General features: G+C 62.8%; 49 protein-coding genes and 1 pseudogene (1 of these 50 running past the window's edge). 24 read left to right on the forward strand and 26 right to left on the reverse strand.

What is annotated here, in order from left to right; translation table 11 throughout:
* Positions 1–11: 11 nt before the first annotated feature.
* The 3 genes from ACF8Q6_RS07110 to ACF8Q6_RS07120 all read right to left on the reverse strand — a co-directional run bounded on the left by ACF8Q6_RS07110 (position 12) and on the right by ACF8Q6_RS07120 (position 3993).
* Positions 12–1610 (reverse strand): MFS transporter, encoded by a 1599-nt coding sequence (locus ACF8Q6_RS07110; protein WP_161773557.1) that lies wholly within the window; start codon positions 1608–1610, stop codon positions 12–14.
* Between the two features lies 1 nt (position 1611).
* A complete protein-coding gene (locus tag ACF8Q6_RS07115) occupies positions 1612–2874 on the reverse strand; it encodes an OprD family porin (protein WP_392489805.1) in 1263 nt (420 codons plus the stop codon).
* A 207-nt stretch (positions 2875–3081) separates the two neighbouring features.
* The gene (locus ACF8Q6_RS07120) at positions 3082–3993 is read right to left on the reverse strand and encodes a LysR substrate-binding domain-containing protein (RefSeq protein WP_010955764.1); all 912 of its coding nucleotides are present in this window, start codon (positions 3991–3993) and stop codon (positions 3082–3084) included.
* A gap of 228 nt (positions 3994–4221) precedes the next feature.
* On the opposite strand from ACF8Q6_RS07120, the gene ycaC (ACF8Q6_RS07125) reads away from it, so the two are divergent.
* Entirely contained in the window at positions 4222–4851 is a 630-nt protein-coding gene (gene ycaC, locus ACF8Q6_RS07125; protein WP_019752773.1) for an isochorismate family cysteine hydrolase YcaC, read from the forward strand.
* Between the two features lie 348 nt (positions 4852–5199).
* Here ycaC (ACF8Q6_RS07125) and ACF8Q6_RS07130 read toward each other — a convergent pair whose 3' ends face one another.
* The 3 genes from ACF8Q6_RS07130 to ACF8Q6_RS07140 all read right to left on the reverse strand — a co-directional run bounded on the left by ACF8Q6_RS07130 (position 5200) and on the right by ACF8Q6_RS07140 (position 8963).
* Complete coding sequence (locus ACF8Q6_RS07130) at positions 5200–5493, reverse strand: hypothetical protein (RefSeq protein WP_012054079.1); 294 nt, start codon at positions 5491–5493, stop codon at positions 5200–5202.
* Between the two features lie 497 nt (positions 5494–5990).
* Entirely contained in the window at positions 5991–7778 is a 1788-nt protein-coding gene (locus ACF8Q6_RS07135) for a monovalent cation:proton antiporter-2 (CPA2) family protein (RefSeq protein WP_392490574.1), read from the reverse strand.
* A 198-nt stretch (positions 7779–7976) separates the two neighbouring features.
* Positions 7977–8963 carry a GlxA family transcriptional regulator gene (locus tag ACF8Q6_RS07140; protein ID WP_392490573.1) on the reverse strand — a complete coding sequence of 329 codons (987 nt, stop codon included), beginning with the start codon at positions 8961–8963 and terminating at the stop codon, positions 7977–7979.
* A gap of 180 nt (positions 8964–9143) precedes the next feature.
* Here ACF8Q6_RS07140 and ACF8Q6_RS07145 point away from each other — a divergent pair, with 180 nt between their 5' ends.
* Together ACF8Q6_RS07145 and ycaC (ACF8Q6_RS07150) are read left to right on the forward strand one after the other, a co-directional pair.
* A complete protein-coding gene (locus ACF8Q6_RS07145; RefSeq protein ID WP_012054076.1) occupies positions 9144–9506 on the forward strand; it encodes an AraC family transcriptional regulator in 363 nt (120 codons plus the stop codon).
* A gap of 72 nt (positions 9507–9578) precedes the next feature.
* On the forward strand, positions 9579–10205 hold the full coding sequence (gene ycaC, locus ACF8Q6_RS07150) for an isochorismate family cysteine hydrolase YcaC (RefSeq protein WP_003253573.1): 627 nt from the start codon (positions 9579–9581) through the stop codon (positions 10203–10205).
* Positions 10206–10259: 54 nt separating this feature from the next.
* On the opposite strand, the gene ACF8Q6_RS07155 is transcribed toward ycaC (ACF8Q6_RS07150), so the two are convergent.
* Entirely contained in the window at positions 10260–15308 is a 5049-nt protein-coding gene (locus ACF8Q6_RS07155; protein WP_392490572.1) for an AAA family ATPase, read from the reverse strand.
* Positions 15309–15546: 238 nt separating this feature from the next.
* On the opposite strand from ACF8Q6_RS07155, the gene ACF8Q6_RS07160 reads away from it, so the two are divergent.
* The 3 genes from ACF8Q6_RS07160 to ACF8Q6_RS07170 all read left to right on the forward strand — a co-directional run bounded on the left by ACF8Q6_RS07160 (position 15547) and on the right by ACF8Q6_RS07170 (position 17538).
* Positions 15547–16539 (forward strand): response regulator, encoded by a 993-nt coding sequence (locus ACF8Q6_RS07160; protein WP_392490571.1) that lies wholly within the window; start codon positions 15547–15549, stop codon positions 16537–16539.
* A complete protein-coding gene (locus tag ACF8Q6_RS07165) occupies positions 16536–16904 on the forward strand; it encodes a response regulator transcription factor (protein WP_012054073.1) in 369 nt (122 codons plus the stop codon). Before ACF8Q6_RS07160 ends, ACF8Q6_RS07165 begins: the two co-directional genes overlap by 4 nt.
* Before the next feature lie 205 nt (positions 16905–17109).
* Positions 17110–17538 (forward strand): DoxX family protein, encoded by a 429-nt coding sequence (locus ACF8Q6_RS07170; protein WP_014861342.1) that lies wholly within the window; start codon positions 17110–17112, stop codon positions 17536–17538.
* A gap of 33 nt (positions 17539–17571) precedes the next feature.
* Here ACF8Q6_RS07170 and ACF8Q6_RS07175 read toward each other — a convergent pair whose 3' ends face one another.
* The gene (locus tag ACF8Q6_RS07175; RefSeq protein ID WP_392490570.1) at positions 17572–19062 is read right to left on the reverse strand and encodes a YifB family Mg chelatase-like AAA ATPase; all 1491 of its coding nucleotides are present in this window, start codon (positions 19060–19062) and stop codon (positions 17572–17574) included.
* A 256-nt stretch (positions 19063–19318) separates the two neighbouring features.
* On the opposite strand from ACF8Q6_RS07175, the gene ACF8Q6_RS07180 reads away from it, so the two are divergent.
* Positions 19319–21394: a DUF4034 domain-containing protein gene (locus ACF8Q6_RS07180; protein ID WP_392490569.1), complete on the forward strand. Its 2076-nt coding sequence runs from the start codon at positions 19319–19321 to the stop codon at positions 21392–21394.
* Here the strand turns inward: ACF8Q6_RS07180 and ACF8Q6_RS07185 are convergent.
* Together ACF8Q6_RS07185 and ACF8Q6_RS07190 are read right to left on the reverse strand one after the other, a co-directional pair.
* A complete protein-coding gene (locus ACF8Q6_RS07185; protein ID WP_012054068.1) occupies positions 21348–21701 on the reverse strand; it encodes a gamma-glutamylcyclotransferase family protein in 354 nt (117 codons plus the stop codon). The two genes, ACF8Q6_RS07180 and ACF8Q6_RS07185, sit on opposite strands and share 47 nt — an antisense overlap.
* Entirely contained in the window at positions 21702–21968 is a 267-nt protein-coding gene (locus ACF8Q6_RS07190; RefSeq protein WP_003253640.1) for an accessory factor UbiK family protein, read from the reverse strand.
* Positions 21969–22486: 518 nt separating this feature from the next.
* On the opposite strand from ACF8Q6_RS07190, the gene glnK reads away from it, so the two are divergent.
* The 3 genes from glnK (at position 22487) to sutA (ending at position 24963) form a co-directional block, all read left to right on the forward strand.
* On the forward strand, positions 22487–22825 hold the full coding sequence (gene glnK / locus ACF8Q6_RS07195) for a P-II family nitrogen regulator (protein ID WP_002555808.1): 339 nt from the start codon (positions 22487–22489) through the stop codon (positions 22823–22825).
* A 47-nt stretch (positions 22826–22872) separates the two neighbouring features.
* The gene (locus ACF8Q6_RS07200; protein ID WP_010955751.1) at positions 22873–24204 is read left to right on the forward strand and encodes an ammonium transporter; all 1332 of its coding nucleotides are present in this window, start codon (positions 22873–22875) and stop codon (positions 24202–24204) included.
* Positions 24205–24633: 429 nt separating this feature from the next.
* On the forward strand, positions 24634–24963 hold the full coding sequence (gene sutA, locus ACF8Q6_RS07205) for a transcriptional regulator SutA (RefSeq protein WP_003253643.1): 330 nt from the start codon (positions 24634–24636) through the stop codon (positions 24961–24963).
* Between the two features lie 180 nt (positions 24964–25143).
* Here the strand turns inward: sutA and ACF8Q6_RS07210 are convergent, their stop codons facing one another.
* Genes ACF8Q6_RS07210 through ACF8Q6_RS07235 form a run of 6 tightly spaced genes read right to left on the reverse strand, consistent with a single transcriptional unit; the run spans position 25144 to position 29769 of the window.
* Complete coding sequence (locus ACF8Q6_RS07210; RefSeq protein WP_003253644.1) at positions 25144–25839, reverse strand: HAD family hydrolase; 696 nt, start codon at positions 25837–25839, stop codon at positions 25144–25146.
* Positions 25836–26735 (reverse strand): tyrosine recombinase XerC, encoded by a 900-nt coding sequence (gene xerC, locus ACF8Q6_RS07215; RefSeq protein ID WP_392490568.1) that lies wholly within the window; start codon positions 26733–26735, stop codon positions 25836–25838. The genes ACF8Q6_RS07210 and xerC overlap by 4 nt, the downstream gene beginning before the upstream one ends.
* Entirely contained in the window at positions 26735–27445 is a 711-nt protein-coding gene (locus tag ACF8Q6_RS07220; RefSeq protein WP_003253646.1) for a DUF484 family protein, read from the reverse strand. The genes xerC and ACF8Q6_RS07220 overlap by 1 nt, the downstream gene beginning before the upstream one ends.
* Before the next feature lie 13 nt (positions 27446–27458).
* A complete protein-coding gene (dapF, locus tag ACF8Q6_RS07225; protein ID WP_003253647.1) occupies positions 27459–28289 on the reverse strand; it encodes a diaminopimelate epimerase in 831 nt (276 codons plus the stop codon).
* A gap of 4 nt (positions 28290–28293) precedes the next feature.
* Positions 28294–29541 carry a diaminopimelate decarboxylase gene (gene lysA / locus ACF8Q6_RS07230; protein ID WP_392490567.1) on the reverse strand — a complete coding sequence of 416 codons (1248 nt, stop codon included), beginning with the start codon at positions 29539–29541 and terminating at the stop codon, positions 28294–28296.
* 9 nt (positions 29542–29550) lie between these two features.
* Positions 29551–29769: a lipoprotein gene (locus tag ACF8Q6_RS07235; RefSeq protein WP_012054064.1), complete on the reverse strand. Its 219-nt coding sequence runs from the start codon at positions 29767–29769 to the stop codon at positions 29551–29553.
* A 239-nt stretch (positions 29770–30008) separates the two neighbouring features.
* Between ACF8Q6_RS07235 and cyaY the strand changes: the two genes are divergently transcribed.
* From cyaY to rnk, 3 genes are all read left to right on the forward strand, one after another.
* A complete protein-coding gene (gene cyaY, locus ACF8Q6_RS07240; RefSeq protein ID WP_004575827.1) occupies positions 30009–30341 on the forward strand; it encodes an iron donor protein CyaY in 333 nt (110 codons plus the stop codon).
* A 1-nt stretch (position 30342) separates the two neighbouring features.
* Positions 30343–30567 (forward strand): DUF1289 domain-containing protein, encoded by a 225-nt coding sequence (locus tag ACF8Q6_RS07245; protein ID WP_003253651.1) that lies wholly within the window; start codon positions 30343–30345, stop codon positions 30565–30567.
* Positions 30568–30713: 146 nt separating this feature from the next.
* Entirely contained in the window at positions 30714–31124 is a 411-nt protein-coding gene (gene rnk / locus ACF8Q6_RS07250) for a nucleoside diphosphate kinase regulator (RefSeq protein ID WP_003253652.1), read from the forward strand.
* A gap of 90 nt (positions 31125–31214) precedes the next feature.
* On the opposite strand, the gene ACF8Q6_RS07255 is transcribed toward rnk, so the two are convergent.
* Complete coding sequence (locus ACF8Q6_RS07255; protein ID WP_392490566.1) at positions 31215–34070, reverse strand: class I adenylate cyclase; 2856 nt, start codon at positions 34068–34070, stop codon at positions 31215–31217.
* A 166-nt stretch (positions 34071–34236) separates the two neighbouring features.
* Between ACF8Q6_RS07255 and ACF8Q6_RS07260 the strand changes: the two genes are divergently transcribed.
* Positions 34237–34689: a YaiI/YqxD family protein gene (locus tag ACF8Q6_RS07260; RefSeq protein WP_392490565.1), complete on the forward strand. Its 453-nt coding sequence runs from the start codon at positions 34237–34239 to the stop codon at positions 34687–34689.
* Positions 34690–34869: 180 nt separating this feature from the next.
* Here ACF8Q6_RS07260 and elbB read toward each other — a convergent pair whose 3' ends face one another.
* The gene (elbB, locus tag ACF8Q6_RS07265) at positions 34870–35529 is read right to left on the reverse strand and encodes an isoprenoid biosynthesis glyoxalase ElbB (protein WP_017148021.1); all 660 of its coding nucleotides are present in this window, start codon (positions 35527–35529) and stop codon (positions 34870–34872) included.
* 112 nt (positions 35530–35641) lie between these two features.
* On the opposite strand from elbB, the pseudogene ACF8Q6_RS07270 reads away from it, so the two are divergent.
* Positions 35642–36268, forward strand: a pseudogene (locus ACF8Q6_RS07270) (sterol desaturase family protein); the annotation flags it as partial.
* A gap of 501 nt (positions 36269–36769) precedes the next feature.
* Here ACF8Q6_RS07270 and ACF8Q6_RS07275 read toward each other — a convergent pair.
* Positions 36770–37414 (reverse strand): DedA family protein, encoded by a 645-nt coding sequence (locus tag ACF8Q6_RS07275; RefSeq protein WP_012054060.1) that lies wholly within the window; start codon positions 37412–37414, stop codon positions 36770–36772.
* 213 nt (positions 37415–37627) lie between these two features.
* On the opposite strand from ACF8Q6_RS07275, the gene ppk1 reads away from it, so the two are divergent.
* Positions 37628–39871, forward strand: coding sequence for a polyphosphate kinase 1 (gene ppk1, locus ACF8Q6_RS07280; RefSeq protein WP_014754802.1), 2244 nt, complete (start codon positions 37628–37630; stop codon positions 39869–39871).
* On the opposite strand, the gene ppx is transcribed toward ppk1, so the two are convergent.
* The gene (gene ppx / locus ACF8Q6_RS07285; RefSeq protein ID WP_392491247.1) at positions 39858–41360 is read right to left on the reverse strand and encodes an exopolyphosphatase; all 1503 of its coding nucleotides are present in this window, start codon (positions 41358–41360) and stop codon (positions 39858–39860) included. The two genes, ppk1 and ppx, sit on opposite strands and share 14 nt — an antisense overlap.
* 253 nt (positions 41361–41613) lie before the next feature.
* On the opposite strand from ppx, the gene trxA reads away from it, so the two are divergent.
* The 5 genes from trxA (at position 41614) to ACF8Q6_RS07310 (ending at position 46969) form a co-directional block, all read left to right on the forward strand.
* Entirely contained in the window at positions 41614–41943 is a 330-nt protein-coding gene (gene trxA, locus ACF8Q6_RS07290) for a thioredoxin TrxA (protein WP_003253660.1), read from the forward strand.
* Positions 41944–42170: 227 nt separating this feature from the next.
* Positions 42171–43430 carry a transcription termination factor Rho gene (rho, locus tag ACF8Q6_RS07295; RefSeq protein ID WP_003253661.1) on the forward strand — a complete coding sequence of 420 codons (1260 nt, stop codon included), beginning with the start codon at positions 42171–42173 and terminating at the stop codon, positions 43428–43430.
* Between the two features lie 207 nt (positions 43431–43637).
* Complete coding sequence (gene ubiD, locus ACF8Q6_RS07300) at positions 43638–45104, forward strand: 4-hydroxy-3-polyprenylbenzoate decarboxylase (protein WP_003253663.1); 1467 nt, start codon at positions 43638–43640, stop codon at positions 45102–45104.
* Complete coding sequence (locus tag ACF8Q6_RS07305) at positions 45104–46072, forward strand: CDP-6-deoxy-delta-3,4-glucoseen reductase (protein WP_010955736.1); 969 nt, start codon at positions 45104–45106, stop codon at positions 46070–46072. The genes ubiD and ACF8Q6_RS07305 overlap by 1 nt, the downstream gene beginning before the upstream one ends.
* Positions 46073–46318: 246 nt before the next feature.
* Positions 46319–46969: a gamma-glutamylcyclotransferase gene (locus ACF8Q6_RS07310; protein WP_012054059.1), complete on the forward strand. Its 651-nt coding sequence runs from the start codon at positions 46319–46321 to the stop codon at positions 46967–46969.
* Between the two features lie 165 nt (positions 46970–47134).
* Here ACF8Q6_RS07310 and ACF8Q6_RS07315 read toward each other — a convergent pair whose 3' ends face one another.
* Positions 47135–48112 carry an NADPH:quinone oxidoreductase family protein gene (locus ACF8Q6_RS07315; protein ID WP_392491983.1) on the reverse strand — a complete coding sequence of 326 codons (978 nt, stop codon included), beginning with the start codon at positions 48110–48112 and terminating at the stop codon, positions 47135–47137.
* Between the two features lie 157 nt (positions 48113–48269).
* On the opposite strand from ACF8Q6_RS07315, the gene ACF8Q6_RS07320 reads away from it, so the two are divergent.
* Together ACF8Q6_RS07320 and ACF8Q6_RS07325 are read left to right on the forward strand one after the other, a co-directional pair.
* A complete protein-coding gene (locus ACF8Q6_RS07320) occupies positions 48270–48674 on the forward strand; it encodes a flagellar basal body-associated protein FliL (RefSeq protein ID WP_003253671.1) in 405 nt (134 codons plus the stop codon).
* Positions 48675–48837: 163 nt separating this feature from the next.
* Positions 48838–49272 (forward strand): type II toxin-antitoxin system PemK/MazF family toxin, encoded by a 435-nt coding sequence (locus ACF8Q6_RS07325; protein WP_392491984.1) that lies wholly within the window; start codon positions 48838–48840, stop codon positions 49270–49272.
* A 179-nt stretch (positions 49273–49451) separates the two neighbouring features.
* Here ACF8Q6_RS07325 and ACF8Q6_RS07330 read toward each other — a convergent pair whose 3' ends face one another.
* The 4 genes from ACF8Q6_RS07330 to ACF8Q6_RS07345 all read right to left on the reverse strand — a co-directional run bounded on the left by ACF8Q6_RS07330 (position 49452) and on the right by ACF8Q6_RS07345 (position 54787).
* Positions 49452–50564: an ABC transporter permease gene (locus ACF8Q6_RS07330; RefSeq protein WP_392491985.1), complete on the reverse strand. Its 1113-nt coding sequence runs from the start codon at positions 50562–50564 to the stop codon at positions 49452–49454.
* A gap of 1 nt (position 50565) precedes the next feature.
* The gene (gene rbbA, locus ACF8Q6_RS07335) at positions 50566–53286 is read right to left on the reverse strand and encodes a ribosome-associated ATPase/putative transporter RbbA (RefSeq protein ID WP_014754796.1); all 2721 of its coding nucleotides are present in this window, start codon (positions 53284–53286) and stop codon (positions 50566–50568) included.
* Positions 53283–54242 carry an HlyD family secretion protein gene (locus ACF8Q6_RS07340; RefSeq protein ID WP_003253678.1) on the reverse strand — a complete coding sequence of 320 codons (960 nt, stop codon included), beginning with the start codon at positions 54240–54242 and terminating at the stop codon, positions 53283–53285. The genes rbbA and ACF8Q6_RS07340 overlap by 4 nt, the downstream gene beginning before the upstream one ends.
* A gap of 95 nt (positions 54243–54337) precedes the next feature.
* A complete protein-coding gene (locus ACF8Q6_RS07345; RefSeq protein ID WP_392491986.1) occupies positions 54338–54787 on the reverse strand; it encodes an EVE domain-containing protein in 450 nt (149 codons plus the stop codon).
* 178 nt (positions 54788–54965) lie between these two features.
* On the opposite strand from ACF8Q6_RS07345, the gene ACF8Q6_RS07350 reads away from it, so the two are divergent.
* On the forward strand, positions 54966–55118 hold the full coding sequence (locus ACF8Q6_RS07350) for a hypothetical protein (RefSeq protein WP_003253683.1): 153 nt from the start codon (positions 54966–54968) through the stop codon (positions 55116–55118).
* 19 nt (positions 55119–55137) lie between these two features.
* Here the strand turns inward: ACF8Q6_RS07350 and ACF8Q6_RS07355 are convergent, their stop codons facing one another.
* Positions 55138–55379: the end of a 5-formyltetrahydrofolate cyclo-ligase gene (locus ACF8Q6_RS07355; RefSeq protein ID WP_392491987.1), read on the reverse strand. It continues 367 nt past the right edge of the window; the window shows 242 of its 609 coding nt (coding positions 368–609); the start codon falls outside the window, past its right edge; the stop codon is at positions 55138–55140.

Below are 55379 nucleotides of genomic sequence, written 5' to 3' on the forward strand. Positions count from 1 at the left end.
CAAGGCCAGCATCAATGGTGAGCCTTATGCTCCCCGCCAGCCAACAAATGCCGAATCCGCACTTCAACCCCATCGGTCTGCAGCATCCTGACCCGCGCCTCGATCTTCAGTTCACCACGGGTCACCCGGTGGTGATGCCGCAGATGCTCCAGCCACGATTCCTCGAAAAAGAACTCCAGCCACAACGCCGGATCAGCACTGTCCCGCATCAACCCCCACGACAATGCGCCGTTGCGCTTGCGCATCGCTTCCAGCTCCCGCGCCGCCTGCTGGAAGGCCTCGGCCTTGGTGGGGGCAATGTGGTACTCGACGGTGACCATCACCGGTCCGACTTCCTTGTCCATGTCATCGCTGAGCACCGGCACCGGCCAATGCAGCGACGGCGTCAGCTCTTCTGCCTCGGTTTCCGGCAGCGTCACCTTGCAGGTCAGCAAGGTGCCCAGCGCCAGGCCGCCTGCGGCCAGCAGCAGGCTGAAGGTGATCGTTGCATGGCTGGCCAGTGTGCCCCACAGCAGGCCGCCACAGGCCATGGCGCCGAAGAAAATCAGAATGTATACCGACAAAGCCCGCGCCCGTACCCAGGCGGGCACCGAAGTCTGTGCAGCCACCTGCAGGTTGGACAGCACCGCGATCCACGCCGCGCCACTGAGCAGCATCGCGGGCAGCAGCGCATAGAAGTTTCGCACCAGCGCCAGGGCCAGCAGGAACAGGGCATACAGCAGGCTGGCCAGTAACACCAGCCGGTCACGGCTGATGCGCTCACGCAGGCGCGGCAGCAAGGTGGCACCCGCCACTGCGCCAATACCGATGGCCGCCAGCAGCAGGCCGAAGTCTGCTGCGGTGCCGCGCATCTCGCCACGCACGATCAGCGGCAGCAGCGAAGTGCCGGCGCTGGCGCAGAAAAAGAACGCCAACGCGCGTAGCATCACGGCCTGCAAAGGCTTGGCGCTGCGGGCAAAGCGCAGCCCAGTGCGCATGGCGCCAACGAAGCGTTCGGCCGGCAGCAGTGGTTCCTTCACCTCGCGCTTCCACAGGAACAACACCAGGATCACACCCGCAAACGAGATGGCATTCAGGGCAAAGGTCAGCCACGGGCCGACCATGCTCACCACCACCCCCGCCAGTGCCGGGCCGATGGCCCGTGACACGTTGATGCCGACACTGGAAAGCGCCACCGCGTTGGCCAGGTCCTCCTTGCCCACCAGTTCCGGTGTCAGTGCGCTCCACGCCGGCATCATCAGCGCTGTGCCGATGCCCAGTGCCAGGGTCAGCACCAGCAGCAAGGTGACGTTCATCATCCCGAGCAAGGTCAGGGCCGCCAGCACGACCGCTACGCAAGACATCCACAGTTGCACCAGCAACAGGTAGCGGCGTTTGTCGACGATGTCCGCCGCTGCGCCCGCCGGCAGGGCCAGGAAGAACATCGGCAACGAGCCGGCTACCTGGATCAACGCCACGTGCAGCGGGCTGGCCGACAGCGTGGTCATCAGCCAGCCGGCGCCCACCTCGTGCATCCAGGTGCCGATGTTGGAGGCGATGGTGGCGATCCACAGCATGCGGAAGGTGGTGTTACGCAACGGGCTCCAGGCACCTGAAGGGGATGTACTCATGTCAGAAGCTGCCTTTGAGTGGGTATTCGATGATCAGGTAGATGCGGTCGATATCATTGCCCGCCTGGGCCTGGTTGGCGCGGTGGCTGACGTGGGAGAACGACAGGCTCAGGTCCTTGGCAGCCCCCGACTGCACCACGTATTTCAGGTCGATGTCGCGTTCCCAGTGCTTGCCGCCGTCGCCGTACTGGTTCACATAGGCGCCGCCCGCAGGCGCATGGCTGCCGTCGATGCCGCGGCCGCTGACATAGCGGCCCATCAGGCTCAGGCCAGGTGCGCCCAGGGTGGCGAAGTTCAGGTCATAGCGCAGTTGCCACGAGTGCTCGCCAGGGCCGTTGAAGTCGGCGTACTTGATCGCGTTGGCCAGGTAGATGGAGTCGCCGCCGACGAAGTCGAACGGTGTGTCGCCCTCGACCTTCTGGTAGGCCACGCTCAGCGCCTGGGCGCCGAAGCTGTACCTGGCCAGCAGGCTGTAGGCGAGGGTGTCGATCGCCCCGGCGCTGGCGTTGCCGGTATCGCGGGTTTTGTACAGGTTGCCGTCCAGGCGCCAGTTGCCCTCGGCCACGTTCAGGTTGAGGTAGGCCTGGCGCCAGGTGTTTTCCAGCTGCCCGGCATACAGTGCGGCGCCGAACGGCCCGTTGGGTGCGAAGGTGGCACCGGCCAGGCTGATGGCCCGGTTGTGGGTGGTCGCGCCGTAGCCGCTGAAGTCGTCGTGGGTGGAGCTGTTGTCCTGGTTGTTGAAGGCAGTGAAACGCCCGGCCTGCAGGCGCCAGTCGGGCTGGTCGGTGTTTTCCACCCACCAGCCGGTGGCGTATTCCGGGTGCAGGCGTTTGTCACCGGTGTCGAACACCGGGGTTTCCACCATCATCTCGCCATAGCGCAGTTGGGTGTTGCCTAACTGCATTTTGAGCGCGGCACCGGCGCTGGAGTACTCGGACTCGGCGCGGCCATCGCTGTCGCGTGGCAGCAGGCCGGTGCCGCTATGGCCGCGGCCGCCGTCGAGCTTGAGGCCAAGAAAGCCATGGGCATCGATGCCGACGCCGACAGTGCCTTCGGTGAAACCGGAACGCACCTCGCCGATGAAGCCTTGGGCCCATTCCTGGCGGTAGTTCTGGCCGCTGCCGGAGGGCGATCGGAAGTCACTGTGCAGGAAATAGTTGCGGCTGAGCAGCGACCAGCCGTGCGCCTCGGCGTGGCTCAGCGCCGGCCAGAGGGCGAGGGTGGCGAGCAGGGCGCGGCCTGGTCCGTGAGTGGCGCGGATCATGAGGGGCTCCGGGGGATGATCCGGAAGTGTGGAAGAAGCGTAGACCCAAGGTCTTGTAAGGGTGTGCTGGGTGGGGATTTGCATTACCTGTACCGGCCCATTCGCGGCTAAAGCCGCTCCTACAGGGCCACCACCGGCCCCGAGCCTTGTGCAGTACCTGTGGGCGCGGGCAGGCCCGCGAAGAGGCCGGCTCAGCCAGCCAGGCACTCAAGCCATGTCGCTGATGGCGAACTCCTCAGCCAGATGATCGATAAGCGCTCGCACCGAAGGCAGCAACCCACGTCGCGATGGGAAGATCGCATGCACGATACCGCAACGCGGGTGCCAGTCTGGAATCAGCTCAACCAGGCGTCCTGCCGCCAGGTCCTCACGCACCGCCACCCGCGGCAAGTGTGCAATCCCCACTCCGGCTACCACGAAGTGGCGCAAGGCAAACAGGTCATCAGTCACCATGCGTGGTGTATGCGGGATGACGATGCTGCGGCTGTTGTCCTCACCCTGGAACAGTTCCCACTGGTACTCGCGCTGGGCACTGCCCCAATGCACGCTGGGTAGCGTGCCCAGCAGCTGCGGATCAAAGCCTTTGGGCAGTTGCGCCAGGTATTGAGGTTGACCGACCAGGCACTGGGTGCTGTTGCTCAGCACCTTCATCACCATGTCAGTGTTCTCCAGCGGCGGAAAGCGCACCCGCAGAGCAATATCGAAGCCCTCGTGCAACAGGTCGACACGGCGGTTGGTACTTTCGATGAACAGCTCCACCTGCGGGTACTTGAGCATGTAGCGGGTCAGCATCGGCCCGACCCAGGAGTTGAGCAGGGTGGTCGGGCAACTGATGCGCACCAGGCCGCGCGGTTCACTGCGGTTGCGCTCGATGATTTCCGCCGCGCCCTCGGCCTCCACGCGCATGGCCAGGCAGCGGTTGTAATAGGCCTGGCCGATTTCGGTCAGCGAGCAGTGGCGGCTGGTGCGGTTCAACAGCCGCACACCCAGGCGGTCTTCAAGGTCGGCGATTCGCCGGCTGAGCTTCGACTTGGGCATGTCCAGCGCCCGCCCGGCCGGGGCGAAGCCGCCATGTTCGACGACCTGGGTGAAGTAGTAGAGGGAGTTGAGGTCTTCCAATGATCGGTCTCCAGGTATTTGGTTGCCTGTGCCGGCCTCTTCGCTTGTAGGAGCGGCTTTAGCCGCGAAGAGGCCGGCACAGCCCCTACAAATCCATCGTTCATAAATCAGAACGCTAAAGCCAGATTCTGCTAACTACCGCCGCAAAGGTGATGATTTTAATCTGTGCCCATCAACGCGAAACACCCCGGATTGCTGAAAAATTCATAACCCTTAGGAGCACAGACCATGAGCAAATTCACCTACAACCGCCTGAACAAAGACGACGCTGCCGTACTGCTGGTTGACCACCAGGCTGGCCTGCTGTCGCTGGTGCGCGATATCGAGCCGGACAAGTTCAAGAACAACGTGCTGGCGCTGGCTGACCTGGCCAAGTTCTTCAACCTGCCGACCATCCTCACCACCAGCTTCGAGCAAGGCCCCAACGGCCCGCTGGTGCCGGAACTGAAAGCCCTGTTCCCAGATGCCCCGTACATTGCCCGCCCTGGCCAGATCAACGCCTGGGACAACGAGGACTTCGTCAAGGCGGTGAAGGCGACCGGCAAGAAGCAGCTGATCATTGCAGGTGTTGTGACTGAGGTTTGCGTGGCGTTCCCGGCGCTGTCGGCCTTGGAGGAAGAATTTGAGGTGTTCGTGGTGACCGATGCTTCCGGCACCTTCAATGAAATGACCCGCGATGCTGCCCATGACCGCATGAGCCAGGCGGGTGCCCAACTGATGACCTGGTTCGGCGTGGCCTGCGAGCTGCACCGCGACTGGCGCAACGATGTCGAAGGGCTGGCTGCACTCTGCTCCAACCACATTCCGGATTATCGCAACCTGATTACCAGCTATAACGCGCTGACTGCGGGTAAGTAATCAACCATCAGCAACGCGCACAAAGGCCGGCTCTCTCTGTAGGGAGCCGGTTTTTTTGTTGCGCTTTGTTCCAGTCGTTGACCTGTATTGGCGGCATTGTTAGCGTTTCACCCGAGCGCGAAGCCAGTTGTCACTCAGCGGCAGTAACTGGATCAGGAACCCCATCGATGGCTGAATCATCAGTGTAGGGTGAGACCTCCACACCCCGGCTTGAGGTGTGCATATGAATATCGAGCATCTGATGGGCCACTGGAAACAGTGGCCCTTTTCTGTGGTTGGTACTGACACCCGTGTCGACGAGGACTCTGTGGGAGCGGGTTCACCCGCGAAGAGGCCGATACAGGCGACTCAGTTCATGGGCTGTGACTCAATCCCATCCAGCAATGCCTCAACCAACCCTTCTGCCATTTCGAGTGCGTTCAGGTTGCTCCAGAACAGGCTCTTGCCTGTGTCATCCAGATGTTCCAAGGCTTTGTAGCCACAGTCGTAGGCACCGCGCAGGTATTGGGCGACATGCACCAGGGCATCGTGGGCGGAAACGCCTGGGTTTACGGTGAACAATGGGGGATGGCCGGCATCGCAGCGGCTGAAAGAGCGTTGTGTGGTGTTGGGGAGGGGTGGATCGGGGACGATTCTTTTCATGGCAATTCCTTCTCCAGGATTGAACTGCAACCACCCGTTTCCACGCAGAAGGCGGCAGTTGTGCGCGGGGTGGAAAACCGGGGAGAAGGCAAGCCGGTAGGCCAAACGGCCTCACGCGCACAACTGCCATAACGGCAGCCCTTCATCACATCCGGGTTTCCACACCCGATCGCTGAACCGACAGCGACCCGGTTAGCCTAGAGAGCAGGCCTTCCCTGGACAATCAGACGGGCGTCGACACGGTGTGTAGGATAATTCCTTGGGATTGGCGTGAACGTAGGAAATGGTTCGCGGGGAAGTAGGACCCAGCTGAGAATTAGACGATTTGTGATGGTTTTTGTGTGTTCGCGTCATGGCGGCGAGGTGATCGTCAGGACATTGCAGGATGGCCTCCAGGTGCCTGGCGATAGTTTTTGGGCGCCCATGAGATCGAGCGCCGCCCGCGCGGCGCTCGATCTCACGGGCACTACAACCCTCAAGGCATGCGCCAAAAGGCCTCAGTCCGCATCCGAATCAAACAACCGCTCCAGCTCCACCCGCGCCTCCTTGGCCGTCTGCATCACCTTGGCCCGGTCATCACGCACTTGCCCCTGGGCCTCCAGCACCTCTTCGTCATGTTGGGTAAACCGTGCAATGCGGTCCGCCGCCTGTTCATCGCTCAGGCCCAACCCCACCAGTGCCCGGCGGGTCATTTCCAGGCTGGAGTAGAACGTCTCGCGAATCGGCTCGGCGCCCACATCCGCCAATTTGTGCACATGCTGGCGGTTACGCGCCCGGGCCAGCACCTTCAGGTGAGGGTACAGGCGCTTCACCCGTGCGGCGGTATGAATGGCGGCTTCAGGGTCATCAATGGTGATGATGAAATACTCCGCTTCACCCACCTTGGCGGCGTGCAACACCTCCGGGCGCAGCGGGTCGCCGTAGAACACCGGCACCTGTTCGAACATGCGGGTCATCTCGATGGTGTCCACCGAGGTTTCCAGGGCAACGAACGGGATCTTCTGTGCCCGCAGGATGCGCGCGACGATCTGGCCCATGCGGCCCATGCCGACGATCACCACCCGCGGTGTATCCGTCTGGATCTGCTTGTACTGCTCGGGCACTTCACGCACCGGTTGCGGGCGCTTGAGGGCGCGGGCGCAACCCAGCATCAGCAGCGGGGTGATGGCCATTGACAGGGTAATGGTCATCAGCAGCAGGTCGTAGGTCTGGGTGTCGAACAGGCCCTGGTCCTTGCCCAGCTTGAACACCACGAAGGCGAACTCGCCACCGGCCGCCAGCACCATGCCCAGGCGCAGGGCGCTGGCGCTGTTCAGGCCGCCGACCAAGCGGCCGACGGCTATCAGCAACAGCAGCTTCACGGCCACCAGCAACAGGGTCAGGCCCAGCACCACCAGTGGCATTTCCAGCAGTAGGCGCAGGTTGGCGCCCATGCCCACGCTGATGAAGAACAGCCCCAACAGCAAGCCCTTGAAGGGTTCGATCTGCGACTCCAGCTCGTGACGGTATTCCGAGTCGGCCAGCAGCAGGCCGGCGAGGAAAGCGCCAAGGGCCATGGAGATACCCGCTTCTTCCATCAGCCAGGCGGTGCCGATCACCACCAGCAGTGCGGTGGCAGTAGACACTTCCGGCAGGCCGGTGCGAGCCACGGTGCGGAACACCGGGCGCAACAGGTAGCGACCGCCGATGATCACCACGGCGATGCTGGCGAATACCTTCAGGCCGTGTTGAAGGCTGTCGCCTTGGCTGGTGTCCGGGCCACTGGCGGCCAGCAGCGGTACCAAGGCGATCAGCGGAATCGCGGCGATATCCTGGAACAACAGGATGGCGAACGCCAGACGGCCGTGCGGTGCATTGAGCTGCTTGCTCTCGGCCAGGCTCTGCAGGCCAAGGGCGGTGGATGAAAGCGCCAGGCCCAGGCCGAGCACGATGGCTGCTGGCAGCGTCTGGCTGAAGCCGAACAGGGCGATGGCGCCGATGACTGCGCCGGTCAGCACCACTTGGGCAGTGCCGACACCAAACACCGACTTGCGCATCAGCCACAAGCGTTTGGGTGACAGTTCCAGGCCGATGATGAACAGCAGCAAGACCACGCCCAGTTCGGAAATGTGCGCCACGCTTTCTGTGTCGCGGATCAGGCCAAGTGCTTGCGGGCCGATGACCACACCGGCGAGCAGGTAGCCGAGCACGGCACCCAGTTGCAGGCGCTTGGCCAGGGGGACGGCGAGGACGGCGGCTAGCAGGAAGATCACCGCGGTTTGTAGAAGGCTGCCTTCGTGTGGCATTGGCTCGTACTCCATGAGCTGCCGGGGCAGCGTTCGAACAGTTTGACGGACAATTCTGAGGGGTAGGGTGGCGTCAGACAATCGTCTCACGGGAAGAAACATTGTCCTGTTCAGGGTGACAATCGGTGCCGGCGCTTACTTGGCCTCAAGGCCTGTGCTATCTCTGTGGGAGCGGGCGCGCCCGCGAAGAAGGCAGCGCTAATCCGACTGTTCACCGCCACCAAACTGTGCCCGATACTGCGCCGGCGTCATGCCAATTCGCTCAAAGAATACCTTGCGCATGTGTCGGTCACTGCCAAACCCGCACTGCGCCGCCACCACCTTCATCGGCAGGTCACCGCATTCGAGCAGCTTGCGCGCACGATCGATGCGCGCATTCTGCAGGTACTGCAGCGGCGTAATGCCCACCTCACGCTGAAACGTCCGGGCAAAGTTGCGCCCGCTCATGGCCACCAGTTCGGCCATTTTCTGCACGGTGAACGCCTGCTCGATGTGGTCGACGATATAGGCCTGTACCCGGGCAATCGGCGAGTCATCGCGTGGTACCGCAGCCAGCAACGGCCCGTAGGGTGTCTGCCCGCCCTGACGGTGGCGGGCAACCAGCAGTACCTTGGCCACTTCCAGGGCCAGCGCCTTGCCATGGTCCTCGGCGACCACCGCCAGTGCCAGGTCGATCCCTGCAGTGATACCGCCCGAGGTGATCAGGCAGCGGTCCATCACGTAGATCTGCTCGGTCTCCACCTTGGCTTCGGGAAACGCCTGTGCCAGGCGCTCCACGTAATTCCAGTGGGTGGTGCAGCGATAGCCATTCAGTAACCCGGCCCGCCCCAGCAGGAACACACCGGTGCAGATGGCACCGAAGCGCTTCGCCTGGCGCACGGCCTTGGGCAGCCAGCGCTCGATCCCTGGCAGGGCGATGTCATAGGCCCCGGGGCCGCCCGGCACCAGCAACAGATCGACGGCCTCCGGCAAGTCTTCCAGGCGCCGGTCTGCCACGACCTTCAGACCGCATGAGCCGCGTACCACTGCCTGCCCCTCGGCCAAGGTCAGCAGCCGATATTGCCGTGCTTCAGGCAAGAACCGGTTGGCGATGGCGAATGCATCCATGGGGCCGGTGACATCCAGCAGTAGCACATCATTGAACAGCACCATGGCCACGGTGCGGTGGGCGGGTTTTTCCTGCATACCTCTTTCGCCTTGAATGCCGGCCGCGGGTAGCGGCCAGAAGCTGAATACGAAACGCATCTTAAGGTATCGGCAAAACGCCCAGGGCCAGCAGCACACAATTAACAACAATTCAGGTTTGGCTCAGGACTTCGTCATGTGCCGGGGGCGAGACTTTCCGTATTGAACAGGAGAGTCGCCATGTACCCTGGGACGCCCGAAGCGCCGCTGCAAACCCCCGGTGCACTCACGCCCGCGCGGCTGCGCCGGGCCAAGGAGCTGATGTTGCATAGCCCGTTGTCGATCATCGAAATCGCCGCGGTATGCAACCTTACCCGCAGCCATTTTTCCCGCGCCTTCAAAGTCAACACCGGCCTTTCGCCGCAGGCCTGGCGCCTGCTGGCGCGCATGGAAAAGGCCAAGCGCTTGCTTGCCACCGAGGCGCCTATCACCCACGTGAGCCTGGAATGCGGCTTTTGTGACCAAGCCCATTTCACCCGCGCTTTCAGCCGCCTGGTCGGCCAGCCACCCAAGGCCTGGCGGCAGGCGCAGGTACTTTCTTAAGCCGAAGCTATCCACCGGTATAACCCCCTGCGGACAGTGCCGGCCCGTTATCCCAACCCAAGGAGTCACCCCATGAGCCAACCCGATTACAAGCGCCTGAACAAAGACGACGCCGTGGTGCTGCTGGTCGACCACCAGACCGGTCTGATCTCGCTGGTGCAGGATTTTTCGCCCAACGAATTCAAGAACAACGTGCTGGCCCTGGGCGATCTGGCCAAGTTCTTTGGCCTGCCGACCATCCTCACCACCAGCTTCGAGCAAGGCCCGAATGGCCCGCTGGTGCCTGAGCTGAAAGAGATGTTCCCGGATGCGCCGTACATTGCCCGTCCCGGCCAGATCAACGCCTGGGACAACGAAGACTTCGTCAAGGCAATCAAGGCCACGGGCCGCAAGCAACTGATCATCGCCGGTGTGGTGACCGATGTGTGCGTGGCCTTCCCGACCCTGTCGGCGCTGGCGGAAGGTTTTGAAGTGTTCGTGGTGACCGATGCCTCGGGCACCTTCAACGAAACCGTGCAGCAAGCAGCTTGGGTACGCATGACCCAGGCGGGTGCGCAGATGATGAACTGGTTCTCGGTGGCCTGCGAACTGCACCGCGACTGGCGCAACGACATCGAAGGGCTGGGTAACCTGCTGTCGCAGCGTATCCCCAACTATCGCAACCTGATGAACAGCTACGCAGCGCTGGCCTCGCGTTGAAGTAAACCTGAATCGGCCTCTTCGCAGGTAAACCCGCGAAGAGGCCGGCACAGGCTATGCGTGATTCACAGGCAGACTGAAACGAATTCGGCATCCACCCAACTGCGACACCAGCGCCTGCAGCTGCCCGCCGTGGGCCTGAGCGACCGAACTGCAGATCGCCAAGCCCATCCCCATGCCACCGGTCTTGGTGGTATGAAACGCATCGAATACGCGCTCACGCTCGTCCGCCGCGATCCCCGGCCCGTTGTCGTCCACGCAGATCTCCACCTCGTCCTCGACTACCGCCGACGTAATCTTCAGCACCCCGTCACAGCGATACCCCGCCAACGCCTCCAGGGCATTGGTAATCAGGTTGAACACCAACTGCTGCAATTGCACCGGGTCGGCTATCACGCACACCCCGGCCTTCAACCGTGTCTGCACATCCACCTTGCCCTTGGCGGCGTCGGCCGAGGTCAGGCGCACCACCTCGCGAATCATTTCGTCCAGCTTTACCGCCTTGAGTTGCATGGGTGACTGCTTGGCCAGGGACCGCAGCGCCCGCACGATGTTGCCGGCTCGTTCGCTGTCGTTGCGGATGTCTTCCAGGCCGGCAATCGCTTCTTCCAGGTCGGGTTTGGCGCGTTTCAGCCAGCGCAGGCTGGCCGCGGCATTGGAGGCGATGCCCAGGAGCGGCTGGCTGATCTCGTGGGCGATGGACGCTGACAGCTCATTCATCGCCTGCAAGTGCGCACTGCGCGCCAGTTCCGCACGCGAGCGGCGCAATTCAGCCTCCATCTGGGTGCGGATCTGGTTTTCTTCGGCCAGGCGTGTGTAGAACTTGGCCGTTTGTAGCGACACCGCTGCCTGTGAGGCGAGGATTTCCAGCATGGCCAGGCGCTGACCGCCGAACAGGTTGGGCACAAGGCGGTTTTCCAGGTACACCAGACCGATCAGCACGCCCTGGATCACCAGCGGCAGGCACAGCACCGAGCGGGCGCTGCGCGCCTGCAGCTGTTGGCGGAAGGCCTCCGGGCACTCACTGAGGGCATCGTTGAGCACCAGCGGTTTGCGGGTGCGCATGGTGGTGTTGATGACTGACAGCGGTGCCTGGGTCATGAACTTCTGGCAGTTGTCCATGCTCACGTGCAGCCCGGCATCGTCGATGTAGGCCAGGGCGGCCATCTGGAATTCGGCGCCACTCACAATCAGCAGCGCGCCATGGTCGGCACCGGAGTGCTGGGTCAGGTGGCCCATCAGGGTTTCGATCAGGCCTTCGAGCAGCACTTCCTCGGACAGCGCCCGCGCGGCTTCGATGCCGGCTTCGAGGTCCAGCCTGGCCTGGTGGGTGGCGCGATAGGTCTCCTGAATCGGCTGGGTGCGCAAAAACGGATGCAACGTCTCAAGCTGATGCACCTTGCCGGTCGCGCCCCAGATGTGGAAGCAGTCGCGGGCAATGCGCAGGTGCAGGTTGGCGCCGGAGATCAGGCCGCTGGGGATGCACACCTCGGCCAGCTGTTCGTGGGCCAGTGCCTGCTCGTGGATGAAACCGGCAGCGGTGGCGGCGATTTGCGCCTGGTCAAAGCAGCGGATCGCGGCCAGGCCGTCGCCTTCGAGCTTGGCGATGACGCCCTCGATCAGCAACTGCTTGCTGCGGAAGGTGGCCGGGTTGAAGCCGGCCCAGCGGCTGAAGCGCTCGCGCAGGGCCTGCAACTGGCGCAGCTTGTCGGCAAGACTGCCCGGGGCCTCGGGGCTGCCCAGGGCCAGGCCGCGGAACAGGTGATAGTCGGCCAGATTGATGTGCGCGGGTGCGGCCCAGGTATTGTCGCCGGCCAATGCCAGGTCGCGCATGGCCTTCGGGATATTGCCCATGTAGAAGGCGCACATGGCGGCGAACAGGTGTTGGAAGAACCGCGTGGTGGGCGACCTTGAGGCGGCGGCCGGGGCCGGGCAGGGCATGCCGCTCAGGTTGGCGACGAACGCTTGCTGGGCCAGCAGGATCTGCTCGATATCGCCGTAGCCGTGGCGGCGCACAGTGGCCAGGCCTTGCGCCACTTCCTCGACCACGTCCGGCAGGTAGCGGCCCATGAACAGCGAATCTGAAACCAGGTGGTTGCAGGCATAGCAGCTCATCGCCAGGTCACCGCTCAGGCGCGCCGAGTCGACCGCGTCCAGCGCGGTACGTCGGGCGAATTCCATGGGCGAGGTCCAGGCGCTGACCTGGTCCAGGGCCAGCAGCGCGCTGGTCAGATCAGCGTCGAAACCGTGCCGTTCGATCAGCTTGAGCGCGGCCAGGCAACAGGCATGGCCATCATGGTAAGCGCCAAAACGCTCGGCAATCATCACGCCGTACCAGGCCATGCCGTAGGTGCTGCCAGGGGCAACGCCGTGCAGTAGCGATAACTCCATGAGCTTGGCCAGGTGCAGGAAGCTGATGTCGTCCTTCACGAAGAATGATGATGACAGAGTGGCCAGCAGACTGATGGCAACCGTCACTTCCTCCGAGTCGGTGCGCGGCAGTGACTCCAGGCAATGCCGGTCCTTCTGTTCGATCAACGCCTGCACATGGGCATGACTGGCCTCGACCTGTTGCCAGTCGAGGCCCCGCACCGGGCTGATACCCAGTAAGTCCAGGCCGGCCAGGGCGCTGTCGATGGCCGCCTGATAGTCACCGCGCAAGGTGTACAACAGTGCCTGCAGCCGGCACGCCCGTGCCTGGTCCAACACCGAGCGAGCACGCTGGCGGCATTCAGTGAGGCGGGCCTCGGCCGCGAGCGTCCGTGACAGTTGCATGTCGCACTCCGTCGCCATGCAGGCGATGGCAAAGCCATGCGTGGCGCGGCTTTCCAGCGTGGCGCTGTGCTGCAGCAACTGTTCGGCGGTGTGCAGGTAGCCAGCGGCCTGCTCGAAGGTGCCGGCGTCGCGTGCGCGTGATGCGGCTTCGCGTAAAAGCCGCAGGAACGCTTCGCAGTCATCCGCTGCAAACCCGCATGGGGTGGCGCGTTGTAGCTGGCTGGCGAGCTCGAACAGCACCTCGTGCATGTGGCCTGGCCAAGCCCGGCGCATGGCCAGGGCGATACGTGCATGCAGCGAGGCGCGCTGGTGCACGGGCGTGAGTGCATAAGCGGCCTCCATCACCCGGTCATGAGTAAAGCCCAGGCCGTTCTGGCCCGGTTGCAGGAAGCCGGCGCCAATCAAGGCTTTCAAGGGTTCGCCTGGCGGTTGGGCGAGCACTTGCCGGAGCAGGTGTTCATCGCAGTGGCTGCCCGCCGCGCTGACGACCCGCAACAGGTCGCGTTGCGGTGCCGGCAGGCGCTCCAGGCGGTGGACCATCAGGTCGGCGACATTGTCGGAGTAGCAGTGCCGGGCCACGGCCTGCAGGCACCATGACCAGCGCATGGCCTGGGTGTCGAAGATAAACAGCTGGTCTTCGACCATGGCCCTGAGAATCTGGTTGATGAAAAACGGGTTGCCCGCCGTCTTGCCATGCACCCGCTCGGCCAGTTGAAATGCGGCCTCGGGGGCAACATGGAAGCGCTCGCCAATCAGCTCGGCCACCGCTCCAACGGCTAGCGGCCGCAGGTTCAGCGTGGTGCTGCGCACCGCTGCGGGTATGGCCAGCGGTGCACTGGTGGTGGGCGTATCGTTGCACCGGGTGAAAATCAGCAGCAGGTTGGCCGGCGCTTCAGCCAGCAGTTGGGCCAACAGGTGCCGGGTGGCGTCGTCGGCCCACTGCAGGTCGTCGAAGAACAGCACCAGCGGTTGGCCAGGTCGGCTGAAAACCTGCAGAAATTCAATGATCGCGTGCAGTTCCTTCTGCAACACAAGGCGCGTGGGCTTGGCGGGTAATTGGGGCAGGGGGCCGAGAATCAGTTGCAGGTCCGGGGCCAGCTTGCCGAGCAGACGACCGTGACCTTTGATACGGCGCTGGATTTCGCGGCGCAGGGTGACGAGGTCCTGACTGTTCTTGGCCAGCAACTGGGTAGTCAGGGCACCGAGTATTTCGATCCAGGGCGTGTAGGGCACTGCTTGGGCGTGGCTGTTGCACGTGCCGACGGCCCAGTAACCTTCGGCGTTGTCCTTGAGAGCTGCTTTGACCAGGCTCGACTTGCCCATGCCAGTAGCGCCGTTGATGACCAGGGCTTGTGGTTTGCTGTCGCGATGCAAGGCCTTGAGCAGCAGGGTGATAGCCTTTTGCTCGGCGCTGCGGCCATATAGGTGTACGTGGTCGGGTGCTACCGGGTCGGCGCAGCCTGGGGTGAAGGGTGCCATGGTTTTGTGGGCGGCCCACTGTCGTTGGCAGTGAGCCAAGTCCACTGCAAAGGCGCGCGCGCTCTGGTAGCGGGCGTCCGGCTCTTTGGCCAAGGCCTTTGCCAGGACCAGGCTGAGGGGGGGCGGCACCTTGCTGTCCACTTCGCCGGCCGTCCGCGGCTGCACGCCGGCATGCAGCTGTCGCCAGTGCTGGGTGTCGCGCCCGGCCAGCGGCAGCTCGCCTACCAATAACTGGTAGAGGATTGCCCCCAGGGCATAGATGTCACTGCGCCGGTCGCTGCTGCTACCGTGCGGGCAAACCTGCTCCGGCGCCAGGTAGGCCCAGTTGCCGAGCGGGGTGCCCTGTTCGCTGATCCGCTCTGCCGGGTCGGCGCGAAAGAAGCCCAGGCGCACCCGCTGGTGGGCGCGCAGGTACACATGCTCAGGCTGCAATGTACCGTGCAGCACATTGCGTTCGTGCGCTTGCGCCAACGCATGGGCAGCGTTCACCGCGATGTCGAGAAACGGCTCCAGCGCCGCAGGGCCTTCAGCAATCAGGTCGGCGACTGAGCGTCCGGCCGGGTACACCAGCAACGGGCCTTCGGCCGAACGCACGAACGCCGAGGGGATCACCGCCCACTGTGGGTCCAGTTGCAGGCGGTAGTCACGTTCCAGGCGCTGACAGGCGGAAGGGGCCTCGAGCGGCGCGCGCACGGCGATCCAGGCCTGATTTGTGGCTGAGTCGCGCAGGCAGAAATAGCTGAGTTCACCTTCCTGGCCCAGCGCGCTGATCTCGCACCGCTTCAGCCAGCCCTCGTCGATTGACTGGTCGTAATCGATGGGCCTGTGGGCAAGGCGTTCATCGAGCATAAAGCACCCCCGCTAGCGACTCCTGAGGTGCGAGTATACGCAGCGGGCCCAGCATGGATGCGGGTTACAGCCTGCTTGGCAGGAACGGGCACGCTGTTGTCCGTTATCGTCCCCTTGGGGCTGGCGGGCTTTTGTATAGTCCTTTGGCCAACCTATCCCTCGGGATAATTGCCTGAGCGGCCACGCTGGCCTAGGCTGCCCAGGGCAGCGAAAACGCCCGTCCCCGCGCGAGGAAGCCATGATCCGAATAGGCAATGCCCAGGTGTCGCTGGAGCGGCGCGAAATCTTTGTCGACGGCAAGCCGATCCTGTTGGGTGGGCGTGCTTTCGACGTGCTGGCCACGCTGATCAGGGCCAAGGGCCGCGTGGTCGGCAAGGACGAGTTGTTCAGTCAGGTGTGGTCCGGCACGGTGGTCGAGGACAATAACTTGCAGGTGCAGGTGTCCTTGCTGCGCAAGGCCTTTGGCGACCGTAGCCTGATCCAGACCGTGCCGCGCCGGGGCTATCGCCTGGCCGCGCAGATCAGCCTCGAGGTGCCTGGTCAGGCACTGGGCAGGTCATTGCTGTGCAGCCTGGGCGAGACTGTCGAGCCGCTCGATGAGCGCGTGAATGTGCCGGTGCTGGTGGTGGATGACGACCCATCGGTGCGCACCGCGTTGGGCCGGCTGTTGCGCTCGCAGGACATTCCGCACCACTTGTTTGCCAGTGCCGAGGCGCTGTTCGAGGCCCGCCTGGAAACCCCCTGTGCCTGCCTGCTGCTGGACATGCACTTGCCTGGCACAAGCGGCCTGGAGGTACAGGATGCGCTGTGCCGGCTTGCGCTGCCCTGGCCGATCGTGTTCATGACTGGTTTCGGCACCATCCCGATGACCGTCCAGGCCATGCGCGCCGGCGCGGTGGAGTTTCTGACCAAGCCGTTCGATGAAGACCAGTTGCTGACCCTGCTGCAGGCAGTGCGCGCCCGGGCCGTGGCCGAAGGCCGCAAGTGGCTCCAGGCGCGGCAGGTCGAGGAAAAGTACCTGCGCCTGACTCAGCGTGAGCGCCAGGTCTTCTCGCTGGTGGCAGGCGGCTTGTCGCACAAGCAGATCGCCAGGCAGATCGGCACCAGCGAGGTGACGACCAAGGTGCACAAGAAGAACATCATGAACAAGATGCAGTCCCGCTCGCTGCTGGAGCTTGCGGCCATGCACAACCTCCTCGGAGCGCGGACTGCGAGCCTGGGCGGCGCATGAACAGAGGGGTGTGCATCGTCGACGACGATGCCTCGGTGCGCAAAAGCCTGGCCAACCTGCTGCGCTCGGCGGGGTTCGAGACCTTGTCGTTTTCCGCCGGGCACGCATTCCTGGCCTCGCCACTGGCGGGCGAGGCGGGTTGTGTGTTGCTGGACCTGAAGATGCCGGGGATGAGCGGGCTGGAGGTACAGCGTGAGCTGGCACAGCGGGGGAGGCGCTTGCCGGTGATCTGCATGTCGGCACATTGGGATGATGGCTCGGTACGGGCAGCGATGGGCCTTGGGGCACTGGCCTGCCTGGGCAAGCCGTTTTCTGAAGAGGTGCTGCTGAAGGTGGTTGAAGAGGCTTTGGCCGGCGGTCAGTGAGGTATTGGCTATGCCGGCCTCTTCGCGGGTAAACCCGCGCCTGCAGGGGCATCACAACCCCTGACGCCCAAGTGGTCATTGTAGGAGCGGGCTCGCCCGCGAATAGGCCTTCTCCTTTAAGACCCCTCTCAGCACACCTGCGCAATCAATCTCTGAATAAATGCGCAATGCTCCGCAGGTTGATCGATTAGCGAGCCCCCTTGCCATGCCACGCTTGAAACCCTTTCTCGACCCCCATCCCTCAACCCTGACCGCCACCGGCCTGCTGTTCATGCGGGTAACGGCTGCCTTGTTGTTGCTGTTCATTCACGGCCTGCCCAAGCTGTTGGACTGGAGCGAGGAATTGCAGCGCATCGAAGACCCCTTCGGCCTGGGCGCGACACTGACCTTGGCCTTGGCTGTGTTTGCCGAGGTGGTTTGCCCGCTGCTGCTGCTACTGGGGATCGCTGCACGTCTGGCTTGCCTGCCCGTGCTGGCGGTGTTGCTGGTGGCGCTGGTGGTGGTGCACCCGGACTGGACACTGGAGCAGGGCCAGTTTGCCTGGTTACTGGTGGCGCTTTATGGCGGCTTGGCTTTGACAGGGCCTGGGGTTTACTCGGTTTCCGGATTCATCTGGCGGAACAGGGTTACCTGACAGCTTTCGGGACTGCAAAGCAGCCCTGGCAATCTAACTGCTCCCCGGCCGGTACTGCAGGGCCTCGGCCAGGTGCGTCCGGCCAATCGTCTCGCATCCCTCCAGGTCCGCCAACGTCCGCGCCACCTTCAACAACCGGTGCGCCGCCCGTAGCGACAAGGTCAGCCGCTCGCAGGCCCCTTCCAGCCAGACCTGGTCCGCCGCTACCAACCCACAGTGATGCCTTAAACCTTCAAGGTCGAGAAATGCATTTGCACACCCTTGTCGCCTGTGCTGCAGCTCCCGCGCTTCAGCCACCCTGACGGCCACATCGGCACTGGTTTCACCGCAAGGCTGGTTGTTCAAGGTAGTGCTCTCGCGAGCCACGGTCAGGTGCAGGTCGATGCGGTCCAGCAGTGGCCCGGACAGTTTGTTGCGATAGCGCGCGATCTGCTCGGTGCTGCAACGGCAGCGGCCAGTGGGGTCGCCCAGGTAGCCGCAAGGGCAGGGGTTCATCGCCGCCACCAGCTGGAAGCGCGCGGGGAAACGCACTTTGTCGCGGGCACGGGCAATCACGATTTCACCTGACTCCAATGGCTCGCGAAGCACTTCCAGTACGCGCCGCTCAAACTCCGGAAGTTCGTCGAGAAACAACACGCCGTGATGGGCGAGCGTGATTTCACCTGGTTGCGGTCGGCTACCGCCACCGACCAGCGCCGGGCCGGACGCAGAGTGATGGGGGTGGCGAAAGGGGCGCTGTGGCCAGCTGTTCAGCGGCGATTTCCCGCTGACCGACTGGATTGCCGCCACTTCCAGCGCTTCGTGCTCGTCCAGCGGTGGCAGCAGCCCGGGCAGGCGGCTGGCGAGCAAGGTTTTGCCGGTGCCGGGCGGCCCGGTGAACAACAGGTTGTGCGCCCCGGCCGCAGCCAGCAGCAAGGCACGCTTGGCTGCCAGTTGGCCCTGCACTTCGCTCAGGTCCGGGTAGGGGCGTTGCTGCAGGATCAGGCCGTTGGCTGCGTAGGGCGGCAGCGGCACCTGGCCGTTCAGGTGGGCGACCAACTCCAGCAGGTGGCCCACCGCATACACCACCAACCCGCCGGCCAGGCTGGCTTCCTCGGCATTTTCCCGTGGTACCACCAGGGCCCGGCCTGCTTCGCGTGCCGCCAGTGCCGCAGGCAGCACACCCTGCACCGGGCGCAATTTCCCCGACAGCGCCAGTTCGCCCAGGCATTCCATATCGGCCAGGGTGGCAATCGGCACCTGGCCGTCGGCGGCGAGGATGCCCAGGGCGATGGCCAGGTCATATCGGCCGCCATCCTTGGGCAGGTCGGCGGGGGCGAGGTTCTGGGTAATGCGCCGCTGCGGGTACTTCAGCCCGGAGTTGACGATGGCGCTGCGCACCCGGTCCTTGCTTTCCTTGACTGTGGTTTCCGGCAGGCCGACCAGGGTGAGATGAGGCAGGCCGTTGGTCAGGTGGGTTTCGACGCTGACCGCCGGTGCCTGCACGCCTAACTGGGCGCGGCTGTTGACGAGGGCTAGGGACATGAACGCTCCGTTGTTGCTGGAAAATGCCGCTTCCTGCGGCTGGGCAAAGAATAGCCAGTGCTGCCATGGTAGGCGCAACAAGTGTGCGTCGTGGTTTTTCAGGGCAGGGGTTTTCCCTGCGGTTTTATGGGCTTCGGCAAAAATGGATCCAATAGGTTTTGCGCAGTCGTCAGGTATGACTTAGTGTTGTTGGGTAACCGCAGTTGCCATGGGATGGCCCTGCGTCTTCTTTCAAATGGACTTGAGGTATTGCTCCGTGCAAACGCTCGCCCGCACGCGCCAGGTAATCCGCGAACTGGTGCAGGCCAGTGCATTCATTGAACTCAACCGCTTTTTCGACAGGCTCGAGGCTCAGTGGCGTCAGGCCCCGTCCGGCGAGTTCCCGGCCTACCTGGCGGCCATCGAGGGGCACATGCTGCTCGACCAGGAAAACCTGAGTGACAGGGCCCTGAGCCAAGTGCTCAGAGCCTGGATTGACGCGTGCCCCAGGGCTTACCACCCACAAGTGGTAATGGGTATGCACTGCTTCCACCGGGCCTGCCAGGTGCAGGTTGATGGCCCACGCAACGCTGCACGCTTGCTGGCGGTCGCGCAAATTTGTGAATCCGCCACCGCGCACCTGTTGCTTGCAATGGACCGCTCTGCGCACCCCGTGGCAGCGGCCATTGGCATGCTGCGCATCAGTGCGCAGTTCCATGAGCCTGGTTGGTTGCTGCAACTGTTTCAGGGGGAGCCTGCACGCTTCAGGCCCAGTGCCCATGCCGATGTAGAGGTACAGGAAGCTGCAGCGCCGTTGCTGGTGAGGCATGGGCTGTTGCCCGTGGCCGAGCTGCCTCAGTCGCTGCCGCGCTACCTGGGCAAGCGGGTCGACCATGAAAGCGAGGACCCTCGCTATTACTGGCTGCGCCATGCGCTGATCGCCCGCCCCGGCTGCTTCGAAGCGATCCAGGCCCTTGCTGTGTACCTGCTGCCCCGCTGGGGCGGCAGCCTCGATGCGTTCGAGCTGTTGATCAATGGCCCGTTGTGCGCAACCTGGGACGAGCGTTTGCGTAATGCGCTGCACTGGATGGCCGTCGAAGGCCGGCTGATGCTGCCACAGGCTGATCCGTTGCAGGCCGTCGCCGACTGGCAGCACGTGTTCGAAGACTGGTCACAACGCCCGTTGAGGCCCAGGGAGCGTGCTGTCGTTCTGGCATGGCGGGGGGCGCTGCGCAGCAGGGTATCGGGCGACCATGCTGGCGCTATGCGCGACTTTGCCGCGAGCTTGGCGTGCAATGCCGATCTCGGCGCCATCCGCGCCATGGGCGTGCCGTTTCGCTGTTTGGCCGAGCTGATACTGCGCAATGGCATGGCAGATGAGAGGCAACTGTTACACAGCGCCATTGAGCGCCTGTGTGACGGCGTTTCACATGCTGCTGCCTGTGCATTACGTGCTGTCGGGCACCGTTTCGGGCTGTGGGCGCTGCCAAGCTCGGCCGAGCAGGCAAGGCTATGGTTGCAACGGGCGGTAAGTCGCCAGTTCGCGGGCCAGGCACCGGGGTTCGAAGTGCTTGAAGTGGCGCGATTGCTGTGGGCAGCCAACCGGCATGAAGTGGCCTGCTACCTGTATGAACGCTGCGCCGAACTGAACCTTCCGGGTGCTGCCCTGGCCTTGTATGAGTTGCACCATGGCGGCCTGGCCAACACCCCGGCGCATTACCTGGATGACGAGGCAGCCGGGTACTGGCTGCAGCGTGCGGTGGAGACGGGCAGCAGGCAGGCCAAATACAACCTGGCCTGCCTGCGCATGGACGGCGATGAGGATTTGAACGAGCGCAGTGCCATGCTGGCGGTCAGACGCCTGCTTGTCGACGCGCTGGGCTACGGGCAGACCAATGCGTGTGCGCGGTTACACCTGGGGATTTTGTTACGCCGGTTTGGTGAGGCGCAGGAGCGAAGTGAGGCGGTTGCTTACCTGCTGAGCCTGGTCGAGCACCCGGACCCGTGGCTTGCAGGGCGTGCCAGCGCCGAACTGGGGCTGGCCTGGATGCAGGGACGTGGCACCCGCAAGCAAAGCCGCTTTGCCGCCATTCAATGGGTCAACCGAGCGGCCAGCTTGCAACCGAGGGATTCGGCCATTGGTGATATCCAGGCCCAGGTCCTCAATTCGCACAGTCGGGTAAAGACGTTGTTTACTCAGTGCGGGGCGGCATTGTTCCGCGGCACACTGCATGCAAGTGAGCTACCACCGAAACAGACCTTTACCCACGCCGAGTCGTTGCGGGTTCAACCCGCATCGGACGGGCTCAGGCGCGCACGTAAACCCAGGCTGTCAGGCCCGATGCAAGGGTGACAGCGACGCGCTTGTAGTCGGCAACTTCATAGCGGTCCGCCGCTGCCAGTTCGTCTTCGCTGATCTGAAAGACCATGCCGGCGACGCTGTCGTTGGCCTGGCTGCTGGGGGAAACGATGGGATGATGGGTCTTGCCGCTGGTCGCCAGTACGTCCGGGTCAGTGATCTCGACCCAGTCCATGCGGTAGCCAGGCATACGGTCGGCCTGGCCGTTCAGCTCACGGCCAAAGTTGGCCAGTTGCACGGCTTTATCCTGCAAGGTGCCGTAGGAAAACAACAGTACCGAGTATGCGCTGGAGGGCTGCATTCATTCATCCTGTGAAGTTGGGTTCAGCCGGGCTTCCAGCTCGGCTACCTGTTTTTCCAAGGCTTCGAGGCGTGCCCGGGTGCGCGCCAGTACGACCATCTGGCTGTCAAATTCATCGCGGCTGACTAGGTCCAGCTTGCTGAAGGCACCTTGCATCAACACTTTGAACTGGCTTTCCAGTTCCGCACGGGGCTGGGCGGCATCGCTGCTGAACAGGCGCGAGGCCTGGTCGCTCAGGGCATCGAGAAGGGCTTTGGGCGCGAGCATGGGGCTGTCCACTGAAACGGAGAAGTGGCCGCCAGTGTAGCACGCACAAACCTGGCGCCTGAGTGCACATTGGCCTTTGTAGGAATGGCCTTGCGTGGCGATTGGGCTGCACAGCGGCCCTGGCAATATCGGCATCAAGGCACAAATCGTAGGGCACTTCGCAGCCCCATCGCGACGCAAGGCCGCTCCCACAAAGATGGCGTGCGGTTTTCAATCAGTTGCACATTTTTCGCGCAGCTTGCCCCACCTCGGCGCACCGAAATTGTGCATGTTTCCGATGCTGGCGACTGGCCAATCCCGACAAAATCACATAACGCTCTGTTTTTCGGCGCTTTGTCCGAACTGGCAAGGTTTCTGCAAAGACCTGTACGAGCCATGCACTGAAGCAGTTCCTTGTGACCAGGCAGTGCGCACGCGGAGCCGGATGCCGACGACGCGTTACAAAGCCAACCGCTGCGCTTAGACTTGAGACGGGTTTGTTTTCCTGGGGCAAGTCCACCAAATCGGGAGAGAGTTTCATGAAGCTAGTCACAGCCATCATCAAGCCGTTCAAGCTGGACGACGTGCGCGAGTCGTTGTCGGAAATCGGCGTGCAGGGCATCACCGTCACCGAAGTCAAAGGTTTCGGTCGGCAGAAGGGCCACACCGAACTGTATCGCGGTGCTGAATATGTGGTCGATTTCCTGCCCAAGGTGAAGATCGATGTCGCCATCGATGACAAGGACCTTGATCGGGTAATCGAAGCCATCACCAAGGCAGCCAACACCGGCAAGATTGGTGACGGCAAGATTTTCGTGGTGAATCTGGAGCAGGCGATCCGCATCCGTACCGGCGAAACCGATACCGACGCGATCTAAGCAGCAAAAAAAGCCTCACCAAACCCAACGCCCCAGGAGAAAACAACATGACTCTGCGTAAGATCGCAGGGCTAGGAGCCCTATTGTCCCTCGTAATGCCTGGGCTTGCCCTGGCAGAGGAAGCTGCCCCAGCGCTTAATTCCGGCGACACCGCCTGGATGCTGACCGCAACGGCGCTGGTGCTGTTCATGACCATCCCGGGCCTGGCCCTGTTCTATGGCGGCATGGTGCGATCCAAGAACGTGCTGTCGGTGATGATGCAATGCTTTGCAATCACCGGGCTGATGAGCATTCTCTGGGTCGTCTACGGCTACAGCATGGCCTTCGATACCGCCGGTATGGAAAAGGGCGTGCTCAACTTCAACTCCTTCGTTGGCGGCTTCTCCAAGGCCTTCCTCAGCGGTGTCACGCCTGACAGCTTGACCTCGGCCACCGCGCTGTTCCCTGAAGCGGTGTTCATCACCTTCCAGATGACGTTCGCCATCATCACCCCGGCGTTGATCGTCGGTGCCTTTGCCGAGCGCATGAAGTTCTCGGCGATGCTGGTATTCATGGGTATCTGGTTCACCCTGGTATATGCGCCGATCGCCCACATGGTGTGGAGCGGTGACGGTGCCCTGATGTGGGACTGGGGCGTACTGGACTTCGCTGGCGGCACCGTGGTGCATATCAACGCCGGTATCGCAGGCCTGGTCTGCTGCCTGGTACTGGGCAAGCGCAAGGGCTACCCGACCACGCCGATGGCCCCGCACAACCTTGGCTATACCCTCATGGGCGCAGCGATGCTGTGGATCGGCTGGTTCGGTTTCAACGCAGGCTCTGCTGCTGCCGCCAATGGTACTGCCGGCATGGCCATGCTGGTCACTCAGATCGCTACCGCCGCCGCCGCCCTGGGCTGGATGTTCGCCGAGTGGGTCGGTCACGGTAAGCCAAGTGCTCTGGGCATCGCTTCGGGCGTGGTTGCTGGCCTGGTTGCCATCACCCCGGCTGCGGGCACCGTCGGGCCGATTGGCGCGCTGATTATCGGCCTGGTTTCGGGTGTGCTCTGCTACTTCTGCGCCACCACGCTCAAGCGCAAACTCGGCTATGACGATTCGCTGGATGCCTTCGGCGTCCACGGTGTTGGCGGCATCATCGGTGCCATCCTGACGGGTGTATTCGCGGCCCCGGCGCTGGGCGGCTTCGGTACCGTCACCGACATCGGCATGCAAGTCTGGATCCAGGCCAAAGGTGTTATTTTCACCGTAGTCTACACCGCCATCGTCACCTACGTGATTCTCAAGGTGCTGGATGTGGTGATGGGCCTGCGGGTCAACGAAGAAGAAGAGTCGGTCGGCCTCGACCTGGCTCAGCACAACGAACGCGGCTACAACCTGTAACTGCGACGCGGTAAAAATTTGCCCGGCTTGCCGGGCATTTTTTTGCCAGTTTTTCAGCATTTCCCGCACGGCAAACGGTTTATTCGGCACGTTCGTGACGTAGGTAAAAAACTTACAAGCCACAGGGCGTTTATGGTGCTTTGCTTTTTCCACGGGCGCGCTAGAATGCGCGCCGAAGGGTGTTTGACGAGCAGTCCACACACTTCGCCAGCCTTTGCTAGGCTTGCCAATAGCGTGTGGCCAGCAGGGGCTAATGGATTTGTCAGGTCCTGCCAGGAGCAGGGCCTGCTGGGTGCCGCCTCCCATCACGAGTGCCGACCCAAGGGCAGTGGCCTAACCCACGGCCAGTTGAATTTTCACTGGTGGTTGCCGGTCTACGGCTGCACTGGTCTATAACCAACCTGCTTTTCGCAAGTCATGAGGTAGAACATGAGCGACGACGATCTGGAAAATGATGACCTCGAAGTAGGCGACGAAGACGAGGGTGATGAGGTCCTTGAAGGGGCGGCTGACGACGGCGTGGAAGACGCTGGCGATGACGACAGCAGCCCGGCACCCGTTGCCAAGGGCAAATCCAAGGCAGCAGTCTCGGTAGACGAGATGCCGAGCATGGAAGCCAAGCAGAAAGAGCGTGATGCACTGGCCAAGGCGATGGAAGAATTCCTTTCTCGTGGTGGCAAGGTGCAGGAAGTCGAGGCCAACGTGGTCGCTGACCCGCCCAAGAAGCCGGACAACAAGTACGGCAGCCGCCCTATCTGAGTGGCTGATCGCAAAAAAGCCCGCCGTCGCTGCGGGCTTTTTTACGCCTGTGGGTTTTGTGTTGCCCGTGCCGGCCTCTTCGCGGGCATGCCCGCTCCCACAGGTTCACCACAGGGTTCAGGACCTGCGCGGTCCCTATGGGAGCGGGCGTGCCCGCGAATGGGCCGCAAAGCGGCCCCGTCAGCGCCAGCGTGCAAGCACGTCAGGTAGTTGCGACAGGCGCTGGATCTCGGCGTCCGGCGCCTGATCGCCAGCCCAGGCCTTGCCTTGCGGGTTGAACCACACCGCCCGCAACCCGGCGCGCTGGGCACCGGCAATGTCATCGCCAGGGTGATCGCCGATGTGCACTGCCGCACCCGCGTCCACCTCGCCGCGGCGCAACGCTTCAAGGAATGGTGCAGGGTCTGGTTTGCCGATGCCCAGGTCCTCGGCGCACAGGGCAAAGCGGAAGTAATCCGCCAGCCCTAGCCGGCTGACGTCGGCATTGCCGTTGGTGACCACGCCCAGGATGTATTGATGGCGCAAGATTTCAAGCACCGGCTGCACCTCTGGGAAGATCTCCACCTGGTGGCGGGCATGCAGGAACACTTCGAAGCCTTCGTTGGCCAGCGCCTGGGCGTGCTGCTCGCTGTAGCCGACCTCTTCCAGGGCATGAAACAGCACGCGCCTGCGCAGGGCACTGATGCGGTGCTTGAGGCCGGGCTCTGCTTGCACCAGGCGCTCGCGGATGGCGAACAGGTGTTCCACCGGCACGCTGCCGAGGGTGGGTGCGTTGGCCTCGAGCCAGTCGCGCAGCACGACTTCCGCGGTGGCAATCACCGGCGCGGTGTCCCACAGGGTATCGTCGAGGTCGAAGGTGATCAGCTTGATGCTCATGAGTCTGTGCCTTTGCTGCGTTTGGCCCGAGGGTGGGCGCTGTCGTACACCGCGGCCAGGTGCTGGAAGTCCAGGTGGGTGTAGATTTGCGTCGTGCTGATGTCGGCGTGGCCGAGCATCTCCTGCACCGCGCGCAGGTCCTGGGATGACTCCAGCACATGGCTGGCGAAGGAGTGGCGAAGCATGTGCGGGTGCAGGTGTTGGCCCAGCTCACGCTCACCGGCGGCCTTTACCCGCAGCCGAACTGCCTGGGGGCTGATGCGATTGCCCTGGCGAGTGATGAACACTGCACGGTCGCGTGGGTTGCCGATGCCGCGCAAGCGGTACCAGGCCTGCAACGCCTCGCGAGCCTTGCGACCCACCGGCAGTACGCGGGCTTTTCCACCCTTGCCCAGTACCTGCACCAGGCCGGCGGCGAGGTCGAGGTGATCAAGGTCGAGGCTGGTCAGTTCCGATAGGCGTAGGCCTGAGGAATAGAACAGCTCGAGGATCGCCTGGTCACGCCGGGCAATGAAGTCGTCGTCGACGCCACCATCGAGCAGCTGCAGCGCGCGATCGGTATCCAGTACCTTGGGCAGCCGACGCTCACCTTTGGGTGCGCTCAGGCCGGTGGCCGGGTCGTGCTGGCACAGGCCTTCGCGGTTGAGGTAACGGTACAGGCCGCGCACTGCCGACAGCAGGCGTGCCAGGCTGCGCGGGGACTGGCCATGGTGGTGCAAGCGGGCGATCAGCTGGCGCAGTTGCTGGATTTGCAGCGCCTGCCACTCGGCAATGCCGTGTTCTTTGCAGTAGGCGATGACTTTTTCCAGGTCGCGACGGTAGCCCAGCAAGGTGTGCTCCGACACCTGGCGCTCGTTGCGCAGGTGTGCGCAATAAGCCTCCAGCTGGCGTTTCATCAGCGTACCGAGCGCAGTGTCTGGGTAACGCGTGGCACAACGCGGCCGAGCACCTCGGCGATATAGCCGAGGAAAAGGGTGCCGACGCTGCTCTTGTAGTGTTGCGGGTCGCGGCTGCCGATGGCCAGAACCCCATGCAGCCCTTGGTACTCAAGAGCTGCCACGGCGCTGGAGCCTACTTCCCGGCGCTGTTCTTCACCGAACAGGAAAGCCAGCTCGTGCTCGCGCAGGTTGCCACTGACGGTCTTGCCACCGCCCAGCAGGGCACCGATGGCTTGCTGCGCCTCGGCATTGCTGACCCAGCGCCCCACCGGCGCGACGTTGTCGCCGAACAGGATCAGGCTGACGAAGGGCACCTGGAATTCCTGGCGCAGGCTGTCTTCGACCGCCATTACCACTTCTTCCAGGCTGCCGGCATCGAGCAGGTCAAGGATCAGCCGGCGGGTCTTGTCGAACAGCCTGTCGTTGTCGCGGGCCACGTCCATCAGTTGCGACAGGCGATGGCGCATTTCGATGTTGCGGTCACGCAGCAGCTTGAGCTGGCGTTCCACCAGCGACACGCTGTCTCCTCGCTGGTGCGGGATGTGCTGTTCGATCAGCAGCTCGTCGTGCTCGGCGAAGAAGGTGGGGTGGGCGCGCAGGTAGGCGACCACCGCTTCGGCATCGAGCTCGGCGGACTGCTTGGGTACAACCTTGGGCTGATCGGTCATGGCGGTTACTCGTTTAGAGACGAACCTGTCCTTCGTAGACGCGTACGGCCGGGCCGGTCATCATCACGGGCTTGCCGGGGCCGGCCCATTCGATGTGCAGGCGACCACCGGGCAGGTCGAGGGACACCGGGGAATCCATCCAGCCCTGGCTGATCGCCGCCACGGCTGCGGCGCAGGCGCCGGTGCCGCAAGCCTGGGTTTCGCCGGCGCCGCGTTCCCACACGCGCAGGTTGGCGCGGTGGCGGTCGATGACTTGAATGAAGCCGGCATTCACCCGCTGTGGGAAACGTGGGTGGTTTTCGATCTTCGGGCCCAGCTCATGCACAGGCGCAGTAAACACGTCGTCTACACGCAGCACGGCGTGCGGGTTACCCATGGACACGGCGGCTATCGAGTACAACTGGCCGTCAACTTCCAGTGGGTAGCTTGGCGCCTGTGCATCGGCGACAAAGGGAATTTCGGCAGGGATGAAGCGCGGCGGGCCCATGTTGACACTCACCTGGCCGTCGTTCTGCACGTCCAGCACGATGATGCCGCTCTTGGTTTCCACGCGGATGCGCTTTTTCGCGGTCAGGCGCTTGTCCAGCACGAAGCGGGCAAAGCAGCGCGCACCGTTGCCGCATTGCTCGACCTCGGAGCCGTCGGCGTTGAAGATGCGGTAGCGGAAGTCCACTTCCGGGTTGTTCGGCGCCTCGACGATCAGCAACTGGTCAAAGCCGATGCCGGTGTGACGGTCACCCCATTGCTTGGCGTGCTTGGGCTGAATGTGCGCGTGCTGGCTGACCAGGTCCAGGACCATGAAGTCGTTGCCCAGCCCATGCATCTTGGTAAAACGCAGCAGCATGGGCTTACTCCGGCAGCAGGCTTTCGCCAGCATACAGTTCGGCGATGGTCTCGCGGCGGCGTACTTCGAACGCCTGGTCGCCGTCGACCAGGATTTCAGCGCAACGGCCGCGGGTGTTGTAGTTTGAACTCATGACAAAACCATAGGCGCCCGCGGACTCTACGGCCAGCAGGTCACCTTCGGCCAGGTTGAGTATGCGGTCCTTGCCGAGGAAGTCGCCAGTCTCGCAGATAGGGCCGACCAGGTCATAGGCACGGCCTTCGCCTGCACGTGGCTTGACCGCGCTGACACCCATCCAGGCCTGGTACAGGGCCGGGCGGATCAGGTCGTTCATCGCGGCATCGATGATCGCGAAGTCCTTGTGTTCGGTGTGCTTGAGGTATTCCACGCGGGTCAGCAGCACGCCAGCGTTGGCGACGATGTAGCGGCCAGGCTCGAACACCAGGGCCAGGTCGCGCTCGCCCACGCGTTCGCGGATGGCCTTGATGTAGTCGGCCACCTGTGGTGGCTGTTCGTCGCGGTAGCGCACGCCGACACCGCCACCCAGGTCCAGGTGGCGCAGGTGTATGCCGCACTCGGCCAGGCGGTCGACCAGCACCAGCAGGCGGTCGAGGGCGTCGAGGAATGGCTCGACGGTGGTCAGTTGCGAGCCGATGTGGCAATCGACACCGACCACTTCCAGGTTCGGTAGCTGTGCGGCGCGTACGTAGATGGCCTCGGCATCGGCAATGGCGATGCCGAACTTGTTTTCTTTAAGGCCGGTGGAGATGTACGGGTGGGTACCGGCATCGACGTCCGGGTTGACCCGCAGCGACACCGGGGCAACCTTGCCCATTTCGGCGGCGACTACTTGCAGGCGCTCCAGCTCGTCGGTGGATTCGACGTTGAAGCAGTGCACGCCAACTTCCAGGGCACGGCGCATGTCTTCACGGGTTTTGCCAACGCCGGAGAACACCACGCGGTCTGCACGCCCGCCAGCGGCCAGTACACGCTCCAGTTCACCACCGGAGACAATGTCAAAGCCTGCGCCCAGGCGCGCCAGCACGTTCAGCACGCCAAGGTTGGAGTTGGCCTTGACCGCGAAGCACACCAGGTGCTCGGTGCCTTGCAGGGCGTCTGCGTAGCTACGGTACTGGGCCTCGATGTGGGCGCGCGAGTACACATAGGTGGGGGTGCCGTAACGTTCAGCAATGGCCGACAGGGCCACGCCTTCCGCGAACAGCTCACCGTCGCGGTAGTTGAAAGCGTTCATCTGGTTTCCTTACTGCGCTGGCGACTGCTCGGGCTCGGGCTCGGACTGCAGCTCGGGCTGCTGTTCTTGTGCCGGGGCCGGCTTGGCTTTTGGCTGGTGCTGGTGCGACGTGTGCGCTTTGCCGTTATCGCCATCTTCAGGCAGATACAGCGGGCCTTTCTGGCCACAGGCCGAAACGAGGCAGGCAACAGCGACCAGCGCCGCGAAGGAGGAAATCAGGCGCTTCATGGGTGAAATCCTTAGAAAAATGCAGTATTGCGCCCGAGTATACCGAGCGACCGGCGGCTTGCCTATGCAAGGACCGGTCCGCCGGGCGGGCTATGCTTAGCCTCTGCGCAGCCCCCCGTAGGAGCGGGCTTGCCCGCGAAGAGGTCGGTGAACGCAACGGCTAAACCTTTGCATTCGGCGGCAAGCGCCCGTATCTTGCCCGGCTTGCCTGTAACGCAGCCAATTTCGAGGTTCCTGCAATGAGTTTGAGTGAAGCGCGTTTCCATGATCTGGTCGACGCGACCCAACAGGCCCTGGAAGATCTGTTCGACGAGAGCGGTCTGGACCTGGACATGGAGAACTCCGCCGGTGTCCTGACCGTCAAGTTCGAGGGCGGCGCCCAGCTGATCTTCAGCCGTCAGGAGCCATTGCGCCAGCTGTGGCTTGCCGACCGCTCCGGTGGTTTCCACTTCGATTACGACGAAGACAGCGGCAAGTGGGTGTGCGAAAAGAGCGAAGAGTTGCTGGGTGAAATGCTCGAGCGTATCGTCTGGGAGCGGGCCGGCGAGAAGCTGGACTTCGACGAAATCTGACATGAGTAGCGCCCAGGCCCGGCCGCCCAAGCCGCTTTACAGCAACGTCAGCCCTGCAGTGCCGTCACCGTGCATCAGCGTATGCCGGCTGGACGAACAGCGGGTGTGCACCGGTTGCCATCGGCATGTCGAGCACATTCGCGAATGGCGCTCGGCCGATGACGAACGGCGCCGTCAGATCTGCCGCGAGGCCCAGGTCTTGCGCGAGCAGGCTAAGGCACACTGAGCGCAGGGGCTTGAGTATTTGCCCGGCTGTGGTAGTGTCGGGTTCTGCGTCGGTGACGCCAAAGCCTTCTCAAACCCCGCCCTTGGGCGGGGTTTTGCTTTATTTGCACATTGAAAACTGCCTGTTCAAAGGAGTCTGACTGGATCATGAGCACCAAGCCTTCCCTCATCCTCACCCGATTGGACGTACAACGTCTGGAGCGTCTGATCGACAGCCTCGACGAGAGTACGCCGGGTGTGCTCGCCCTGCAGGACGAGCTTGACCGCGCCGAGCAGGTGGTCGGTCACGAGGAAGTGCCGGCGGGCGTGGTGACCATGAACTCGCGGGTGCACTGCCGTGAGGAAGCCAGCGGCAAGGACTACCACCTGACACTGGTGTACCCCAAGGATGCCGGGCCGGAAGGCAAGGTCTCGATCCTGGCGCCGATTGGCTGCGCCTTGCTGGGGCTGTCGGTGGGCGAGCAGATCGACTGGCCGGCACCGGGGGGCAAGACCCTCAAGCTGAAGCTGCTGGAAGTGGAGTACCAGCCGGAGGCGGCGGGCGATTACGACCTGTAAGGGCCAGGGCGCCGTTTCGCGGCCCGTTTGCAGCGCAAGGCTGTTGCTACAGAGAGATGCACTCCTTTGTCGCCGCCTTGTGCTGCGAGTTCAGACGCCCTCCGCCAAAACCTGCTCCAACCCCTCATTCAAAGCCTGCTCCAGCACCCGCTTGTAGCTCAGGTAGGCCTGCGTTGCCCCCAGCCGGTCATCCAGCAACTCGGACAAATCCAGGTCGGTGATATAGCACCGGTACTGCGCTGTGCCACGGCGCTGACCGATGATCTGCCTGGCCACCACCGCATACAGCTGCTCACCATGTTCCAGCTCGGAAAACTCCTGCTGGTCGCAGTACAGCGTCACATGCGCCACGCCCGCTACACCCGCCTGGATAATCGCCTGTACCTCATAGTAAGGCTGGTCGCTGCTCTCGGCCGGGGCCAGGCGCGGCTCGATGTTGCGTGCCTTGCCTGGGCCGGTAGGCAGCAGCTGCGCGTAGTGGATATCCAGCGAGGCGGGTCGCAGGCTATCGAGGGGCAGGCGGGCATCGCGGCGCATTACCACCGAGCGCAGAAAACGTTGCAGTGGCAACAGCAGATGCGCTTCGTCATGCAGCGGCAGGCGTTGTTGCCACAATGCGTTGTATTCATCCAGCACATACACATCGGCCCAGCCGCCCTGCAGGCGGTAGAACACCTGAATGCAGGCTGGCCGGCCTTGCTCCAGCACCAGGCGCAGGTCGTGGTCCTGCAGCGCATTGGCATCGAGGTACAGCGGGCTGTAGGCACTGCGTTCTTCGCCCAGGTAGGCCAGCAGCCCCTCATGCTCGGCCAGGGTCGTCAGGCTGACATGCTCGGGCAACAGCTCCAGCACATGGGTGTGTTGGGCCACTTGTAGCAGGTAGCGGTGGTGGAGCCCTTGGTCCCGCAGCAGCTGCGCAGTGTCGAAAATTTCCTCTACGCGCTGGCCGATCGGCTGGGCGCGGCTTTGGCAGAAGCAGCGTACTCGCACCCTTGGCCGGTGGCCGCGCTGCGCCGGGCTGTTGAGGAAGTCGCGCAGGCAGCGCACCAGCGCGTGTTCGCCGTCATAACGCTGGACCAGCACCTCGTTCCAGCTGTTGACGGTGACCTGGTCCAGGGTCAGCACCAGGTTTTCGCGCACGCCAGCGTAGCTCAACGCGTCGGTGCGCTCTGTGGTCATCAGCACGTTCAGGTCTCGGTGGTGGCGCAGCGGGTCGACGCCGACGTTGACCAGCAACAACACCTCATCGGCAACGCTGGGCTGCAAAAGGCGCACTTCGCTGACGGTCGGCAAGGGCAGGGGGATACTTTGCCGCAGACAGCCCAGCAGGTTGAACAGTTCGAACTCACCGAGGTCGCTGGCCCCTGGATGCAGTGCCATGCGGGTGCTGCTGTCGATCACCCCGTTGCGATGGGCCCAGGTCAGCAGCTCGAGTAGCTCACGGCAGCGCTTCATCGGGCTGAAGTGCTGTACCTCATGGGTGCTCAGGTTGCCGCTGTACAGCTCCCAGTGGTAGCTGCCCGGCTCCTTGCGGTTGGGTGCCTGGACCAGCGTCAGGGTGTCTTCGGCGAGGTCAGGGGCGATGCCGGGGTTAATCACTTCGACCTTACCGGCGCGGCGCTCGAAGGCGGCGTACAGGCGCCGGCCCAGCACATTGAGGTCGCGCTGGTCGGCGCGGCTGCTGGCGTTCTGGGTGCGGGCGAACTGGCTGAGGAAGCGATAACTGAGGTTAAGCTCGGCCACCAGCTCACGCCGCTCGACGGCAATCTGCTGCACTTTCCATTGGCTGCGGCTGTCCAGCAGGGCCAACTGGCGCTGGTCCCAGCCCCACTCGTCGGTCAGGCGCTGCAGCAGCCGGCGTTGCCAGCCATGGCTGCGGCCCTGGTCGCTGAGCTTCTTGTTCACCTTCAGGTACAGGCTGCGCCGTACCAGCTCCAGGCGCGCGGGTTCGCCGCGTTGCAGCAGGTAACGTTCAATGCGCCGGTAGACCATCACGTAGGGGTCCAGCTCGTCGAGGTCAAGCTGGTTGGCAAACACTGCCTGCTTGTAATCCAGGCTCAGGCAGCGCACCGCAGGGTGTTCGCCGGCGTAGGCTTCGGTCAGCAGCAGTTTGAGCAGCGATTTGTAGGGCGAGTCGATGCCTTTGAACAATTGCCACAGGCCAGCGCCGACGAACTCACCGGGCGGAATGTGCGCCAGGTTGCCGAGGTCAAGGGCTTCCTGGCTGCGGATAAAGCGCTTGGACAGCAACGTCTGGGTGTAGCTGTAATAGTTGTGCTCCTCGTACACCGGGACCAGCCACCACAGCGGCGTACGCCCGGCCAGCCACAGGGTGGTGCGGTAGAACTCGTCCAGCAGCAGGTAGTGCTGGGTGGTGCCGCAGTCGTCGGAGCCGAGCTGGCCATCGCGCTGACCCTGTGCGAAGCCCTGTGTGTCGATCAGGAAAAAGTGTGCTTCGGCGCCCAGGCTTGCCGCCCAGGCCTCCAGCAGCTGGCACTTGCGGCGCAGCTCACCCAGCAGCTGTTCGGGCAAACCGGGTGCATGGCACACCCACAGGTCCATGTCGCTGTGCTCGGCCTGCGCCAGCGAGCCCAGGCTGCCCATCAGGAACAGGCCGTGGATCGGGCGTGGCGGGTTGCCATGCTGGGCCTTGTAAGTGAACGAGCGGGCCAGGCGTTGGGCATCTGCCACCAGCTCGGCGCTTGGCTCGTAAGCTGATACGCCCGCAGGGGTGCTGCCGGAGACGTAACCCGGCAATAGCGGGTGGTTCACGTGAAACAGCAGCGGCAGCAACGACAGTACCTGTTGCTGGCGCGTTGACAGGCCTTCCTTTGCCCGCTGCAGTCGGCCCTGGTTGAGATGCAGGAAGCGCGCACGCAATGTCGCCAGGACCTTGCGGTCGATGCCTTCGTCCAGGTCAGGGCGGATTTCGTGAGGGTGGTTCATTGCGCGCTCGGGCAGGCCATTGAAGCTGTGGCGAGTTTAGCCTGAGTGGCGGGGTCGGATAAGCGGTAATTGAAATTCTGGCGCCATTTTTCCAGCGCTGGCCTGCTCCAGCTTTCGCTGCGCTTCAGGCATGATGGGCGCATTGAGTTCATGTAGAGAGTCTCCAATGCGTGTATGGATCGATGCCGACGCCTGCCCCAAGGCGGCCAAGGATCTGATCGTCAAGTTCGCCCTCAAGCGCAAGTTCGAGGTGGTGATGGTGGCGGGGCAGGCGGTGGCCAAGCCAGCGTTCGCGATCGTGCGTCTGATCGTGGTGCCCAGCGGCATGGATGCGGCCGACGATTACATTGTGGAGCACGCCTTGCCTGGCGAGCTGGTGATCTGCAGTGACGTGCCGCTGGCCGACCGTCTGGTGAAAAAGGGCGTGGCCGCACTGGACCCGCGTGGGCGTGAGTTCGACGAGCGCAACATGGGCGACCGTTTGGCGGCACGCAACCTGTTCACCGAGCTGCGTGAGCAGGGTCAGGTGGGGGGCGGGCAGGCGGCCTATGGCGAACGCGAGAAACAGGCGTTTGCCAATGCACTGGACCGGATCATTGCCCGGCTCTCGAAAGGCTGACAGATTCCTGTAGGCGACAGCCCAGGCTGGCGCGGTGGATGGCACCGGCTCTGCCGGTGTTCGCGGGTAAACCCGCTCCTACAGGCGATCGCGCAGTTGCCCCACAGGTACCGCGTGACCTTGAAGCCTGCGCTGGACCTGTGGGAGCGGGCATGCCCGCGAAGAAGCCGACGCAGTAAGTTACTCGTGCGTCAGCTCCAGCACTCGGTCCACCAGCTTGTAGATCCCGCCCGCCGCCTCGCTGATCGACTTGGCCTCCATGTACGCCGGGGTCGTCACGAGCTTGCGCTGGGTGTCTTCGACAATATCGTGTACATCGCATTCTTCATGGGTGCCACCCATCTTTTCGACAGCCGCCGCAGTGCCGGCATCGCTCCCGATGGTGCAGACCACGCCCGGTCCATAGATCTTCGCCGCCAGCGCCGGCGAGATGCAGATCAGGCCAACGGGTTTGCAGGCGTCGGCAAAGGCTTCGGCCAAAGCCAGCACGTCTGGGTTCACGCTGCAATTGGCGCCTTCCACGGCAAAGTTCGAGAGGTTTTTTGCTGCCCCGAAACCACCCGGCACGATCAGCGCATCGAAGTCTTCGGCCTTGGCCTCACGGATATCCTTGACCTCGCCGCGGGCGATGCGCGCCGACTCCACCAGCACATTGCGCGATTCGGGCATTTCTTCGCCGGTCAGATGGTTGATTACATGCATCTGTGCGATGTTCGGCGCGAAGCACTGCACCTGCGCACCGCGCTGGTCGAGGCGCAGCAGCGTGATCACGCTTTCGTGGATTTCGGCGCCGTCATACACGCCACAGCCGGAAAGAATCACCGCTACTTTTTTTGTCATGCTCATTACTCCAGTGTCGAGGCGCTAAATGTCCTCTAGTTTGGCAGATGTCGCCATAGGGATTCCTGCGGGGGCGGCCTAATCTTGGTGGATAACGCCTGAGGTCGCGCCCATGGACCTGATACTGCTGGCCGTACCATTCTTTTTTGTGCTGATAGCCGTAGAGCTGCTCGCCGACCGCGTGCGCGGCCAGCACAATTTCACCCTGGCCGACTCGATCAACAGCCTGAGTACCGGCGCACTGTCGACCAGTACCGGCCTGCTGACCAAAGGCGTAGGGCTGGTCACCTATGCTCTGGTCTTCGAGCACCTGGCGCTGTTGCAATTGCCGGTGCAGGCAGGGTGGGTCTGGTTGCTGGCCTTCGTCCTGTACGACTTCTGTTACTACTGGCTGCACCGCCTGGGGCATGAGCGCAACGTGCTGTGGGCTGCGCACTCGGTGCATCACCAGAGCGAGGAGTACAACCTCACCACGGCGCTGCGTCAGACCAGTAGCGGATTCCTCTTCTCGTGGTTGTTCTACCTGCCGCTGGCGCTGCTGGGTGTGCCGCCACTGGTGTTCATCACCGTCGCCTCGCTCAACCTGCTGTATCAGTTCTGGGTGCATACCCGGCATATCCCTAAACTTGGCTGGCTGGAGTGGGTGTTGATCACGCCGTCCAATCATCGCGTCCACCATGCGCAAAATCCTGCTTACTTGGATCGCAATTACGGTGGTGTGTTCATTCTCTGGGACCGTCTGTTCGGCACGTTCAAGGAGGAGGACCCGGCCGAGCCGGTGGTGTTCGGGGTGACCACGCCGCTGGCCAGCTGGAACCCGCTATGGGCCAACCTGCAGTTCTATGCCCAGCTCTGGCACGACGCCCGGCGCACCACCAGCCTGTGGGACAAGCTGCGTATCTGGTTCATGCCTACCGGCTGGCGCCCGGCCGATGTGGCCGCACGCTACCCACAGGCCAAACAGGACCTGGCGCTGTTTCGCAAGTTCGAGATTGCCCTGGGGCGCGGGCAGCAAGCCTATGTGGCGGCGCAGTTCGTGGTTTATGTGGCCTTGGGCAGCTACCTGATGGACGTGGCCGACCGCGTGTCGGCCGCCGCGCTGGTGCTCGGCTGGTCACTGATGGCGTTTGGTTTGTTCGTGCTGGGCGCGTTGCTGGAGAACCGGCCCTGGTCTGCACGCCTGGAGTTGGCGCGGTTGTGTCTGAATGCGCCGGCATTGTACCTGGCCGGCGCCTTGGGCTTAGCGGTGGTCGCGCCGCTGGCCTGGCTTCTGCTCGTGGCTTACAGCCTGCTCAGCCTCTGGGGGCTGGGCCTGGCTCGCCGCCCTGCGCTCCGCGCGCAGAGTACGGAAGCGCCGGCGCAGCCACAGCAGGCCACCCAGCGCCACCAGGCCGCCAAGCACCCATAGCTCGTAACGTTTGACGTTGCCCAGCAAGCCTTCGAGGATGGCGCCGAAGTGGTAGGCGGCGGCGCCCAGGGCCACTGCCCAGATGCCCGCGCCAATCCCGTTCAGCAGCAGGTAGCGGCGTGGCGGGTAACCCGACAGGCCGATGGCCACCGGCATGACCGTGCGCAAACCATAGACAAAGCGGAAGCTCAGCACCCAGATATCGGGGTGGCGGCGGATATGGTCCAGCGCCCGGTCACCCATTGCCTGCCAGCGCGGCTTGCGCGCCAGGATCCTGCGCCCGTGGCGTCGGCCCATGAAGTACCACAACTGGTCGCCCGCGTAGCTGCCGAAGAAGGCCACCAGGCATACCAGATTGATATCCATGTAACCGCGGAACGCAAGGAATCCCGCAAGCACCAGAATGGTCTCGCCTTCAAAGAAGGTGCCTAGAAAAAGGGCGAAGTAGCCGAAATCCTGCAGGAATTGTTGAAGCATTTTCTGAGGTGCTGGCGAAATGAACGCGCAGCCTACCCCTTCGCGCGCGTTCGTGAAAGTGTCCAAATGTGTCTCGACGTGAACATTTCCAGCGCAGACAATGCCAGAGGCCACTTGCCACGGCTTGCCCATGTGTGTAACACGGGCGTCATAATGAGCGCTTATCTTGCCGCTCAATAGATGATAGGGCGTTAACGTCCTCAGGAACGCCAGATGAATAATGAAGTGCTAAGCCCTGTCGCGATCAAGGATGCTCAGGAGCTTCCAGAAGAGATGCTGCAGACCCCGCCAGACCTGCCTCCGGTGGCCGAGCCTGTAGCGGAACAGGTGGTCGAACCTGTGGCTCCGGTGCCCGCGCCGTCCCCGGCCATCGCCGTCCCTGGTCTGGACGACAGCAGCCTGTACATTCATCGCGAACTCTCGCAACTGCAATTCAATATCCGGGTGCTGGAGCAGGCACTGGACGAGAACTACCCGCTGCTGGAACGGCTCAAGTTCCTGTTGATCTTCTCCAGCAACCTCGACGAGTTCTTTGAGATTCGCGTCGCCGGCCTGAAGAAGCAGATCAACTTCGCCCGTGAACAGGCCGGCGCCGATGGCCTGCAGCCGCACCAGGCGCTGGCGCGTATCAGCGAACTGGTGCACATCGAGGTAGAGCGCCAGTACGCGATCCTTAACGACGTGCTGCTGCCAGAGCTGGAAAAGCACCAGATCCGCTTCATCCGCCGCCGCTACTGGACACCCAAGCTCAAGACCTGGGTGCGCCGCTACTTCCGCGACGAAATTGCCCCGATCATTACCCCGATTGGCCTCGACCCGACTCACCCGTTCCCGCTGCTGGTGAACAAGAGCCTCAACTTCATCGTTGAGCTCGAGGGGGTGGACGCCTTTGGTCGCGACTCGGGCCTGGCGATCATTCCGGCGCCACGCCTGCTGCCGCGGGTTATTCGCGTGCCGGAAGAGGTGGGCGGCCCAGGTGCAAACTACGTGTTCCTGTCGTCGATGATCCACGCGCACGCCGACGACCTGTTCCAGGGCATGAAGGTGAAGGGCTGCTACCAGTTCCGTCTGACGCGCAACGCCGACCTGGCGCTGGACTCTGAAGAGGTCGATGACCTGGCCCGAGCGCTGCGCGGCGAGCTGTTCTCGCGCCGCTACGGTGACGCCGTGCGCCTGGAAGTGGCCGACACCTGCCCGAAACACCTGTCGGACTACCTGTTGAAGCAGTTCAGCCTCAGCGAAAGTGAGCTGTACCAGGTCAATGGCCCGGTCAACCTCACCCGCCTGTTCAGCATCACCGGCCTGGACAGCCACCCGGAGCTGCAATACACACCGTTCACCCCGGCGATCCCCAAGCTGCTGGCGAACGCTGACAACATTTTCAGTGTGATCAGCAAGCAGGACATCCTGCTGATGCACCCGTTCGAGTCCTTCACGCCAGTGGTCGACCTGCTGCGCCAGGCCGCCAAGGACCCGCACGTGCTCGCCGTGCGCCAGACCCTGTATCGCTCGGGGGCTAACTCGGAAATCGTCGACGCCCTGGTGGACGCAGCGCGTAACGGCAAGGAGGTCACTGCGGTGATCGAGTTGCGTGCGCGCTTTGACGAAGAGTCCAACCTGCAGATGGCCAGCCGCCTGCAAGCAGCCGGTGCGGTAGTGATCTACGGTGTGGTCGGCTTCAAGACCCACGCCAAGATGATGCTGATTCTGCGCCGCGAGCAGGGCGAGATCGTGCGTTATGCGCACCTGGGTACCGGTAACTACCACGCCGGCAACGCTCGCCTGTACACCGATTACAGCCTGCTGACTTCTGACGATGCGCTCACCGAAGACGTCGGCAAGCTGTTCAGCCAGCTGATCGGCATGGGCAAGACCTTGCGCATGAAGAAGCTGCTGCATGCGCCGTTCACCCTGAAAAAGGGCATGCTCGACATGATCGCGCGGGAAACCCAGTTTGCCCTTGAAGGCAAGCCGGCGCACATCATCGCCAAGTTCAACTCGCTGACCGACGCCAAAGTCATCAAGGCGCTGTACAAGGCCAGCCAGTCGGGCGTGAAAATCGACTTGGTGGTGCGTGGCATGTGCTGCCTGCGCCCGGGCATTCCGGGGGTTTCGCACAACATCCAGGTGCGCTCGATCATTGGCCGCTTCCTCGAGCACACGCGGGTGTTCTACTTCCTCAATGGCGGCGAAGAGCAGATCTACCTGTCCAGCGCCGACTGGATGGAGCGCAACCTCGACAAGCGTGTCGAGACCTGCTTCCCGGTGGAAGGCAAGAAACTGTTGCTGCGGGTGAAGAAGGAGCTGGAAGGCTACCTGACCGACAATACCCACGCCTGGACCTTGCAGCCGGACGGGCGCTACGTGCGCAGCACCCCGACCGGCAACCAGAACCCGCGCAGCGTTCAGGCGACTCTGCTGGAGCGCCTGAGCAACCCGGTCCTCAACGTACGCTGAGGACGAAGCCGACCCGGGCCAGCCACTCCGCCTCGTTGGCGAAGTCGGCCTGGGTCAGCTGGTTCTGCTCCAGCCAACCGTCAGGGAAGGCTACATCCAGGCTGTTGTCTCCACCGTGCAGTTCTACCTTTGGCATTTGCTGAGTGCCGCGGATGTGGTGGAACAGGATGGCAAAGCGCAGCAGCACGCACAGGCGCAGCAGCTTGACCCCTTCGTCACCCAGTTCGGCGTAACGGTCCTTGGGGATGTTGCGGCGGTGGCCGCGTACCAGCAGGGCCATCATCTGCTGATCTTCCCGGGAAAAGCCTGCCAGGTCCGAGTGCTCGATCAGATAAGCGCCGTGCTTGTGGTAGTGATAATGGGCAATGTCCAGCCCGATTTCGTGCACTTTCGCGGCCCAGCCCAGTAGATCGCGCCAGTTTCCGTCTTTCAGGTCCCAAGCGTCGGCTACCTGGTCGAATGCGTGCAACGCCTTGCGCTCGACGCGCGCAGCCTGGCCCTGGTCCACGTGATAGCGCTCCATCAGCGAGTTCAGGGTGCGTTCGCGCACGTCTTCGTGGTGGTGGCGGCCAAGCAGATCGAACAGCACACCTTCGCGCAGGGCGCCGTCGCAGTGGTCCATGCGGTTCAGTTCAAGGGCATCGAAGATCGCTTCGAGAATCGCCAAGCCAGCCGGGAAGATAGTGCGGCGGTCTGGCTTGACGCCGTCGAAGTCGATCTTGTCGACTTCACCCAGCTTGAACAGCTTGCGTTTGACCCAGGCGAGGCCTTCGGCGTTGACCTCGCCATTGCCCAGGCCGCCGGCCTTGATGGCAGCGCCGATGGCGCGAATAGTGCCGGATGAGCCGATGGCCTCATCCCAGGTCAGGCGGTGCAGGGCATTTTCGATGCTCATCAGTTCCAGGCGCGCGGCCGTGTAGGCCTGGGCATAGCGGGCGGGGGTGATCTTGCCGTCGCGGAAGTAACGCTGGGTAAAGCTCACGCAACCCATCTGCAGGCTTTCACGCAGCAGCGGCTCGAAGCGCTGGCCGATGATGAACTCGGTACTGCCGCCGCCGATGTCGGCCACCAGGCGCTTGCCGGGGGTGTCGGCCAGGGTGTGCGACACGCCCAGGTAGATCAGGCGCGCCTCTTCACGGCCAGAGATGACCTCCACCGGGTGGCCGAGGATGGCTTCGGCGCGCTGGATGAATTCGTTACGGTTGCGCGCTTCGCGCAAGGCGTTGGTACCGACGATACGCACGGAGCCTGCCGGCATGCCGTTGATCAGCTGGGAAAAGCGCTTGAGGCAATCCAGGCCCCTTTCCATTGCCTCTTCACTGAGCATGCGCTCTTCGTCGATGCCGGCGGCCAGTTGAACCTTCTCGCCGAGCCGCTCAAGGATGCGGATTTCGGTATGGTGGGCCTTGGCCACGACCATGTGAAAACTGTTGGAGCCAAGGTCGATGGCGGCGATCAGGGACAGGTTCTTCGCGATGGTATGCGGCATGATCTGGTTGTTCTCGGTCGTTAACCTGGCAATCGTGCCACGATAGCAGGCTATCGCCAACGCGTGACACTCAGCCGTTGTACTGGCCTTGATGCAAGGCAATGTGCCATTCGATTCTATGACGGCCATATGACAGTTTCGATTCGCGGCGTCTTGCGCAACTATAGTTACACTCAATCGTCCGTGGCTTCCTGTCCGGCGTAGGTGCGGCTATCATGGGCCACGTTTTTTGCTTACGACCCTGGAGATATCCATGAGCAGCGATCTGATCAAACATGTCACCGACGCCTCCTTCGAAGCCGATGTCCTGAAGGCCGAAGGCGCGGTACTGGTCGACTACTGGGCTGAATGGTGCGGTCCATGCAAGATGATCGCGCCGGTTCTGGACGACATCGCTTCCACCTACGAGGGCAAACTGACCGTCGCCAAGCTGAACATCGACGAGAACCAGGAAACCCCGGCCAAGCACGGTGTGCGTGGTATCCCGACGCTGATGCTGTTCAAGAACGGCAACGTCGAAGCCACCAAGGTTGGTGCACTGTCCAAATCGCAGCTGGCCGCATTCCTCGACGCCCACCTGTGATGTGAAAAGGCCCCGCAAATGCGGGGCTTTTCTTTTTCAGAGCACTAGACGCAGAAAAAAGCAAGTGTTACATTCGGCCTCGCACTGCTTTTCCAGTGCCCTCTACATGCCGTCGCCGAAGCATCCCTAATTCGAATCAGTACGCGATCCTGTCGCCATCCAGCGGCGCGGCCTCATTAAGCCAGAAGCTTAATTCTCCCTTCTTACATGATTACGTCATTCCCCTTATGAACCTGACTGAACTCAAGCAAAAGCCGATTACCGATCTTTTGGAAATGGCCGAACAGATGGGCATCGAAAACATGGCCCGTTCGCGCAAACAGGACGTGATTTTCGCCCTGCTGAAGAAGCATGCGAAAAGCGGCGAAGAGATCTCGGGTGACGGCGTGCTGGAGATTCTCCAGGATGGTTTCGGTTTCCTGCGTTCGGCTGATGCGTCCTACCTGGCCGGCCCAGACGACATCTATGTCTCGCCCAGCCAGATCCGCCGTTTCAACCTGCGTACCGGCGACACCATCGTCGGCAAGATCCGCCCACCGAAGGAAGGGGAGCGTTACTTCGCCCTGCTGAAGGTCGATACCATCAACTTCGACCGCCCGGAAAACGCGAAGAACAAGATCCTGTTCGAAAACCTGACGCCGCTGTTCCCGAACAAGCGCCTGAAGATGGAGGCCGGTAACGGCTCCACCGAGGACTTGACCGGTCGCGTCATCGACCTGTGCGCCCCGATCGGCAAAGGCCAGCGCGGCCTGATCGTTGCCCCGCCGAAAGCCGGTAAGACGATCATGCTGCAAAACATTGCGGCCAACATCACCCGTAACAACCCTGAGTGCCACCTGATCGTCCTGCTGATCGACGAGCGCCCGGAAGAAGTGACCGAAATGCAGCGCACCGTGCGTGGCGAAGTGGTTGCTTCCACTTTCGACGAGCCGCCAACCCGCCACGTGCAGGTTGCCGAGATGGTGATCGAGAAGGCCAAGCGCCTGGTCGAGCACAAGAAAGATGTGGTTATCCTGCTGGACTCGATCACTCGACTGGCACGTGCCTACAACACCGTGATCCCGAGCTCCGGCAAGGTGCTGACCGGTGGTGTCGACGCCCACGCCCTCGAGAAGCCCAAGCGCTTCTTCGGTGCTGCGCGTAACATCGAGGAAGGCGGTTCGCTGACCATTATCGCCACCGCGCTGGTTGAAACCGGCTCGAAGATGGACGAAGTGATCTACGAAGAGTTCAAGGGCACCGGCAACATGGAGCTGCCGCTGGACCGTCGCATCGCCGAGAAGCGTGTGTTCCCGGCCATCAACATCAACCGCTCCGGTACCCGCCGCGAAGAGTTGCTGACCGCTGACGACGAGCTGCAGCGTATGTGGATTCTGCGCAAGCTGCTGCACCCGATGGACGAAATCGCCGCCATCGAGTTCCTGGTCGACAAGCTCAAGCAGACCAAGACCAACGATGAGTTCTTCCTGTCGATGAAGCGCAAGTAAGCGAGCGTTTCAGACTGGATTGATTGGGGCCGCCTTGCGGCCCTTCGCGGGCAAGCCCGCTCCTGCACAGGTCATTGCGGCCCTTGTAGGAGCGGGCTTGCCCGCGAAGGGATGCAAAGCGGCCCCAATGCATTTTCACCCCCAAACAAGGCCCGAACGGCGCTACACTCTGCACCCCGACCGATACGGCCAACACGAGGCTCCTGCATGCAGTATCGCGACTTGCGCGACTTCATCCGTGGCCTGGAACAGCGCGGCGAGCTCAAGCGCATCCAGGTACCGATCTCCCCCGTCCTGGAAATGACCGAGGTCTGCGACCGCACCCTGCGCGCCAAGGGCCCGGCATTGTTGTTCGAAAAGCCCACCGGCTTCGACATCCCAGTGCTCGGCAACCTGTTCGGTACTCCGGAGCGGGTGGCCATGGGCATGGGCGCCGAGTCGGTCAGCGAACTGCGGGAAATCGGCAAGCTGCTGGCCTTCCTCAAGGAGCCCGAGCCGCCCAAGGGCCTGAAGGACGCCTGGTCGAAGCTGCCGATCTTCAAGAAGGTCGTGTCGATGGCGCCAAAAGTGGTCAAGGACGCGGTGTGCCAGGAAGTGGTGGTCGAGGGTGACGATGTCGACCTTGGCACGCTGCCGATTCAGCACTGCTGGCCTGGCGACGTGGCGCCGCTGATTACCTGGGGCCTCACCGTGACCCGTGGCCCGAACAAGGACCGCCAGAACCTGGGTATCTACCGCCAGCAGGTGATCGGCCGCAACAAGGTGATCATGCGCTGGCTCAGCCACCGTGGCGGCGCCCTCGACTACCGAGAGTGGTGCGAGAAGAACCCCGGCCAGCCGTTTCCGGTCGCCGTGGCCCTGGGCGCTGACCCAGCGACCATTCTCGGCGCGGTGACCCCGGTCCCGGACACCCTTTCCGAGTACGCCTTCGCCGGCCTGCTGCGAGGCAATCGCACCGAACTGGTCAAGTGCCGTGGCAGCAACCTGCAGGTACCGGCAACCGCCGAGATCATTCTGGAAGGGGTGATCCACCCAGGCGAAATGGCCCCGGAAGGCCCTTACGGCGATCACACGGGCTACTACAACGAAGTGGACAGTTTCCCGGTGTTCACCGTTGAGCGCATCACCCACCGGCAAAAACCGATCTACCACAGCACCTACACCGGCCGGCCGCCAGATGAGCCGGCCATTCTCGGCGTGGCGCTGAACGAAGTGTTCGTGCCGATCCTGCAGAAGCAGTTCCCGGAAATCACCGACTTCTACCTGCCGCCGGAAGGCTGCTCGTACCGGATGGCGGTGGTGACCATGAAGAAACAGTACCCCGGCCACGCCAAGCGCGTAATGCTGGGTGTGTGGTCGTTCCTGCGACAGTTCATGTACACCAAGTTCGTTATTGTCACCGATGACGATATCAACGCTCGTGACTGGAACGATGTGATCTGGGCCATTACCACGCGCATGGACCCCAAGCGTGATACGGTAATGATTGACAATACCCCGATCGACTACCTGGACTTTGCGTCACCGGTGTCGGGGCTGGGTTCGAAGATGGGCCTGGACGCTACGCACAAGTGGCCGGGCGAGACTACACGCGAATGGGGCCGGGTCATCGTCAAGGATGAGGCCGTCACCCGCCGTATCGATGAGCTGTGGGATCAGTTGGGAATAGATTGATGCAGGTAACGTTGCAGCCGTCCGGGGCGGTGCTGGCGCTTGAACCCGGGGAGCGGATCCTGGATGGAGCACGGCGGCTGGGCTATGACTGCCCAAACAGCTGCCGCAATGGCAATTGCCATGTTTGCGCCGCGTTGTTGGTTGAAGGACGGGTTCGCCAGGATGGCGAAGTCCGCGACCATGGCGAGTTGTTCACCTGCATTGCCGAACCGCTGGAGGACTGCGTGTTGCTCTGGGACGGTGTGCTTGCCTTGGGCGAGCTGCCAGTGCGCAAGCTGGCGTGCAGCGTCAGTGAGTGCGTCGACGTCGGCGGCGACGTCTGGCGGGTGCGCCTGCGTGCGCCTGCCGGTAAGCCTCTGCGTTATCACGCGGGGCAATACCTGATGATCGAACGTGAGGGCGGCAAGCAGGCAGCCTTCTCGCTGGCGTCCGCGCCACATGCCGGGCGTGAACTGGAGCTGCACGTGCTGGCGCGTGAGCCCAGTGCGGTGCAACTGATCGACCAGCTAAGGCGAGATGGCCTGGCGCGCATCGAAATGCCGTTTGGCGACACCCACCTGGCCGAGCTGCCCGACGGGCCGCTGGTGCTGATTGCCGCCGGCACCGGCATGGGCCAGATGCACAGCCTGGTCGAGCACTGCCGGGCTCAGGGCTTCAAGCACCCGGTACACCTGTACTGGGGGGTGCGCCGGCCTGAGGATTTCTATCAGATCGAGCACTGGGACGAATGGCAGCGTCTGCCTAACCTGTTCCTGCATCAAGTGGTCAGCGACCTGTGTGGCTGGGAAGGCCGCTGCGGCATGCTGCATGAAGCGGTCTGCGAAGACATTGCCGACCTCAATAGCGTGCATGTGTATGCCAGCGGCTCACCGAACATGATCTATGCCACGCTCGACGCCCTGGTCGAAGCCGGTATGGATGCGCACCGCATGCGTGCCGATGTGTTTGCCTACGCGCCGCGCGGTTAATAACCGAAGTTTGAAAGAGTCAGTATAAGGCGGTAATTGTTACCGCCTTGGCCAATAACTTTCACCGCTGCTGAAACAGTACTTCCCAGTCGTCGGAGCCGTGTATGAAACGCGTGCTCAAGGGCTTGAGTATTCCTGCAATTCTGGCCTATGGTTACTGCAAGCGCCCTTGGTAAAGCGGCCTGGGGCCGCAGCGTAATCGAATCTCGCTACATCCGTAGTTCACAGGAATAATGGCGGCAGCTTATGTCGGCACTTGAAAGTATGTCTTGGGAAGTTTCATACCCTCCGGCACTTGATTTCGGTCAGCAACATACTCGCGAACAGTTGTTCAGTTCCATGAAAACAACCATGTCCAGGCATCAGGGTGGGCCGGTGTGGCTGTTTGCCTATGGTTCGTTGATCTGGCGCCCGGAGTGCAATTCGGTGGAGCGCCAGCGCGCGCGGGTACATGGTTATCACCGTGGCTTGTACCTGTGGTCGCATGAACATCGCGGTACCCCGGAAACGCCCGGGCTGGTGTTTGGCCTGGACCGCGGTGGCTCCTGCAGCGGCTTTGCCTACCGGCTGGATGAACGCAACCTGGACGACTCACTGATGGCCCTGTGGCAACGCGAGATGCCCTATCCGGCATACCGGCCGCACTGGCTCAACTGCCGCCTGGGCGATGGTAGCAAGGTGCAGGCCTTGGGCTTTGTACTGGAGCGGCATCTGCCGTGCTATGCCGGCAACTTGCCGGATACGTTGCTCAGCCAGATCCTGGCCAGTGCCAAGGGGCGGTATGGCACCACGCGTGACTATGTCGAGCAGACCTTGAATGCACTGCGCAGTCACCAGATGCCCGATCGCAACCTGGAAGCGCGATTCAGGCGTTGCCACAATCTGCGCGAAGTGTGAGCAACCTGTTCCGGCCTCTTCGCGGGTAATCCCTGTAGGCGCGGGTTTACCCGCGAATACGGTGGTGGCGACAACGGTGAACGGCGGGTGGAATTGGCCGGCAGGCCCGGCCCTTTCGCGGGTAAACCCGCTGCTACAAGCGAACGCGCAGAGGCCGGTACTGCCTTACCTGGCCAGCACCACCAACTTACCCACCGCCTGCCGTTGCCCCAGCTTCTCGATAGCAGCCCCGGCTTCTGCCAGTGGATAAGTCTGCGACACCAGCGGCTTCAACTTGCCCTCGGCATGCCAGGCAAACAGCTGGTGGAAGTTGGCCGCGTTGTCCTCCGGCTGGCGCTGGGCAAATGCCCCCCAGAACACGCCCAGTACCGCCGCGCCCTTGAGCAGCACCAGGTTGGCCGCCAGCTGTGGAATGCTGCCACTGGCAAAACCCACCACCAGCAGCCTGCCATTCCAGGCCAACCCGCGCACCGCTTGTTCGAACAGCTCGCCACCGACCGGGTCATAGATCACGTCCACGCCCCGGCCGCCGGTCAGGCGTTTGATTTCTTCGCGCAGGTTGGCCTGGCTGTAGTCGATCAGCTCATCCGCCCCGGCAGCCTTGGCCACGGCCAGTTTTTCGGCACTGCTGGCCGCCGCGATCACCCGCGCGCCCATGGCCTTGCCGATCTCCACCGCCGCCAGGCCCACCCCGCCGGAAGCGCCCAGTACTAGCAGGGTCTCACCTGCTTGCAACTGGCCCCGCTGGCGCAGGGCGTGCATCGAGGTGCCGTAGGTCATGCCGAAGGCCGCAGCGGTGGTGAAGTCCATGCTCGCCGGGATCGGCAGAACGTTATAGAACGGCACCGCCACTTGCTCGGCGAACGCACCCCAGCCGGTGAGCGCCATGACCCGGTCGCCGACCTTGAACGCGCCGGCCTTTTCGCCGACGGCGGCCACCACGCCTGCTGCCTCGCCACCTGGAGAGAACGGCAGCGGTGGCTGGAACTGGTACTTGCCTTCGATGATCAAGGTGTCGGGGAAGTTGACCCCGGCAGCCTGCACGTCCAGCAGGATCTCGTTCTTCTTTGGCAGTGGGCTGGCCACCTCTTCCAGCACCAGGTTGCGCGCCGGACCCAGGGTTTTGCACAACACAGCTTTCATCGGGGCTATTCCTTTGCGGGTAGTGGCCGATAAGTGTAGGAGGGCCGCTTGGCAGGTCAACGAGCATGGCCCGCCCTGATGGGCCGGCATAAGCCCGGGCTTGGGTTTGAGCGGTGTGCTGGGTAAGCTGGCGCCAACTGTATTGAGGAGCGAATTCGTGAAAGCGTGGATCTTGATGGTGCTGGCGCTGCTGTTGCCGGCTGCGGCCATGGCCGAGGAAGCCAAGGAAGGGGTGCCCAAGGTCGCCTACATCAGTCTGAGCCCGCCCTTCGTTGGCAACTATGCGCTCGACGGCAGCCCGCGGCTGCGCGTGTACAAGGCTGACGTGGCCCTGCGCGTGACGGGCGACGAAGCGGCCAAGACGGTGAAGCACCACGAACCGCTGATCCGTAACCAGCTGGTGGCACTGTTCACCCAGCAGACGGTGGACAGCATGAGCAACGTCGAGGCCAAGGAGCATCTTCGCCAAGAGGCGCTGAAACAGGTGCAGCAGGTGCTGGAGGCGGAAGAGGGCAAGCCGATCGTTGAAGACTTGCTGTTCAACAACCTGATCGTGCAGTGACCTGAAACAGGGTGAGGTCCATCACTGGTAAGTCGGATTGAATTCAGGCTTACCCCGTGTGTAGGACCCTTCTGTCTTTCCTGTAAGCCCGCCAGTTTTCAGTTTTTGGGGGCATGGCCAAGCTAGATTGTGCCTTGTCTTCAGTTGCTCGAGAGTGTTGGCAATGGCTTTGAAGTACCAGCCGAAAGAGGCGACTGTACTGATGTGCGACTTTTCAGGCTTTCAAGTGCCTGAAATGATCAAGGTGCGTCCCGTGGTCGTTCTTCGCAAGCACAGTCAAAATCGCCAGTTAGTGACGATAGTCCCGTTGAGTACCACTGCACCGGATCACATGGCAGGGCATCACGTTGTGCTGCCGAGTTATCTGCCGGGTTCGGCCCTGACATGCTGGGCCAAGTGCGACATGATCTACACGGTGGCTACCTCCAGATTGGACAGATGTCGGGTCAAATCGCGGCAAGGAAGAGGTCGGGAATACATGACCTTTACAATGCGGCCAGAGCATTTCGCCGCCGTGAGGGCTGCAGTTGGCTTTACGCTGGGTTTCACACATCCAGCAACAGAGCGGTCTGTTGTCAATGTTACGCTCGAGGCGTGATAATCAGCCTGTTCCCGCAAGGGGCTTGTAAGACTCTGAGGATCCTGGTTCGACCAGCAATTACAGAGCCGGGCAGGTATATGGCGATGACAAGTCGACCTGTCTGTGAGTAGGGCGCCGAAAGGCGCCCTTTGTCTTTGTGCCAGTTTTCCAATTTCGGCGGACGCTCGCGCATGCCTTCAAGACGCCAGGCTCCGACGAAACCGTACCAGCGCCACGCTGAAGAACACTAGGCCGATCAGGCCCAGCGCCAGGATATCCGGCCATACCACCGCCCACCCGGCATCCCTGAACAGGATTGCGGCACTCAGGCTGACAAAGTGCGTTGAGGGTGACCCTTGCATCACCCACTGCAGCCACTGCGGCATGCTGTCCAGAGGTGTGCTGCCGCCGGACAGCAACAGCATCGGGATGATCACCGGGATCGCCAGCAGGCCGAACTGCGGCGTCGAGCGCGCCAGGGTGGCGAGGAAAATGCCCAGCGATGTACTGGCGAACAGGTACAGCGCGGTCACGGCCAAAAACAGCCCCATCGAGCCAGACAACGGCACGCCCAGTGCACCTTTGACGACTACCACCAACGAAATCCAGGTGCAGATCACCACCACCAGCGCATTGCTGCCGATCTTGGCCAGCATGATCTCCAGCGCGGTCAGCGGCAGCACCAGCAGGTGGTCGAGGGTGCCATGCTCACGCTCGCGCAGCAGCGCGGTACCGGTGAGGATGATCGCCAGGATGGTGATGTTGTTGACGATCTGGATCACGGCTAGAAACCAGCCCCCCTCCAGGTTGGGGTTGAACAGCGCCTTGGGGTTGATCAGCACCGGGCTTTGCTCGTTACCACGCTGGCTGTAGTCGAGCAGCTCGCGCTCGAAGATGCGGCCGATGTAGCCGGCGCCCATGAACGCTTGGCTCATGGCTGTAGCATCGACATTGATCTGCAGCTCCGGCGAGCGCCCGGCCAGCAGGTCGCTCTGGAGGTTCACCGGTATGTTGATGACGAAGGTGTACTGGCCGCTGTCCATGGCCTGGTCCAGGCGCTGCGGAGGCAGCGGCACGGCTGGCTGGAACTCGGGCGGTTGCAGGGCTTCGCTAAGCTTGCGCGAGAGCAGGCTATGGTCTTCATCCACCACCGCCACGCTGGCGTTGTGTACACCGATCACCGAGCCGGCTGCCGGCATGTAGATCGCCACGCTGAAGGCATATAGCAGGAACAGCAGCAGGACGCTGTCATGGCGCAGGCTGGTCAGTTCTTTCAGGCCCAGGCGCAGGGTGTGGTTCAGGCGCGACATGTCAGGCCTCCTGCTTTTTCAGCATTGCCAGGCTCAGGCCGGTGAACGCGGCAAAGAAGCTCAGCAGGATCAGGCACTGCGGCCACAACTCGCGCAGGCCTAACGCCTTGGTGAAGGTGCCGACTGCGATGTCGAGGAAGTAGCCCGCCGGGAACAACTGGCCCATTACCGCTGCCGCACCGTCTAGCGACGAGCGTGGCACGATCAGCCCGGAAAACTGGATGGTCGGCAGGCTGGTAATGATCATGGTGCCGAGAATGGCGGCGATCTGGGTGCGGGTGAATGCCGAAATCAGCAGGCCCAGGCTGGTGGTTGCCAGCAGGTAGGCCACGCCGCCACATGCCAAAGCCAGTACGCTGCCCTTGAGCGGTACGGCGAACAGCCAGCGGTTCATCGCCACCAGCAGCGCCAGGTTGACCAGGCTCACAGCCAGGTAGGGCATCTGCTTGCCAAGCAGGAATTCCAGGCGGGTGAGGGGTGTGGCGTAGAAGTTGGTGATGGAGCCGAGCTCCTTCTCGCGCACGATGCCCAGTGCCGTGAGCATGGCCGGAATGAAGGCCAGTATCAGTGCCATCACACCCGGGCCGATGGCGTTCACGCTGACCACATCCTGGTTGTAGCGGAAACGCGTTTCCAGGCGCACCGGGTCCTGGCGTGGCTGCGGTTGTGGGCTGGCCTTTGCCAGTTGCTCCAGGTTGGCCTGGTGCACGGCTTCCACGTAGTTGCGGCTGGTTTCGGCGCGGAACGGCATGCCACCGTCGAGCCAGGCAGCCACCACCGGCTGGCGTCCTGCGTACAGGTCGCGACCAAAGCCGGGCGGAATTTCCAGTGCCAGTTTGATTTCCGAGCGTTGCAGGCGCTGGTGCAGCTCGCTGCTGTCGCGGATCGGCGCCTGTTCGGCGAAGTAGCGTGAGCCACGGAAGGCTTCGAGGTAGGCACGACTTTGCGGGCTCTGGTCCTGATCGTGCACGGCGAAGGCGAGGTTTTCCACATCCAGTGAAATGCCGTAGCCGAAGATCACCATCATGAACAGTGCACCCAGTAAGGCGAAGGCCAGGCGCACCTTGTCGCGCAGCAGCTCCTTGCCCTCACGGCCGGCCACTGCCAGCAGGCGGCGCAGGCTGAAGCCCTGGCGCAGCGGTAGGGTGGGGGTGGACGCCTGTTCCAGCACGCTGCTGTCGGTGGCGGCTGGGGCCAGTTCCTGGGCCTGTTCCAGGCAGCGGACGAACGCGTCTTCCAGCGTGTCGCCCTGGTACTGGTGCTGCAGGGCATCGGGCGTGTCGCAGGCCAGCACCCGCCCGGCGTGCATCAGCGAAATACGATCGCAGCGCTGGGCTTCGTTCATGAAGTGGGTGGAGAGGAAAATGGTCACGCCCTGCTCGCGGGACAGCTCTACCAGCAGGCGCCAGAAGTCGTCGCGGGCGGCCGGGTCGACGCCGGAGGTCGGTTCGTCGAGGATCAAGACTTCCGGGCGATGCAGAACCGCCACTGCCAGCGACAGGCGCTGGCGCAAACCAAGGGGCAGGGCGCCAGACGGTTGGTCGGCGATAGCGGCGAGGTCGAAGCGCTCGATCAGCTCATCGATGCGCTGGGCGCTCTCGGCTTTGGGCAAGTCGAACAGGCGGGCATGCAGGGCCAGGTTCTGCCGGGTGCTGAGCTCGCCATACAGAGAGAAACTCTGCGACATGAAGCCGACCCGCTTGCGTGTGGCCAGGTCGCTGGCGTCCACCGGGCGCCCCAGCAGGCTGGCGCTGCCCTCGCTGGCCGGCATCAGGCCGGTGAGCACTTTCATGGTGGTGGTCTTGCCGCAACCGTTGGAACCCAGGAAGCCGAAGATCTCCCCGCGGCCAATGGCGAAACTGACCTTGTTCACCGCTGTGAAGTCGCCGAAGCGCAGGGTCAGGTCGTGTGCCTCAATGGCGACCGGGCCGTCCGTGGCTTGGCGCGGCGGGATTGCCAGTGGTTGATGCTGCGCCTTGCCCGCGCCCTGGTAGTGGGTAAAGGCATCATCCAGTTTGCCGCTCGGGGTGACTGCAGCCAGTTCGTGGCTGGGGCCGGCGGCCAGCAGCCGGCCGCCATCGAGCATCAGGCAATGCTCGAACTGTTCGGCTTCTTCCATGTAGGCGGTAGCCACCAGCAAGGTCAGTTGCGGGCGTTGTGCGCGAACCTGTTCAACCAGCTCCCAGAAGCGCCGCCGCGACAGCGGGTCGACGCCGGTGGTCGGCTCGTCCAGGATAAGCAGGTCTGGCTCGTGGATCAGTGCGCAGCAAAGGCCCAGCTTCTGCTTCATGCCACCCGACAGCTTGCCGGCCGGGCGCTGGGCAAAGCGCTGCAGGTCGGTGGCCTGCAACAGATTGGCCATACGCTGTTCACACTCGCGGCGGCCCAACCCGAACAGGGTGGCAAAAAAACGGATGTTCTCGCTGATCGACAGTTCCGGGTACAGGTTGTTGCCCAGCCCTTGCGGCATGAATGCCACTTTGGGGTAGAGCGCCGTGCGATGGCGGCGTTGGCGGATCGAGCCACCCAGCACCTGCAGTTCTCCCTGCTGTAGGCGTTTCACGCCGGCGATCAGCCCCAGCAGGGTCGATTTGCCCGCCCCGTCAGGGCCTATCAGCGCGCAGCGGGTACCCACAGGGAGGCTGAAGCCTAGTGGGTGGAGGGCTATCACGTCGCCGTAACGGTGGCTGATGCCTTCGGCCAGCAGTGCCGGGGCGTTCATTGCAGGTTGGCCGGCCAGTCCACCTCAGCCGTGCGTACATAGCCGGCGCCTGGCATGCCTGGTTTGGCTTGCGGCACGGCGCCTGGGTCGCTCAGGCGCAGTTTGACCCGGAACACCAGCTTTTGCCGTTCGTCGCGGGTTTCCACCTGTTTGGGGGTGAACTGGGCCTTGGCTGCGACAAAGGCCACCTTGGCCGGCAGCGCGCGCTCGGGCAGGGCGTCGAGCACGATGCGCGCCTGATCGCCTACGGTCAGCCGGCCGCTGGTAGAGGCCGGGAGGTACAGGTTCATGTACTGGTCGCTGGGGTCGATCAGCATCAGCACACGGCCGCCGGCACCCAGCACTTCACCGGGTTCAGCCAGGCGCAGCTGGATGATGCCGTTGATGGGCGCACGCAGGCTGCTGTCGTCGATTTCACTGGTGAGCTGCGCCACTTGGGCTTCGGCGGCGCCAATGGCGGCCTTGATCGCTGCCAGTTGGGCGCGGGCAGCGACTACTGCTGCGTTGGCCGTGTCAAAGCGCGCCTGCTGTTGGTCGAGCAACTGCTGGCTGGCGAACTTGCGCTGGAAGATTTCGCGTACGCGCTTGAGCTCCTGGCTGGCCAACAGCAGTTCACTCTGGCGCAGTTGCACGGTGGCCTGGGCGGCGGCGTAGTTTTCCCGGGCGCGCAGCACTTCGGCTTCGGCCTGGCTGCGCTGGGCTTCCATGGTGCGTGTGTCGATGCGTGCCAGTAGCTGGCCACGGGTCACGTTGTCGCCTTCATCGACCAGTACTTCGGCCAGGCGACCGGGGATCTTGCTGGCGATCTGCACTTCGGTGGCTTCAAGGCGGCCGTTGCCCATGCTCAGGCCTTCGGGCAACTGGTCGTGAAGCGACTTCCAGTACCCCAGCCCGCCGGCCGCAGCGAGCAGTGCGATCAGTGCAGTGGCGAAGATTCTAGGGGCGTATCGGTTCATCGTTCTGCATCCTTGCGGTCATGCACAGTACATCATGCCTGGCGGCCATATGTGGCGTGTTGATATCGGTCAAGCCCTTGACCTTAGCTGCGTATTCAGCGCAACGCGACAATCACCGCCCATTGCTCGGGCGTTACCGGCATGACCGACAGGCGGCTGCCTTTTTGCACCAGGGGCAACTCGACCAGACCGGCCTGCTGTTTCAGCCACCCCAGTTCCAGCACCCTTGGAAAGGTTTGTACGTGGGCCACATCCACCGCGCTCCACGGGTTCTTGTCGATCATGGCCTTGGCATCGTGATAATGGCTTTCCGGGTCCAGCGCGGTCGGGTCCGGGTAGGCCGCGCGGGTGATTTTGGCAATGCCGGCGATGCCGGGTTGCGGGCAGCTGGAGTGGTAGAAGAAGAATTCGTCACCCACGCTCATGGCCCGCAGAAAATTACGCGCCTGATAGTTGCGCACGCCGTCCCAGCGCGCTTCGCCCAAGCGTGCGAGGGCTTCGATGGAGAGCTCGTCGGGCTCGGATTTCATCAGCCAGTAAGCCATGGATGCTGCTCCTGAAAAGGTTTGAAATAACCTGTTGCACGAAACCGACAGCCGGTTGGCGTCAAGGTTTGCGTGCGGACGCATGTTGTCGGAAAATGCGCCCCGTTTAAAGCGCGTGCGCCGGCGGTACCCAGAATATCGCCGAGTACTGAACAGTTTGCCTGGGGGGCAATCTTCGATGAATCAACGTAAAAAGCCGGATCTGCTGTGGATCCTGGTGTTCATTTTCGGCCTGGGTGTGGTCACTACCGGTTATGCGCAAGGGTTCTGGGAGCGCAAGCTGGACAACGCCTATCAGATGCCGGTCGACGCCAGCCAGCCACAACGTTGATACCCCCCGCTGGCGCCGCTCAACGTGGCGCCAGGTACCAGCCACGGTCCGAGACCGTGCCCTTCAGCGGTACATCCCAACTGGCCTGCGCCAGCCGCTCGACCTTCTGGCATTCATGTGCCAGCCCCAGCAGCAACGGTTTTTTCCAGGTTTGCCGACGCGCCTGGTAGGCCAGGCTGCGATCATAGAAGCCACCGCCCATACCCAAGCGGCCGCCCGCTTCGTCAAAACCGACCAGCGGTAGCAGAATCAGATCCAGCG

Source organism: Pseudomonas sp. GLN_2 (assembly GCF_043106005.1).
GTDB lineage: Bacteria > Pseudomonadota > Gammaproteobacteria > Pseudomonadales > Pseudomonadaceae > Aquipseudomonas > Aquipseudomonas alloputida.

What these genes read in the sequence shown, in the direction of transcription:
- ACF8Q6_RS07110 (WP_161773557.1), bottom strand. Translation starts at nt 1,610, where the DNA reads ATGAGTACATCCCCTTCAGGTGCCTGGAGCCCGTTGCGTAACACCACC.
- ACF8Q6_RS07115 (WP_392489805.1), bottom strand. Translation starts at nt 2,874, where the DNA reads ATGATCCGCGCCACTCACGGACCAGGCCGCGCCCTGCTCGCCACCCTC.
- ycaC (WP_019752773.1), top strand. Translation starts at nt 4,222, where the DNA reads ATGAGCAAATTCACCTACAACCGCCTGAACAAAGACGACGCTGCCGTA.
- ACF8Q6_RS07130 (WP_012054079.1), bottom strand. Translation starts at nt 5,493, where the DNA reads ATGAAAAGAATCGTCCCCGATCCACCCCTCCCCAACACCACACAACGC.
- ACF8Q6_RS07135 (WP_392490574.1), bottom strand. Translation starts at nt 7,778, where the DNA reads ATGCCACACGAAGGCAGCCTTCTACAAACCGCGGTGATCTTCCTGCTA.
- ACF8Q6_RS07140 (WP_392490573.1), bottom strand. Translation starts at nt 8,963, where the DNA reads ATGCAGGAAAAACCCGCCCACCGCACCGTGGCCATGGTGCTGTTCAAT.
- ACF8Q6_RS07145 (WP_012054076.1), top strand. Translation starts at nt 9,144, where the DNA reads ATGTACCCTGGGACGCCCGAAGCGCCGCTGCAAACCCCCGGTGCACTC.
- ycaC (WP_003253573.1), top strand. Translation starts at nt 9,579, where the DNA reads ATGAGCCAACCCGATTACAAGCGCCTGAACAAAGACGACGCCGTGGTG.
- ACF8Q6_RS07155 (WP_392490572.1), bottom strand. Translation starts at nt 15,308, where the DNA reads ATGCTCGATGAACGCCTTGCCCACAGGCCCATCGATTACGACCAGTCA.
- ACF8Q6_RS07160 (WP_392490571.1), top strand. Translation starts at nt 15,547, where the DNA reads ATGATCCGAATAGGCAATGCCCAGGTGTCGCTGGAGCGGCGCGAAATC.
- ACF8Q6_RS07165 (WP_012054073.1), top strand. Translation starts at nt 16,536, where the DNA reads ATGAACAGAGGGGTGTGCATCGTCGACGACGATGCCTCGGTGCGCAAA.
- ACF8Q6_RS07170 (WP_014861342.1), top strand. Translation starts at nt 17,110, where the DNA reads ATGCCACGCTTGAAACCCTTTCTCGACCCCCATCCCTCAACCCTGACC.
- ACF8Q6_RS07175 (WP_392490570.1), bottom strand. Translation starts at nt 19,062, where the DNA reads ATGTCCCTAGCCCTCGTCAACAGCCGCGCCCAGTTAGGCGTGCAGGCA.
- ACF8Q6_RS07185 (WP_012054068.1), bottom strand. Translation starts at nt 21,701, where the DNA reads ATGCAGCCCTCCAGCGCATACTCGGTACTGTTGTTTTCCTACGGCACC.
- ACF8Q6_RS07190 (WP_003253640.1), bottom strand. Translation starts at nt 21,968, where the DNA reads ATGCTCGCGCCCAAAGCCCTTCTCGATGCCCTGAGCGACCAGGCCTCG.
- glnK (WP_002555808.1), top strand. Translation starts at nt 22,487, where the DNA reads ATGAAGCTAGTCACAGCCATCATCAAGCCGTTCAAGCTGGACGACGTG.
- ACF8Q6_RS07200 (WP_010955751.1), top strand. Translation starts at nt 22,873, where the DNA reads ATGACTCTGCGTAAGATCGCAGGGCTAGGAGCCCTATTGTCCCTCGTA.
- sutA (WP_003253643.1), top strand. Translation starts at nt 24,634, where the DNA reads ATGAGCGACGACGATCTGGAAAATGATGACCTCGAAGTAGGCGACGAA.
- ACF8Q6_RS07210 (WP_003253644.1), bottom strand. Translation starts at nt 25,839, where the DNA reads ATGAGCATCAAGCTGATCACCTTCGACCTCGACGATACCCTGTGGGAC.
- xerC (WP_392490568.1), bottom strand. Translation starts at nt 26,735, where the DNA reads ATGAAACGCCAGCTGGAGGCTTATTGCGCACACCTGCGCAACGAGCGC.
- ACF8Q6_RS07220 (WP_003253646.1), bottom strand. Translation starts at nt 27,445, where the DNA reads ATGACCGATCAGCCCAAGGTTGTACCCAAGCAGTCCGCCGAGCTCGAT.
- dapF (WP_003253647.1), bottom strand. Translation starts at nt 28,289, where the DNA reads ATGCTGCTGCGTTTTACCAAGATGCATGGGCTGGGCAACGACTTCATG.
- lysA (WP_392490567.1), bottom strand. Translation starts at nt 29,541, where the DNA reads ATGAACGCTTTCAACTACCGCGACGGTGAGCTGTTCGCGGAAGGCGTG.
- ACF8Q6_RS07235 (WP_012054064.1), bottom strand. Translation starts at nt 29,769, where the DNA reads ATGAAGCGCCTGATTTCCTCCTTCGCGGCGCTGGTCGCTGTTGCCTGC.
- cyaY (WP_004575827.1), top strand. Translation starts at nt 30,009, where the DNA reads ATGAGTTTGAGTGAAGCGCGTTTCCATGATCTGGTCGACGCGACCCAA.
- ACF8Q6_RS07245 (WP_003253651.1), top strand. Translation starts at nt 30,343, where the DNA reads ATGAGTAGCGCCCAGGCCCGGCCGCCCAAGCCGCTTTACAGCAACGTC.
- rnk (WP_003253652.1), top strand. Translation starts at nt 30,714, where the DNA reads ATGAGCACCAAGCCTTCCCTCATCCTCACCCGATTGGACGTACAACGT.
- ACF8Q6_RS07255 (WP_392490566.1), bottom strand. Translation starts at nt 34,070, where the DNA reads ATGAACCACCCTCACGAAATCCGCCCTGACCTGGACGAAGGCATCGAC.
- ACF8Q6_RS07260 (WP_392490565.1), top strand. Translation starts at nt 34,237, where the DNA reads ATGCGTGTATGGATCGATGCCGACGCCTGCCCCAAGGCGGCCAAGGAT.
- elbB (WP_017148021.1), bottom strand. Translation starts at nt 35,529, where the DNA reads ATGACAAAAAAAGTAGCGGTGATTCTTTCCGGCTGTGGCGTGTATGAC.
- ACF8Q6_RS07275 (WP_012054060.1), bottom strand. Translation starts at nt 37,414, where the DNA reads ATGCTTCAACAATTCCTGCAGGATTTCGGCTACTTCGCCCTTTTTCTA.
- ppk1 (WP_014754802.1), top strand. Translation starts at nt 37,628, where the DNA reads ATGAATAATGAAGTGCTAAGCCCTGTCGCGATCAAGGATGCTCAGGAG.
- ppx (WP_392491247.1), bottom strand. Translation starts at nt 41,360, where the DNA reads ATGCCGCATACCATCGCGAAGAACCTGTCCCTGATCGCCGCCATCGAC.
- trxA (WP_003253660.1), top strand. Translation starts at nt 41,614, where the DNA reads ATGAGCAGCGATCTGATCAAACATGTCACCGACGCCTCCTTCGAAGCC.
- rho (WP_003253661.1), top strand. Translation starts at nt 42,171, where the DNA reads ATGAACCTGACTGAACTCAAGCAAAAGCCGATTACCGATCTTTTGGAA.
- ubiD (WP_003253663.1), top strand. Translation starts at nt 43,638, where the DNA reads ATGCAGTATCGCGACTTGCGCGACTTCATCCGTGGCCTGGAACAGCGC.
- ACF8Q6_RS07305 (WP_010955736.1), top strand. Translation starts at nt 45,104, where the DNA reads ATGCAGGTAACGTTGCAGCCGTCCGGGGCGGTGCTGGCGCTTGAACCC.
- ACF8Q6_RS07310 (WP_012054059.1), top strand. Translation starts at nt 46,319, where the DNA reads ATGTCGGCACTTGAAAGTATGTCTTGGGAAGTTTCATACCCTCCGGCA.
- ACF8Q6_RS07315 (WP_392491983.1), bottom strand. Translation starts at nt 48,112, where the DNA reads ATGAAAGCTGTGTTGTGCAAAACCCTGGGTCCGGCGCGCAACCTGGTG.
- ACF8Q6_RS07325 (WP_392491984.1), top strand. Translation starts at nt 48,838, where the DNA reads ATGGCTTTGAAGTACCAGCCGAAAGAGGCGACTGTACTGATGTGCGAC.
- ACF8Q6_RS07330 (WP_392491985.1), bottom strand. Translation starts at nt 50,564, where the DNA reads ATGTCGCGCCTGAACCACACCCTGCGCCTGGGCCTGAAAGAACTGACC.
- rbbA (WP_014754796.1), bottom strand. Translation starts at nt 53,286, where the DNA reads ATGAACGCCCCGGCACTGCTGGCCGAAGGCATCAGCCACCGTTACGGC.
- ACF8Q6_RS07340 (WP_003253678.1), bottom strand. Translation starts at nt 54,242, where the DNA reads ATGAACCGATACGCCCCTAGAATCTTCGCCACTGCACTGATCGCACTG.
- ACF8Q6_RS07345 (WP_392491986.1), bottom strand. Translation starts at nt 54,787, where the DNA reads ATGGCTTACTGGCTGATGAAATCCGAGCCCGACGAGCTCTCCATCGAA.
- ACF8Q6_RS07350 (WP_003253683.1), top strand. Translation starts at nt 54,966, where the DNA reads ATGAATCAACGTAAAAAGCCGGATCTGCTGTGGATCCTGGTGTTCATT.